The sequence below is a fragment of the Ramlibacter sp. genome, assembly GCF_035627355.1.
Taxonomy (GTDB): Bacteria; Pseudomonadota; Gammaproteobacteria; order Burkholderiales; family Burkholderiaceae_C; genus Ramlibacter.
The window spans coordinates 1-48,366 of the sequence record NZ_DASPLW010000036.1 but is presented as its reverse complement, the minus strand read 5'-3'; the positions used below and the strand labels follow the sequence as shown (position 1 = coordinate 48,366).

Here is a 48,366-nt window from a genome sequence, read left to right as displayed (position 1 = left end):
CAGATGCGCGTACAGCCGGCTGACGCTCCAGCGCTCGGGGCGGCCGCGCAGTGCCAGGTGCAGCTTGCCGGCCTCGTCGCGCGTCACGGCTTCGATGGCGGATGCGCGCACCACGGTGCCGCGGTGCACCTGCCAGAACTCCGCCGGGTCGAGCTGCGGCTGCAGGTCCTTCAGCGGCGTGCGGATCAGGTACTCCTGGCCGGCGGTCAGCACGCGCACGTACTTGTCGGCCGCCTCGAAGGCCAGCACCTCGGCCATGGGCACCATGCGGATGCCGCTGCCCACGCCGGCCTGGATCATGCGAAGCGGTGCGGCAGCCGCCGCCGGCACTGGGGCAAGCAGGTGCCTCAGCTGCTCGACGGCGGCATCCAGCCCGCCGGTGGTGCCTTTGCGCTTGCCGAGCGCCTCCTGGACCCGCGCGACCGTGCGTGCCAGCCGCGCCGGCTGCACCGGCTTGAGCAGATAGTCCACGGCCTGCGCTTCGAAGGCCTGCACGGCGTACTGGTCGTAGGCGGTGACGAAGACCAGCGCCGGGAAGGGCGCGTCCGCCGGCCATTCGTCCGCGAGCTGCGCCGCCGCATCCAGCCCATCCATGCCCGGCATGCGGATGTCGAAGAACAGCACGTCCGGGCGCCGGGCCAGGGCCTCGCGCACGGCAGACGCGCCATCGCCCACTACGGCCACGACGGCCAAGCCGGGCCAGGCGCGGGCCAGTTCCGCCTGCAGCGCCTGCGCCAGCAGCGGTTCGTCCTCGGCGATCAGGGCGGTGGCATTCATGGGGCGGTGAGGGGCAGTCGGATCGACACGCGGGTGCCTTGAGGTTGCGCCGCTTCCAGCGACAGCCGTCCGGCCGGCCCGTACAGCGTGGCCAGGCGCTCGCGCACCTGCGCCAGCCCGAAGCCGCTGCCCGTAGCGGACGATGCACCCGGCCCCGCGCCGGTGTCCAGCACGTCCAACACCAGGTCGTCGCCGTCCTGCCGGGCCGAGACGTCCAGCCGGCCACCGGCCACCTGCGGCTCCAGGCCGTGACGGATCGCGTTCTCCACCAGGGGCTGCAGCAGCAGCGTAGGCACGGCCCGCTGCGCCAGTTCGGGCGGCAACTGCAGGCGGTACGACAGGCGGGCCCCCATGCGCACGGCCATCAGCTCCAGGTAGTCGCGCAGCCGGTCGAACTCGGCCTGCAGCGGGTGCGTGGTGGCGCGCGACGCATCCAGCGTGGAGCGCAGGTACGCGATCATGTGGTCCAGCATTTGCTGGGCGCGCGGCGGATCGACGGCGATCAGCGCGCGCAGGTTGGCCAGCGTGTTGAACAGCATATGCGGCTCGAGCTGGGTCTCCAGCAGCTTCAGCCGGGCGTCGTCGGCCTGGCGCCGCGACTCGCGCATCTGCCGCTCCAGCCAGGCGCCGCGGCTGCGACTGTAGAAGTAGTAGCTGCCGGTGACCCCGGCAACCAGCGTGATCAGCGCGGAGGAGCGCAGTGCATGGCCGCGAGTGGGCAGGTGGCCGGGGCCGTACAGGTCCCAGGTGCGGCAGACCAGGTCGGCCAGCGTGCTGCCCAGCACGAGTCCGGCCGCGATGCCGCCGGCGACCAGCAGCAGGCCGGTGAGGCCCGGCGGCCAGCCGGTCTCGCGCGCCGATGGGAAGGCGTGGCGGCCGAGGTCCACGATGGCCCAGATCAGCAGGCCGATGCACAGCGAGAACACCAGCGGCGGCGCATAGGGCTGCTCGGGATTGAAGGCGACCAGGACGGCCGCGACGGCCAGGGAGAAGGCCGCCCCGTGCAGCAGGTTCTGCAGCTTGGCGACCGGATCGAATCTCATGGGCCGCGGCGCTCGCGCAGCAGCCGCTCGCGCTCGCGCTGGACCAGCCGCTCGCGCAGGCCGGCGCCCGCGCCCAGCACGAACACGCTGATGCCGTGCAGCGCCAGGCCCAGGCCCCAGCCGAGCGCCGGGAACCAGGTCCAGCGGCGCGCGCCCCAGCCGTGCTCGGAGATCGCGAACAGGAACAGGTTCACGGCGAGGTACACCGCCGCGTGGATGTACCAACCCAGCTTGGCGCCCGCGCGCCGGCGGGCCAGGCGGTCGATCTCCTCGTCGGTCAGCGGTGCGGGCATGGTGCGGGGCATTCTAGGGTTGCGCCGGCGGCCGGCTCACCAGGGCTCGCGCTGCGCCTGCAGGCGAGCGCGCTCGCGCTCGAACAGCTGCTGGTACAGGCCGGCGCCGCCGGTGACGAAGTACACCACCACGCCGTGCACGGCGAGGCCCAGGCCCCAGCCCATGGCCGGGTAGATCGCCCAGTTGCGCCCGCTGCTGGCAGCCAGCGCCGCCAGGAACAGGTTGACGGCGACGTAGACCAGGGCGTGCACCAGCCAGCCCATCTTGGCGCCGGCGCGGCGGCGGGCGAGGCGATCGAGGTCGTCGCGGGGGGTATCGGAGGGGTTCATGGCGAGGTCCTTTCTCGGGGGGCAGGGGATTCAGGCGAGGCCCACGCTGCTCCACAGCAGCTGGCGGTTCGGCAGCAGGGTGAAGCCGCCGGCGACCACGCAGGCACCGAAGTACAGGGTTCTGCATCACGGTCTTGTGGCCGCGCACGTTGCCGTGCGCCAGCTTCCAGAACGCACCGAACAGGCCGAGCAGGGTGACGGGCACCAGCAGGTGGATGGGCGTGTAACCGGCGAGGTTGGGCAGGGCGTGGTCGCGGATGAACAGGGCCGACACCGCGGTGACGATCATCAGCGTGACCCAGGCGTAGCCGAAGGCGCGGTGCAGGCGCGGTCGCTGCGTGCGGGCTCGGCGAGCCCACAGCGCGACGGGCCCTATGGCCAGCGCGCCCAGGGCGGCGGTCATGTGGACGGCGATCACGGGGGTCATCTGCATGGTGGGCTCCGGTCGGTGCTGCGATGGCTGGCACTGTGCCGGGCGGGTGCGCGGGCCGCGAGCGGGCTGCGACGAAATGCCGGCCGGGCGGCGTGAAACGCGGGCAGGCGGGAGCGGGCTGTGCCGGCAGCGACAGCGCCGGGCCGTCCGCCGGACTCGTGTGTGTCAGACTTTGTCGACCGAACGACCGAGGAGACGACCATGCTGCACCCGCAAGCCCAGGCCCTCTTGCGCCTGATGGTGGAGAAGGGCATTCCGCCCACGCACACCCTGCCGCACGAGAAGGCGCGCGAGTTCTACCTCATGCGGCGCACGGTCACGCAGCCGGAGCCGCCGGAATGCGGGCTGGTGCGCAATCTCTCGGCGCCGGGGCAGGCCGGCGAGATCCCCTTGCGCCTGTATCGCCCGCTGGGCAGCGACTCCGGGCAGGCCTTGCCCGTGCTGGTCTACTACCACGGCGGCGGCTGGGTGATCGGCGACCTGGATACGCACGACGTGCTGTGCCGCGAGCTGTGCAATGGCGCCGGCTGCGCGGTGGTGTCGGTGGACTACCGGCTGGCGCCCGAACACCGGTACCCGGCGGCGGTGGAGGACGCGATCGCCGCCACGCGCTGGATCCACGCGAACGCGCAGGAGCTGGGGCTGGACGCCTCGCGCCTGGCGGTCGGCGGCGACAGCGCGGGCGGCAACCTCGCCGCGGTGGTGGCGCTGACCGAGCGCGATGCCGGCGCCGGCGGGCTGCCCATCGCCTTCCAGCTGCTGATCTACCCGGCCACCGACCAGCGCCGCGGCTGGCCCTCGCACACCACCAACGGCGAGGGCTACCTGCTCACGCGCGACACCATCACCTACTTCCACGACCTGTACGTGGGCGACCAGCAGGCGGACCTGGACTGGCGCATGTCGCCGCTGCTGCACGAGAACCACGCCAACCTGCCGCCCGCCTTCGTGCTGACAGCCGGCTACGACCCGCTGCGAGACGAGGGCGTGGCCTATGCCCAGAAGCTGTCCGAGGCCGGGAACCGCGCCGCGCTGGTGAGCTTCGAGCGCCAGATCCACGGCTTCATCACCATGGGCAAGGTGCTGGACGAAGCCAACGTGGCGGTGCAGTTGTGCGCGTCGCAGCTGCGGGAGGCGCTGCGGGCGGGGTAGGAACCGCAGAACCTCCCGTCACACATCCATGGGCCGATAGGGCCATCCACCGCCGAGCCCGACCGCTGAGCCAACGATAATCCACCGCTTTCGTCCAAGGGAGTGCGCGTGGATCTCGTCCTGCTGGCCAAGGCCGCAGTCATGGGGGTGGTGGAGGGGCTGACCGAGTTCCTGCCGATCTCCAGCACCGGCCACCTGATCCTCGCCGGGGCCCTGCTGGGCTTCGACGACGAGAAGGCCAAGGTCTTCGACATCGCGATCCAGACCGGCGCGATCCTGGCGGTGATCATCGTCTACTGGCAGAAGATCCGCTCCACCGTCGTGGCGCTGCCGAGCGAACGCCAGGCGCAGCGCTTCGCCCTCAACGTGGCGATCGGCTTCGCACCCGCGGTGGCGTTCGGGCTGCTGCTGGGCAAGGCCATCAAGGCGCACCTGTTCACGCCGGGGGTGGTGGCCACCACCTTCATCGTGGGCGGGCTGGTGATCCTGTGGGCCGAGCGGCGCCAGCAGGCCGGCGTGCGCATCCACGAGGTGGAGGCGATGAGCGCCTGGGACGCCCTCAAGGTCGGCCTGGTCCAGTGCCTGGCCATGATCCCGGGCACCAGCCGCAGCGGCGCCACCATCATCGGCGGGATGCTGCTGGGACTCTCGCGCAAGGCGGCGACCGACTTCTCCTTCTACCTCGCCATCCCGACGCTGATCGGGGCCGGCGTCTACATGCTGTTCAAGGAGCGGGCGCTGCTGTCCGTGCAGGACCTGCCGCTGTTCGGGGTCGGCCTGCTGTTCTCGTTCCTGAGCGCCTGGGTGTGCGTGCGCTGGCTGCTGCGATACATCTCCAGCCACAGCTTCACGCCGTTCGCCTGGTACCGCATCGCGTTCGGCGTGGTGGTGCTGCTGACTTCGGCCATGGGCTGGGTCGAGTGGCACGAATGATGGGGTTCCGAGGCGTGGTCCTACCCGCGGCATCGGCCTGCGGCCACAGGGCGGCGCGGTCCTGACATGCACCATCGGGTTACGAACTTCGCTTTAACCCGGGTCCAGGACGGAAAGGATGAAGGAGCACAAGCAAGGGGACGGCGCTCTGGCGCCGGCTGAGCAGGATCGGGCGCCCCAAGGCCCCGCCAGTCCGATACCCGAGGCGGGTGACGGCAGTTGGGGCAAGGGCGCGGCGACCGCACTGGAGCGCCTGCGCCGCAACGACTACCGGGGCCACCCCGAGCCGGACCGGGACCGCCCCAGATTCAAGTGAGCACCGCGGCCGGACTGGCCGCCGGCTTCAGCTTCCGTGCTCCAGCGAGCGCAGGGCCGCCTCGATGGCGGCGGCGGTGGCGAGCGGCTTCTCCATCGGGAACAGGTGGCTGCCGTCCATCATCATCATCCGTCCCCGGGTGACCTTTTCGGTCATCCCCAGCCCGACCTGCTTGAGTTCCTGCGACTGGCAGCCGCCGATGAAGGCCGCCGGGCAGCGCAAGGGGTGGCGGGCCAGCACCTGCGGCAGGTTGTGGGGCAGCGTGTTGTAGATCGCGGTCTCGATGTCGCGGTCGAAGCTCAGGACCCGCTCGCCGTCCTCGTCGTGCGTGCACAGGTTGACGTAGTCGTGCAGCACCTGCTCGTCCCAGTGCGCGAAGGCGCGCTTGTGGCGGAAGTGCTCGAACACGGCTTCCCGGCTCGGCCAGCGGTTCTTGCGCGCGCGGCTGACGCGACCCGGCGAGATCGACCCCACCAGTTGGGTGCGCTTGGCGGCGCCCACTGCCGTGGCCTTCCATCCGCCCAGCAAGGGTGAGTCGAGCATCAGCACGCCGCGCGCCAGCTGCGGGTGGCGCGCCGCGCACAGCACGCTCAGGAAGCCGCCCAGCGAATGGCCGACCAGGAAGGCGGGCTCGCCGGCCTTCTGCACCTCGCGCTCGGCGAAGTCGTGCAGCTGCTGGACCAGGTTCGGCCAGTTGCTGGTGACCGGGTAGCGCGGGTCGTGGCCGAACTTGTCGACGGCCTTGACGAGGAAGCCGCGCGAGCGCAGGTGCTTGAAGAGGACGCCGTAGGTGGCGGCGGGAAAGCTGTTGCCGTGGGAGAAGACGATCAGGGACATGGGTTGTTGTTGTGGCGGCCGCGGGAGTGGCGCGATCTCAAACGTCGTCATTCCCGCGGAGGCGGGAATCCAGTGCGTCCGCTTGCCAGCCTTTACTGGAAGCCCTGGATCCCCGCTTTCGCGGGGATGACCGGCATGGGGCTTCGACATGGCCCCGCCCGGCGGGCTGTACTGGATCCCCGCCTGCGCGGGGATGACGGCGCGCGAGCGCGCTGGCGCGCGCTCATTGCGCCGTCACCTTGTCCAACGGCCTTTGCTGCGGCTCCTGGACTTTCAGCGGCGTGCCGGCCTGGGCGTCGTCCCACACCGGGTCGGGCAGCGCGTCGAAGACCTCGCGCAGCTTCTGGCCCCAGCTGGTGTGCAGCATGCGGAAGTAGGGGTTGGCCATGTCGATGCTGACCAGCTTGTCGCTGCGGAAGCTGTCGGCTTCGTAGACCACCAGGTCCAGCGGCGGGCCTACCGAGAGGTTGGACTTCATGGTCGAGTCCATGGACACCAGCGCGCACTTGGCGGCCTCCGCCAGCGGCATGTCGGGGCGCACCACCCGGTCGAGCACCGGCTTGCCGTACTTGGCCTCGCCGACCTGGAAATAGGGCGTCTCGCAGGTGGCCTCGATGAAGTTGCCGGCGGAATAGAGCTGGAACAGCCGCATGCCCTCGCCGCGGATCTGGCCGCCGAAGATCAGGGCGGCGTTGAACTCCACGCCGGACGCCCGCAGGGCTTCGGCATCGCGATCGTGCACGCGCCGCACGGCCTGGCCCAGCACGCGGGCCGCATCGAACATGGTGCGGGCGTTCCAGATGGTGACCGGCTCGCCGCCCTCGGGGTCCTTGACCTGCTCCACCGGCAGCAGTTCGCGGATGGACTGCGAGATCGACAGGTTGCCCGCGCTCTGCAGCACCATGAAGCGGTCGCCCGGCCGCTCGTAGACGGTCATCTTGCGGAAGGTGCTGACATGGTCCACCCCCGCGTTGGTCCGCGAGTCCGACAGGAACACCAGCCCGGCGTCGAGCTTGATGGCGACACAGTACGTCATGGCGCCTCCAGTTTCTTCTTGAGCGCATACAGGGCATCGAGTGCCTCGCGCGGACTCATGGTATCGGGATCGAGCTGCGCGAGGGCGGCTTCGGCCGGACTCGGGCCTGGCTCGACCGCCTGCGGCGGCGGCGCGAACAGGTCGACCTGCTCGCGCGCCAGCTCCTGCTGGCTCTCCAGTGCGGCCAGGGCATGGCGCGCATGGTTGACCACCGCCGCCGGCATGCCGGCCAGCCGGGCCACCTGGATGCCGTAGCTGCGGCTGGCCGGCCCCGGCTGGATCTCGTGCAGGAACACGATGTCGCTGTCCGATTCGGTGGCGCTGACGTGCACGTTCACGGCCGCGTGGTGCTTCGCCGGGAACTCCGTCAGCTCGAAGTAGTGGGTGGCGAACAGCGTGAAGGCCTGGGTCCGGTCGTGCAGGTGGGCCGCGATGCCCGAGGCCAGCGCCAGCCCGTCGAAGGTGGAGGTGCCGCGGCCGATCTCGTCCATCAGCACCAGGCTCTGCGGCGTGGCGGCGTGCAGGATCTGCGCCGCCTCGGTCATCTCCAGCATGAAGGTGGACTGGGCGTTGGCCAGGTCGTCGGCCGCGCCGATGCGCGTGTGGATGGCGTCCATGGGCCCCAGCCGGCAGGACGCTGCCGGCACGTAGGAGCCCATCGCCGCCAGCAAGCAGACCAGCGCGACCTGCCGCATGTAGGTGCTCTTGCCGCCCATGTTGGGGCCGGTGATGACCTGCATGCGCTGCTTAGGACCGAGCCGCGTGTCGTTGGCGATGAAGGCGCCGCCGGAGGTCTCGGCCAGGCGGGCCTCCACCACCGGGTGGCGGCCCTGGGTGATCTCGATGCCCGGCTCCTTCATGAACTGCGGCCGGCACCAGCCCAGCGTGAGCGAGCGTTCGGCCAGCGCGCACAGCGCGTCGAGCGAGGCGAGGGCGCGCGCGAGCCGGGTGAGGGCCGGCACGTGCGGCTGCAGCTCGTCCAGCAGCTGCTCGTACAGCCACTTCTCGCGCGCCAGCGCCCGCTCCTGCGCCGACAGCGCCTTGTCCTCGAAGGCCTTGAGTTCCGGCGTGATGAAGCGCTCGGCGTTCTTCAGGGTCTGGCGGCGGCGGTAGTCGCCGGGGACCTTGTCGAGTTGCCCCTGGGTGACCTCGATGTAGAAGCCGTGCACCCGGTTGAACTGCACCTTGAGGTTGGCGATGCCGGTGCGCTCGCGTTCGCGCTGCTCCAGCTGCACGAGGAAGCCATCGGCGTTGTCCTGGATGGCACGCAGCTCGTCGAGCTCGGCGTCGTGGCCGGGGGCGATCACGCCGCCGTCGCGCACCAGCGCCGCCGGCTCCTCCAGCAGGGTGCGGGCCAGCCGCTCGGCGCAACCGGGCGGCGGGACCAGGTCGGCGCGCAGGCGTTCGAGCAATTCGGTGCCGCCTTCGAGCGCGCGCGAGAGCTGCGCGGCCTTGTCCAGCGATAGCCGCAGGCCGACCAGCTCGCGCGGGCGCACCTGGCGCAGCGCGGTGCGGGCCGTGATGCGCTCCACGTCGCTCGTGCCCTTGAGCTCGGCGCGCAGGGGCTGCCAGGCGCCGCCCCGCAGCGCGTCGATGGCGTCCAGCCGTTCCAACGCCTGCGTGCGCTCGCGCCGCGGCTCCAGCAGCCAGCTCTTGAGCAGGCGGCTGCCCATGCCGGTCATGCAGGTGTCCAGCAGCGAGAACAGGGTGGGCGAGTCCTCCCCGCGGAGCGTCTGCACCAGCTCCAGGTTGCGGCGGGTGGCGATCGGCAGGTCGATCAGTTCGTCGTCGCGCTGCACCTGCAGGCCCTGCACGTGCGACAGGGCCCGGCCCTGCGTGTGCTCGGCATAGCTGAGCAGGGCCGCGGCGGCGGCGTGCGCGTGCACGAGGTCGTCGGCGCCCCAGGCCGCCAGCGTGGCGGCGCCGAGCTGCTCCAGCAGCTTGCGCAGGCCCAGGCCGGCATCGAACTGGAAGGCCGGGCGCTCGGTCAGCGACACGCTGCCGGCAAAGCGCAGCGCCGCCAGCCGCTGCGAGAAGGCGGACGTGACGTCCGCGCTGTGCAGCAGCTCGCTGGGGGCGATGCGGGCGATCCAGGCCTCGAGCTCGTCGCCGGCGCACTCGGCCAGCTGCAGGACGCCCTGGGTCACGCTCAGCCAGGCCAGGCCGCAGCGGTGCCGCGATCCCTGGTGCACGGCCAGCAGCACCGCTTCGGACTTGTCGGCCAGCAGCTCGGTGTCGGTCAGCGTGCCGGGGGTGACCACGCGCACCACCTTGCGCTCCACCGGTCCCTTGGAGGCGCCCACGTCGCCGACCTGCTCGCAGATGGCGACCGATTCGCCCATCCGGATCAGGCGCGCGAGGTAGCTCTCGACCGAGTGGAAGGGCACGCCGGCCATCACGACCGGTTCGCCGGCCGACATGCCGCGCCGGGTGAGCGTGATGTCCAGCAGGCGGGCGGCCTTCTCCGCGTCGGCGTAGAACAGCTCGTAGAAATCCCCCATCCGGTAGAAGACCAGGGTGGCGGGGTGCTGGGCCTTGATGGCGAGGTACTGCGCCATCATGGGGGTGTGGGCTGCGGCGGGTGCGCTGGCGACGGCGTTTCGGTGCTCGTCCATGGGATCTCGTGCGGGGCTGCGCCGGAGAAGGCTGGCACAGCGGTCGGCCATTATCGTTGGCTCGCCGTGACGGCGGCCCACAGCGGGCGTGGCGGGCGTCCTACAGGCCTGCTCGTCCGGGATGGCGACCATGCCTGCATCCGGACGGAACGACGCAGGGAGGCGTGACCATGTCGGGCAACAGGATCCAGTTCGTCGAAGTCCCGGCGCACCAGCTCGGCTACCTCAAGGTGATCTGCAGCGCCGCCAGCCGTGCCGCCGCCAAGGCCCAGGAAGCCGCGACTGCCGCGCGCGCCGAGATGGCCGACTCGGTGGCCAACGGGCTCAAGCCCTCGCAGCTGCAGCACGTCTGGCGCCTGCACCGCGAGGCCATCCAGAAGCTGAACATCGTGCTGTTCTTCGGGCAGCTGTACGTCTCGGCGTTCCGCAAGCACCCGCCGCGCGGTCCGGCGCTGGCGTGGAATGGGCGGACGGAGTAGTTTCATCGGCAGGCAAGTGCGCACGTCGCCAATGACCTGGTCATCCCCGCGGAGGCGGGGATTCAGGGCGTCCTGAAACCGTCGAAGACGGAAGCACTGGATTCCCGCCTTCGCGGGAATGACAGGCACCGGCTCAGGCCGGAGCCGTTTCCTCTTCCTTCACCCGGTGAATCTCCCGCACGGTCGGCAGGCAGTGCGGGTATTCGCGCCGCATGAAGTCGAACAGCGCCTCGCGCACCAGGCAGCCGAGCTCGAACGCCGGTCCTGACGCGCGGGCCGAGACCAGGGCGCGGATCTTCATGGCCCGCTCGTTGGCATCGACGATCACCAGCGTGCAGGTGCGGCCGTCCCATTGGGGCGCGGCCTCGACGACGCGCTGCAGCTCCGCGCGCAGCGGCTCCAGCGGCGTGGCGAAGTCCACGTACAGGTAGACCGCCTGGTGGATCTGCGAGCTGGTGCGGGTCCAGTTCTGGAACGGGTTCTCGATGAACCACTGCAGCGGGATCACCAGCCGCCGCTCGTCCCAGATACGCAGCACCACGTAGGTGCCGGTGATCTCCTCGACCCGGCCCCACTCGCCCTGCACGATCAGCACGTCGTCCAGCCGGATCGGCTGCGCCAGCGCCAGCTGCAGGCCGGCGATCAGGTTGCTGAACACGGGCCGGGCCGCCAGGCCGCCGATGATGCCCAGCACGCCCGCCGAGGCCAGCAGGCTGGCGCCGACCTGGCGCGCGCCGGGGAAGGTCATGAGCCCCATCGACACGCCGGCGATCAGCACCACCACCATGGCGCTGCGCGAGAGCACCCGCGCCTGCGTGTGCACGCGGCGCGCCTGCATGTTGTCCTCGACGTCGACCGGGTGCTGGGCGATGACGCCCTTCGCCAGGCCCTCGATCGCGGCCATTGCCAGCCAGGTGAGCGCGGCGATCAGCAGCAGTCCGTTGAGGTGCCGGACGTTCTGGATCAGGCGCAGGGAGTCGGGCGCGAACTGCCACACGAGCTGCAGCGCGAGCAGCGGCAGCGCGGCGCCCGCGGCGGCCTCGCAGTTGACCAGCAGGGCGTTCAGGATGGGGGCGGCGCGCGTGGCGCGTTGCAGCACCCGGCTCAGGACGTGGTGCACCACCAGTGCGGCCAGCACGGCGGCCAGCGCCATCAGCGCCGTGGCGACCCAGTGGTCGCGCCAGAGGACCTCGCTCATTCGGATTTGTCGTCGGGTTGTTCGCTCAGGTGGGTGGTCGGCGTCGTCTGTGGCGGCACCAGCTCGGGCGCCTGCCGCACGCTGGCCTTCTCGCCGGCCGAGGCGAACTTGCTGTACTTGCCCAGCAAGGCCACCAGCTGGCCGTACACACGCGGGTTGCCGGCCAGGCACTCGCGCTGTTCCATGAAGTTGGACTCGCCGGTGAAGTTGCCGATCAGGCCGCCGGCCTCGGTCACCAGCAGCGAGCCGGCCGCCACGTCCCAGGGCGAGAGGCCGGTCTCGAAGAAGCCGTCGGTGAAGCCGGCCGCCACGTAGGCCAGGTCCAGCGCCGCGGCGCCGGGTCGGCGCAGGCCGGCGGTGCGCTGCATCACCTCGGCCATCATGCGCAGGTAGAGGTTGAAGTTGTCGCCGGGGCGGAACGGGAAGCCGGTGGCGACCAGGCAGCGCGACAGCTCGGTGCGCTTGGACACGCGGATGCGCCGCTCATTGAGGTAAGCGCCGCGGCCGCGGGTGGCGGTGAACAGGTCGTTGCGGGTGGGGTCGTAGATCACGGCCTGCTCGATGCGGTCCTTCACGCGCAGCGCGATGCTGACGCAGTAGACCGGGAAGCCGTGGATGAAGTTGGTGGTGCCGTCCAGCGGATCGATGATCCACGTGAAGTCGGAGCCCTGCCGCCCGTGCTGCTGGCCCGACTCCTCGGCCCAGATCGCGTGATCGGGGTAGGCGGTCAGCAGCGTCTCGATGATGGCGTTCTCGCTGGCGTGGTCGACCTCGGTGACGAAGTCGTTGACCTGCTTCTGCGAGATGCGCACCGCCTCGACGTCGAGTGCGGCCCGGTTGATGATGGCGCCGGCGGCGCGTGCGGCCTTGATGGCCACGTTGAGCATGGGATGCAGGTTGGACGACATGGATTGTCTGGACCCCGCCACGGCGTTCGGGTTCCGCGCGCGGGTGTTCGAAGAGCAGCACCTTGTGTCGGTGCGGGAGCCCCCGACGATGCGGGCGGCGACAATGGCGGCGATTTTACCGGCCCCGCCTTGAAGACCCGCTTCGTCCTCATCCAGACCAGCCATGCCGGCAACGTGGGCGCCGTCGCCCGTGCCATGAAGGTGATGGGCTTCGACGACCTGGTGCTGGTGGACCCGCGCTGGCCCGACGTGCTGCAGCGCCAGGAAGCCATCGACCGCGCCAGCGGTGCCACCGACGTGCTGCAGCGCGCGCGCGTGGTTGCCACGCTGGACGAGGCGCTGGCGGGCATGGACACGCTGTGCGCCACCGCCATGACCCCGCGCGACTTCGGCCCGCCGACGTCGACGCCGCGCGAGCACCTGCCGGCGCTGGCATCGCGTTCGGGCGGCGTGGCCTTCCTGTTCGGGTCGGAACGCTACGGCATGCGCAACGAGGACGTGTACCGCTGCCACGTGGCGCTGACCATCCCGACGGCGCCCGAGTACGGCTCCCTGAACCTGGCCGCGGCGGTGCAGCTGATCGCCTACGAGTGGCGGCTGGCGCTGGGGGGCTATCCGGTGGTGCCGTCGGCGCCCGACGCCTCGCCGGCCGATGCGCAGGCCGTGGCGGGCATGCTGGAACACTGGGAGCGCGCGCTGGTGGAGATCGGCTTCCTGGATCCGCAGGCGCCCAGGAAGCTGATGCCGCGCCTGAACCAGCTGTTCAACCGAGCGCGTCCCACGGAGGAGGAGATCCACATCCTGCGCGGGATCGCGCGGGCGATGGGTTCGCCCGCGCGCAGGGGCCGCTGACGCGCCGCGGCCCCCGGCCACTCACTGGGCCTTGGTGCCGGAGATGCGGATCGCCTCGCCGTAGCGAGCGGATTCCGACTTCAGGAAGTCGGCGAATTCGGCGCTGCTGCTGCCGATGAATTCCAGGCCGGTGGGCTCCAGCGCCTGGCGCAGCTTCGGGTCGGCGAGCGCCGCGGTGATCGCCGCCTGAAGCTTCTGCACGGCGTCGGCCGGCGTGCCGGACTTCACCACCACCCCGTACCAGGACTGCGACAGGAAGCCGGGCAGGCCGGCCTCGCCCAGCGTGGGCACGTCGGGCAGCGCGGGATCGCGCTTGGCCGAACCGACGGCGATGGCCTTGAGCTTGCCGGCGCGCACGTGGTTCACCACCTGCGGCAGGTCGGCGAACATGGCCTGCACGGTGCCGGCCAGCAGGTCCTGCGTGGCCGGTGCGCTGCCTTTGTAGGCCGCGTGCACCATGTCGAAGCCGCCGGCCTTCTTGAACAGCTCGAAGCCCAGGTGGCCCGAGGAGCCGTTGCCGAAGGAGGCGAAGGCCGCCTTGTTCGCCCGCGCCCAGGCCAGGAACTCGGGCAGCGTCTTCGCCGGCACGCTGGGGTGCACCACCAGCACGTGCGGGTTGCTCGCCATCAGCGTGACCGGGGTGAAGTCGCGCAGCGCGTCGTAGGGCGGCTTGGCCAGCAGCTGCGGCTGGATGACGAAGCTGGCCGCGACGAACAGCAGCGTCTGGCCGTCGGCCGGCGCCTGCAGGGCGGCCTGGGTGCCGATCACGGTGCCGCCGCCCGGCTTGTTGTCCACCACGATGGTGCGGCCGAGCGCGGCGCCGATGCGTTCGGCGACGGCGCGCGACAGCATGTCGCCGGTGCCGCCGGCCGCGTAGGGCACGACGAACCGGCCGGCGCTGCCCTGCGCCCGGGCGGGCAGGCCCGCGGCCAGCAGGAGGGAGGCGCCCAGCGCCACGGCGTGTCTGCGTTGCAGCTTCATCGGTTCACCACCTTGTTCCACTGTTCGACGATGGCCGAGCGCTGCTCGGCGAAGAAGCTCCAGTCCAGGTGGCGCAGCTTGTCGGCGGTCGGCACCGCGGCCGCCACTTCGGCCGGGACCCTGGCCTTGGCGTTGACGGGGCGGGCATTGCCGATGCGGCCCCAGGCCTCCTGCGCCTCCACGCCCAGCATGTGGTTGATGAAGGTATCCGGCAGGTTGCCGGCCGAGGGGTTCAGCACGCGCGCCACGCTCATGGGCAGCGCATATCCGCCTTCGCTGGGCACGCAGAACTTCAGGTCGGCCAGGTCGGGATCCTTCATCATCGCCAGCACGTTGCCGCTGAAGTAGGGGGTGGCCCAGATCTCGCCGCTCTTGAGCCAGCCGACGGCGATGCTCTCCTGGTCCCACAGGCCCGGGCCGCGGGTGCGCACCTGGTGCAGCGCCTCCAGGCCGGCCGCCGGGTTGCGCAGGCTGCCGCCCTTGAGGCTGGCCATCGCATCCAGCGTGTACATCGAGGAGTTGTAGGTGACGTTGGGCGCCGAGACGTGGCCCTTGAGGTCGTCGCGCAGCAGGTCGGCCCAGCCGGTGATGGGCTTGCCGACCTTGGCGGCGTTGTAGGCGATGCCCCAGGTGCCGTAGGTGACCGGCACGGCGTAGCGGCCCACCGGCAGCTTGACGGCCGGGTCCAGCTCGCGCAGGTTGGGGACCAGCTTCTCGTCCAGCTGCGCCACCAGGCCCGAGCGGGCGATCAGCGGCAGCAGCACGTCGGTGAACACGCCCACGTGCAGGCTGGGCGAGTTGCGGTTGGCCTGCATCTGCGTGAAGCGCGCGTTGTCGAACGACTCCACCACCTTGGCGCCCTTGTTCTGGGGGAAGGTGTCCAGGAAGCTGCGCTTGAAGTACGAGCCGAGCAGGCCGGGGTACCAGCCGATGGTCAGCGGCGCGGTCTCGGCGAAGGCGGCCAGCGGCGCCAGGCCGGCGACCGGCAGGGCCGCGGCGCCGGCCAGCAGGCGGCGGCGGGTGGTGTCGTGGGTGCTCATGGATCTCTCCTCAGGGGGTGGCAACAAGGGAACGAGGGTCAGGCGCCGCCGCCGGCCAGGTGGCGCAGCCAGCCGAGGCGGTCGATGACGATGGCGGCCAGCAGGCCGAACACCACCAGCACGGTGGACACCGCCGCGGCGACCGGGTCGTTGACGTCGAACAGGTACTTGTAGAGCGCGACCGGCAGCACGATCTGCTCGGACTGGGTGACGAACAGGCTGACGGTGAACTGGTCCAGCGACACGATGGCCGCGAAGATGCCGCCGGCCACGATGCCGGGCACCAGCGCCGGCAGCACCACCCGGCGCAGCGTGAGCGCCGGCGAGGCGCCCAGGATCTCGGCAGCGTCGATCAGCGCCTGCTTCAGCCCGAGCGCGCTGGTGAGCACGGCGCGGAACATGAAGGGGAACACGATCAGCGTGTGCGACACCACCAGCGCCGTGAACGTGTCCAGCAGCTGCGTGCGGTTGAAGGCGTAGAGCAGGGCGATGCCGATGATCAGTGCCGGCACCACCAGCGGCGACAGGAAGGCGAACTCCAGCGCCGAGCGCAGCCGCCCCGGGGCCATGCGACGCAGGCCGAGCGCGGCCGGCACCGCCAGCAGCGCGGCCAGCAGCGTGGCGACGGCGGCCAGCACCAGGCTGCGCAGCGCCGGCACCAGGAACAGGTCCGAGTCCCAGGCCGCCTGGTACCACCGCAGCGAGAAGCCGCTGGGCGGGAAGGTGAAGAACGAGCGTTCGCTGAAGCTGAACAGGACCACCACGGCCAGCGGCAGCACCAGGAACAGGCAGGTGAAGACGGCCAGGGCGTTGCCGCCCCAGCGCCAGAGCCGGTCGGCCATCATGCGAGGGCCGCCTCCGCGCGGCGGGTCAGGCGCTTCTGCAGCGCGTACACGGCGAGCACCGCGATCATCAGCAGCAGCGACAAAGCGGTCGCGCGCGGCAGGTTGAACAGCACCAGGGCGTCGGTGTAGACCGCCACCGACAGGTACTTGACCGCGGTGCCGCCCAGGATCAGCGGGGTGACGAAGGCACCCAGCATCAGGCTGAAGACCAGCACCGAACCGGCGATCAGGCCGGGCAGGGCCAGCGGCAGCGTGACGCTGACGAAGGTGCGCGCCGGCCCGGCGCCCAGGATCTCGGCCGACTCCATCAGCCGGCGGTCGAGGGCGAGCAGCGAGGTCGCCAGCGACAGCACCATGAAGGGCAGGAACACCTGCGTGCCGCCGATCACCAGCCCGGTCAGGTTGCCGGTCAGTGCCAGCGGCTCGCCGGTCCAGCCGGCCGCCTGCAGCAGCGAGTTGAGCAGGCCCTTGCGGCCCAGGATCAGCAGCCAGCCGTAGCTGCGCACCACGGTGTTGACCAGCAGCGGAGCCGCCACCATGAAGTACAGCAGGCCGCGCCAGCGGGCCGGCGCGCGGGCGATGGCCGTGGCCAGCGGGAACCCGAGCAGGGCGCACAGCAGCGTCACCGCGGCGGCGACGGCAAAGGTGTGCAGGAACAGCTGCAGGCTGGCCAGGCCGCCCAGCAGGCTGGCGTAGTTGGCCAGGGTGAAGCCGGGCAGGATCTGGCCGAAGCTCTCGCGCCGGAAGCTGATGACGGCCATCTCGGCCAGCGGCACCAGCATGGCCAGCAGCACCAGCGCGCAGGCCGGCGCCAGCGCCAGCCACAGCGTGGCGCGATCCGGCAGGGAGGCCCTGCGCAGCGCCGTCATGCGCCGGCCCCGAAGGCCAGCGTGCAGCGTTCCAGGCGCACCCGCACCGGCTGGCCGGGCACCAGCGTGGCGGGCGGCAATCCGAGCAGCCGCGACTGCAGCTTCTGGCCGCAGGCCAGGTGCAGCCCCAGCAGGGTGCTGCCGGTCTCCGGCGCCACTTCCGCGACCAGCGCCGGCAGCCCGGTGGGCTCGTCGGTCAGCACCACCTGCTCCGGCCGCACGGCCAGCCGCACGGGCCCGGCGGGGCGCGAGAGCGGGGCCTCGACGCGGGCGCCGCCGGGCAGCTCGAAGCCGCCGTGGGCGTCGTAGATGCCGTCCAGGAAGCTGATGTCGCCGATGAAGTCGGCCACGAATTCGTTCACCGGGTGCAGGTAGACCGACTGCGGGTCGCCCAGCTGCTCGATGCGGCCGCCGCGCATCACCGCCACCCGGTCGGACAGGTGCAGCGCCTCCTCTTGGTCGTGGGTGACGAACAGGAAGGTGGTGCCGGTCTCGCGGTGGATGCGCTTGAGTTCCGACTGGAGCTGGCGGCGCAGCTTGAGGTCCAGCGCCGCCAGCGGCTCGTCAAGCATGAGCAGCGAGGGACGGGTGGCGAGGGCCCGCGCCAGCGCCACCCGCTGCTGCTGGCCGCCGGACAGTTGCGCCGGGCGGCGGTCGCGCAGGTGCGGCAACTGCACCAGTTCGAGCATGGCGCCCACGCGCGCGGCGATGTCGCTCGCGCCCTGGGCGCGCAGGCCGAACGCGACGTTCTCCTCCACGGTCATGTGGGGGAACAGCGAGTACTGCTGGAACACCATGCCGAGGTGGCGTGCGCGCGGCGGCAGGTCGGTGACGTCGCGGCCGTCGATCGCGATGCGGCCGGCGTCCGGGTGTTCGAAGCCCGCGATCATCCGCATCAGCGTGGTCTTGCCGCAGCCGCTGGCGCCCAGCAAGGTGAGGAACTCGCCGTCGTGGATGTCGAGGTCGATGCGGTCGGCTGCGACCGTCGCGCCGAAGCGCTTGACCAGGCCGCGCGCCGCCACCTTGACGGCGGCTTCTGTTGCTGCGGGCCGTGCGGGAGCTGGCTGATCCATTGGCCGCATCCTCGCGTACCCGCGCGACAGGCGTCCAATGACTTTTCGCCGATCGCCCCTGAGCGAAACGTTATGGCGCGGAAAGTCTTATCGCGCGGGGACGGTGCGCACTTTCCGGTGCGCCGGCCCGGGCTCGCCCGCGGTGGCAGTGAGAACTCTGGTTATAGCTGCGGCCCCAAATCTTCATTAGACGTTCGGGCGCACGCTCCACATGATCCGCGTCAAGGCGCGTGGGCGCCCCTTGCGGTAATTGCCCGCGCCGCCTGGCGTGGGCGCCGCAGCGGAGGCCGGCCCCTGGCGGACCCATGCGCCCGAGAACCACGAGAGAGACACCGACCTAACGAGCCACAAGGAACGCACGCCATGAACCGTCGCAGCTTCGCTTCCATCGCCACCGCCCTCATCGCCACCGCGGCCGCCATGCCGGCGCTGGCCTTCCCCGACCGGCCGATCGAAGCCGTCGTGCCGTGGCCGGCCGGGCAGGAGCTGGACATCCTGGCGCGGGCCATCGTGCCCGTGATGTCCAGGCAGTTGGGCGTCCCCATGGCCGTCATCAACCGCCCCGGCGGCGCCGGCGTGGTGGGCACCTCGGAGGCGTCACGCGCCAAGCCGGACGGCTACACCATCCTGTTCAACAGCGTGGGCCCCATGCTGACCCAGCCGCTGGCCGGCAACGCGCCCTACAAGGTCACCGACTTCGAGCCGATCGGGCTGTTCAACGCCAGCAGCTTCGTGCTGATCGTGCGGGCCGACGCGCCCTACAAGACGATGCAGGAGCTGGAAGCCCACGCGAAGACGGCCTCCAAGCCGCTGGTGCTGGGGCACTTCGGCCCGGCCGCCGTCCCGACGCAGGTCGTCTACCGCATGGGCGGCCAGAAGAAGTGGTCCTTCCGCGGCGTCACCTTCAGCCCGGCGGGCCCGGCGCAGCTCAAGTCCGGCGATGCCGACCTGGTGACGGCGCCCTACAACACCGCCCGCAGCGCGATCGCCGCCGGCGACGCGCGTGCGCTCGTGACCTTCAACCCGGCGCGCCTGCCAGAACTGCCGTCGGTGCCCACGCTGCGCGAGGCCGGCTACGACTTCGACGTGCTGGTTTGGCAGGGCGTCTTCGTGCCCAAGGGCACGCCGGCCGACGTCAAGGCGAAGATCGACGCGGCCGTGCAGGCGGCGCTGAAGGATCCGTCGGTGGTGGAACTGGCCAGGAAGATCAACACGCCGCTGTTCTGGAAGGACGCCGCCGCGACCACGGCGCAGATCAAGGCCGACGAGGCCGGCCTGTCGCCCGTGATGGCCGAACTGGGTTTGATCAGGAAGTAAGCGGAGCCTGCGCATGAGCATCGCTTCGCAGGAGTTGGGCGAGCGTGCCCAGCGCCGGCTGGCGGCCGGCTTCGTCGGCCTGCTCGCGCTGGGCGCGGCCATCCTGCTGCCCCTGACCCCGCGCCTGATCGTCGGCATGCCGGAGGAGGTGGCCTACTACCGCTCGCCGGCCCTGTTCCCCTCGATCGCGCTCGCGCTGGTGGCGATCGCCGCCGCGTTCCACTGCGTCCGGATGCTACGCGGCGCCTCCCTGTCGACCGACGACATCGACGAGCCCGCGGCCCACTGGCGCGTGGTGGTGCTGGCCTTCGTGGCCTACGTGCTGTACGTGCTGGCCGTGCCGCTGGTGGGCTACGCGATCGCGACGGCCGTGTTCGTGCTCGCCGTGGGCGCGCTCTCCGGGCTGGGCTGGCGCGTGCCGGCCCTCATCGGGGTGTGCCTGACGACGGCGCTCTACCTCATCTTCGTGCTCGGCTTCAAGGTCTGGTTCCCCGCGGCCAGCCTGATCCCCGGCGCCTGATCGCGCCAGGAGTCCCTGATGAACGAACTGCTCCTCGGGCTGCAGTCGGTGATGCACTGGGGCGTGCTCGCGTCCCTGCTGGTCGGCGCTGCCCTCGGCATCCTGATCGGCGTGCTGCCCGGCATCGGCCCGGGCGTCGCCATCGCCGTGATGCTGCCCATCACCTACGGCATGTCGCACATGGCGGGGCTGGTGCTGCTGCTCGGCATCTACTGCGGCGCCTTCTACGGCGGCGCCGTCACCTCCATCCTGATCCGCACCCCGGGGGAAGCCTCGTCGATCATGACCATGTTCGACGGCTACCCGATGGCGGCGCGCGGTGAGGCGCAGCGGGCCCTGACGCTGGCCTTCACATCCGCGTTCGTGGGCGGCCTCGCCAGCACGGTGTTCCTGATCTTCGCGGCCAAGCCGCTGGCCGCTTTCGCCGGCCGCTTCGGGGCCGCGGAATTCAGCGCCGCGGCGCTGCTGGCGCTGGTCTGCGTGGTCAAGGCCTACCAGGGTCGGACGGCGCAGGCGGCGCTGATGCTGGGGCTGGGCCTGTTCATTGGCACCGTCGGCATCGACCCGAGTTCGCAGGAGCAGCGCTTCACCTTCGGGTTCCCGCAGCTCATGACCGGGCTGCCGCTGGGCGCCGTGGTGATCGGCGTGTTCGGCATGGCGCAGGCCTTCGTGCTGCTGGGCATGAAGCCGCGCGAGCGCAAGCGCGGCGACCAGCTGGAGCAGGCCGGCTTCAGCCTGAAGCAGGCGGGCGAGATCTTCCGCTACCCGTCCACACTGGCCAAGTCGGCCGGCATCGGCACCCTGATCGGTGTGCTGCCGGCGGTGGGCGCCGCGCTGTCGACCTCGCTGTCGTACTTCGAGGCCAAGCGCCACGACCCGGAGGCCTTCGGCAAGGGCGACCCGCGCGGGATCATCGCGGCCGAGGCCGCCAACAACTCGGTCAGCGGCGGGGCGCTGGTGCCGCTGCTGGCGCTGGGCATCCCGGGCGACGCGGTCACCGCCATCATCATGGGCGTCTTCATGGTGCACGGCGTCTTCCCCGGGCCCAACCTGTTCAGCGAACAGCCCGAGCTGGTCAGCGGGATCATGGTGTCCATGCTGCTGCTCAACGTGGTGATCCTGCTGATGCTGGTCTTCCTCGTGCGCTACGTCGCGATGTGCGTGCAGCTGGACCCGCGCCTGCTGGGCATGGTGATCCTGGCCTTGTGCTTCATCGGCTCCTACTCGCTGGGCAACTCGCTGTACTTCACCTGGGTGGCCTTCGGATTCGGGATCTTCGGCTGGCTGTGCGCGCTGTCCGGCCTGCCGGCCGTGCCGCTGGTGCTGGGCATGGTGCTGGGCGACCTGATGGAGACCTCGGTGCGCCAGGCGCTGAACATCGGCGAGGGATCGCCGGCCGTCTTCTTCTCGCGCCCGGTGTCGGCCACGCTGATGGTCGTGGTGATCCTGATGCTGGCCTGGCCGCTGCTGCGCCGCGGCTGGCGCGCGCTGCGCCGGCCTACGCCAGCGCCTGCTGCAGATGCCAGCCGGCGCGCAGGCACAGGGCCTCTTCCCCCGGCGGCGTGATGGCCTGCACGCCCATCGGCAGCCCCGTGGCGCCGGTGGCGCCCGGCACGCCCAGGCAGGGCACGTGCAGCAGCGTCCAGGCCCTATTGAAGCTGGACGAGCCGGTCGAGCCGTAGCCGGGGGGTGGTTCGTCCGGCGCGCTGGGCGTGAGCAGCACGTCGATGCCGTCGAACAGCTCGCCCAGCGCGGCGCGGCCGGCGGCCGCCGTGTCCTGCGCGGCCGCGTACTCGGCGTCGGTGACCCCGCGCGCCTGCGCCAGGTAGTCGCGCAGGGTCGGCGAGAGGCGATCCCGCTCGAACGCGTATTCGTCGGCCAGCGCGCGCGAGGCTTCCCAGCCCTGCACCACGTCGTGGGCCGAGAAGACCTCGCCCAGCCAGGCGGGCAGGGTGACCTCGCGCACGGTGGCGCCCGCCGTGCGCAGGGCCGCGACGGCGCGCTCCAGCGCCGTCCGGCCACTGGCGGACAGCGACTCCCACGGATACGACCAGGCGACGCCGAACACCGGCGCCGCGCCGTCCTCCAGGCCCTGGGCCCACGGCCGCCCGGAAATCGCCTGCGCACACAGGGCCATGGTCTCGACGTTGGCCGTGAACAGGCCCACGGTGTCCAGGGACCACGAGAACGGCTTGAGCCCCGGCGTGGGCAGCGCGCCGTAGCCCGGCTTGAAGCCGACCACGCCGCAATACGAAGCCGGCCGGATCACCGATCCGCCGGTCTGGGTGCCGACCGTCAGCGGCACCAGGCCGGCGGCCACGGCCGCAGCCGATCCGGCCGAAGAGCCGCCGGGCGTGTGCCCGGGCACGCGCGGGTTGCGCGTGGCCGTCGGATGCAGGAAGGCGAACTCGGTGGTGCTGGTCTTGCCCACCACCACGCCGCCGGCGCGGCGGATCGCCTGCACGATGGCGGCGTCGCTGCGCGGCTGGTGGCCGGCGAACAGCGGCGTGCCGTAGCAGGTCGGCAGCGCCGCCGTGTCGAGGATGTCCTTGACGCCGACCGGCAGGCCCTGCAGCGCGCCGCCGCTGGCCAATGCGCGCTCGCATTCGTGCTTGGCCTGCGCGGCGTCGCACACGGCGACGAAGGCCCCCAGGTCCCGGTCGCGCGCGGCGATGTCCGCCAGCGTGCGGGCGACCAGTTCCTGCGCGTTCATGCGGCCCGCGGCGGGCGCACGGCCGACTTGGGCCGGAAGGCCTTGCACACCTCGTCGTTGGTCTCGAGGTAGGGGCCGCCGATCAGGTCGATGCAATAGGGCACGGCGGCGAAGATGCCCGGCACCACCGGCTTGCCCTGCTCGTCCTTCAGCCCTTCCAGCGTCTCCTGGATCGACTTGGGCTGCCCGGGCAGGTTGATGATCAGGCACTCGCCGCGGATCACCGCCACCTGGCGCGAGAGGATGGCCGTGGGCACGAAGCGCAGGCTGATCTGCCGCATCTGCTCGCCGAAGCCGGGCATCTCGCGGTCGGCGACGGCCAGCGTGGCCTCGGGCGTGACGTCGCGCCGGGCCGGGCCGGTGCCGCCGGTGGTCAGCACCAGCGAGCAGCCGGCATCCACCAGGTCCACCAGCGCCGCGCTGATGCGCTCGGGCTCGTCGGGGATCAGGACCGGCTCGAACTCGATCGGGTTCTTCAGGGCGCGCGCGAGCCAGTCCTTCAGGGCCGGCAGGCCCTTGTCCTCGTAGACGCCGGACGAGGCCCGGTCGCTGACCGAGACGATGCCGATGCGCACCTTGTCGAAGTCACTCATGCTGCAGTTGCTCCCTGACGATCTGGAAGATTTCGCGGTAGGCGCGGCCCTGCCGGGGCGCCAGACCCTGCGAGACGGCCGCGGGATCGGGTTGCCGGTCCTTGCGCGCCTGCCGGACCAGCGAGCGCAGTTGCTGGCCGTCGGTGCCGGGGTATTCGGCGAGCCAGCGCTGCACCGCCTGGTCGTCGTCGATCAGCTCGTCGCGCCAGCGCTCGGCCTGGTGCAGCGCCAGGCTGTCGCGCGCCGAACCCTGGCGCTGCTCTTCCAGCGCATTGCGCGCGGCGGCCAGCGTGTCCTCGTCCAGCCCGCGCATGAGCTTGCCCACGTACTGCAGTTGCCGGCGCTTGCCCTCGAAGGACGTGATGCGGCGCGCCTGCGCCAGCGCCTCGACCAGCGAGTCGGGCAGCGCCACGCGCTCGAAGAGGTCGGCGCGCAGCGTCATCAGCGCCTCGCCGAGCTTCTGCAGCTCACTGCTCTCGCGCTTGAGATCGGTCTTGCTGCTGCCCTCGGTCTGCTTGAGTTCGGCCTTGAGCTGCTGGTCCAGCTCGCTGCCCTCGGCGACGAACTGCCCGCGCACGAAGTAGCCCTTTTTCGGTTTGCGTGCCATTGGTGTGGGGAGTGGGCGCGGCCCGGCTGTGCAGGCGGCCGCAAGTATCATAGCCCTCGCCATGAACCAAGCTTCCAGCGACTCGAACCGATCCGAACAAGGCTTTTCCTACAGCCGGGCGCAATTCGAGGAACTGGTGGACCGGGCCCTGGCGCATGCGAAGAAGCTCGGCGCCACCGACGCCGCGGCCGAAGCATCCGAGGGCTGCGGCCTCTCGGTGTCGGTGCGCAAGGGCGAGCTGGAGAACGTCGAGCGCAACCGCGACAAGTCGCTGGGCGTCACCGTCTACGTCGGCCAGCGGCGCGGCAACGCCAGCACCTCCGATTTCTCCGAGGCCGCCATCGAGCAGACGGTGCAGGCCGCCTACGACATCGCGCGCTTCACGGCCGAAGACCCGGTCGCGGGCCTGCCGGACGAGCGCGACATCGCCGGCCCCGACGAGCAGCCCGACCTGGACCTGTTCCATCCCTGGCCGATCTCCAGCGAGGAGGCGGCCCGGCTGTCGCTCGAGTGCGAGGCGGCGGCCTTCGCCACCGACAAGCGCATCACCAACAGCGAAGGCGCCGGCGTCTCGGCCCAGCAGAGCCACTTCTTCAGCGCGCACACGCGCGGCTTCCGGGGCGGCTACTCCAGCTCGCGGCATTCGATCTCGGTGGCCCCGATCGCGGGCCGCGGCGCGGACATGCAGCGCGATGCCTGGTATTCGTCGATGCGGGCGCCCGGCGAGCTGGCCGCGCCGGAGGCGGTCGGCCGCTACGCCGCCGAGCGCGCGCTGGCCCGCCTGAAGTCGCGCAAGATCGCCACCCGCGAATGCCCGGTGCTGTTCGAGTCGCCGCTGGCGGCGGGCCTGCTGGGCGCCTTCGTGCAGGCGGTCAGCGGCGGCTCGCTGTACCGGCGCAGCAGCTTCCTGGTGGATTCGCTGGGCAAGCAGGTCTTCCCCGGCCATGTCGACGTGCTGGAAGACCCGCACCAGAAGCGCGGCAAGGGCAGCTCGCCGTTCGATGAGGAGGGCGTGCGCACCTCGGCCCGCAAGGTGGTCGACGGCGGGCGCGTGGAAGGCTACTTCCTGTCCAGCTATTCGGCGCGCAAGCTCGGCATGAGGACCACCGGCAATGCCGGCGGCTCGCACAACCTGTCGCTGACCTCTCGCCTGACGCAGGCCGGCGACGACCTGCCGGAGATGCTGCGCAAGCTGGGCACCGGCCTGTTCGTCATCGAGCTGATGGGGCAGGGCGTGAACTACGTGACCGGCGACTACTCGCGCGGCGCCAGCGGCTTCTGGGTCGAGAACGGCGAGATCGCCTACCCGGTGCAGGAGATCACCATCGCGGGCAACCTGAAGGACATGTTCCTCGGAATCGACGCGGTGGGCGCGGACACCTACAACTACGGGGCGAAGACCGTGGGGTCGGTGCTGGTCAATCGCATGAAGGTGGCCGGCTCGTAGCGCCGCCAAGCCGGCCGACCCTCGCCTCAGCCCAGCGCCTGCTTCACCGCCGCCGACACCTGCGCCATCTCGGCCTTGCCGGCCAGCCGCTGCTTGGCGGCGCCCATGACCTTGCCCAGGTCGCCCGGGCCGCTGGCGCCGAGTTCGGCCACCAGGGCCTTCACCTCGGCGGCGACCTCCTCGGCCGACAGGCGCGCCGGCAGGTAGGCCTGCAGCACCTGCACTTCGGCGGCCTCTTTGTCGGCGAGGTCCTGGCGGCCGGCCTTGGTGAAGGCCTCGATGCTGTCCTTGCGCTGCTTGATCAGCTTGTCGACGACGCCGACCACCGCCGTGTCGTCCAGCTCCACGCGCTCGTCCACTTCCTTCTGCTTGAGCGCGGCCTGCAGCAGGCGGATGGTGCCCAGCCGCGACGTGTCCTTGGCGCGCATGGCGGCCTTCATGTCGTCGTTGATGCGGTCCTTCAGGCTCATGGGTGCTTCTCCCGGTCTTGGAACGAAAAAAGCCTGCCAAGGCGTCCCCGGGCAGGCTGGTCGGGCGCGCAGGTGCGGCGCCGGCGCGCGTCGGCTCAGTAGAGCTTCTTGGGCAGCTGCATGCTGCGCACGCGCTTGTAGTGGCGCTTGACGGCCGCGGCCTTCTTGCGCTTGCGCTCGGCCGTGGGCTTTTCGTAGAACTCGCGGGCACGCAGCTCGGTCAGCAGGCCCAGCTTCTCGATGGTGCGCTTGAAGCGGCGAAGGGCCACGTCGAACGGCTCGTTTTCCTTAACGCGAATGGTCGTCATGAATCGGTCAATGATCTCGAAGGTGCCGCAAGAAGATCGGGCTTGCGGCGGGGGTCCCCGACTGGAAAGGTGGATCGGGCCGTCGGGGTATGCCGGCAAAGCCCGCAATTATAGCGGCACGAGCCGGACCGGCAACAACGGGCCGGTCCGGGCACGCGCGAAATGGCCGATTGGGCCAGAATCGGGTCGTGGAAACGGTGTCCATGCCCCCGGCGATCGCGGCCGACGAGCAGCGGCACGTGCTGGGCCGGGTCGCCCGCCTGCTGGCCGGCGCCGCGGATTTCGACGAGACCTTGCGCCAGGCGATCGCCGCCTGCCTGCCCCTCCTGGCCGACTTCGGGTTCTTCGACGTGGTGATCGAAGGCGAGGACGTTCGCCGTACCTCGGCCGCCCATGAGGCCCCGGACCTGCAGGCGCTGCTGTCGCCCAGCCGCTGGGTGCGCCGCATCCACCCCGAACTCAACCTGTGCGCGCTGTCCACCGGCGAGCCGGCCCTGCACGCGGACACCGGCGAGGCGTGGTACCGCCGCGCCGCCGCCTGCGAGGACGAGCTGCGCCTGATGCGCCAGCTGGCCTTCGCCTCCATGCTGACGGTGCCCATGCGCTGGCGCGGCGAGCTGCTGGGGGCGCTCACGCTGTTCATGGGCCGCTCGGGCCGCCGCCACGATGAGACGCACCTGGCGTTCGCCACCGAATTCGCCGCGGTGGCCGCGCCGCTGGTGGCCAATGCCCGCCTGCTGGAGCAGCACCGCCGCGTGGAAGCGGCGTTGCGTCGCAGCGAGGAAGTGCTGCGGATGGCTGTGGAAGCCGGCCGCGTGGGGATCTGGGACTGGGACATCGTGGCCGACCGGGTGAGCTGGTCCGACGGGGTGTACGAACTGCACGAGATGCAGCCCGGCAGCGAGATCGGCGGGCTGGCGGAGTTCCGCTCGCGCGTGCTGCCGGAAGACCTGCCGCGGGTGGAAGCGGCGATGGGCGAGGCGCTCGCCGGCCGGGCGCCCTATGCCGTCGAGTTCCGCACCTTGCTGCCCGACGGCCGGGTGCGCTGGATCGCCACCCGGAGCCAGCTGGTGCGCGACGGGTCCGGGCGCCCCCTGCGCATGGTGGGCGCCAGCACCGACGTGACCCAGCGGGTGGAACTGCTGGCGGCCGAGCGCCGCGCCCGCAGCGAAGCCGAGGCGGCGCGCCGCCGCATGGAAGTGCTGGCGGCGGCGGGGGAGCGGCTGGCCCGCTCGCTGGATCCGCAGGCCACGCTGGAGGCGGTGGCGCGCACGCTGGTGCCGGACATCGCCGACTGGTGCCGCATCGACCTGCTGGACGAGAACGGCGTGCTGCAGCGCAAGCTGGCCTGGCACAGCGACCCGGCCCGGTCGGAGCAGGCGATGGCCATGGCGCGGCGGCTGCGTGCGCCGCCGGATGCCGTGGGCAGCATGGCCTGGGTGGTGCGCACGGGCAATGCGCACCACGGTGACTTCCACGAGGCCCAGGTGGACCCGGCAACGGCCGAGTTCACCCGCGCCTTCGGCATGCACTCGCATTTCATCTTGCCCCTGGTGGCGCGGGGGCGCACCATAGGCGCCATGGGTGTGCTGCAGGCGGAATCGGGCCGCAAGCTCGACGAGGACGACCGGGCGCTGGTGCTCGACCTGGGCCGGCGGGCGGCGCTGGCGCTGGACAACGCGCGCCTGTTCGCCGAGGCCGAAGCGGCGCGCAAGCAGGCCGAGTCGGCCAACCTCGCCAAGGACGAATTCCTGGCCATGCTGGGGCACGAGCTGCGCAACCCGCTGGCGCCGATCAGCACGGCCCTGCAGCTGATGGCGCGGCGCGAGCCCGATGCCGCCGTGCAGGAGCGGCGCATGATCGGCCGCCAGGTGGACCACCTCTCCCGCCTGATCGACGACCTGCTGGACATCTCGCGCATCACCAGTGGCAAGGTCCAGTTGCACTGGCAGCGGATCGACCTGCGCGCGGTGGTGGCCAATGCGCTGGAACTCACCCGCCCGGTCTTCGCGGCACGGCCGCAGCCGGTGCAGGTGCAGCTGCCCGCCGGGCCGGCGATGGTCGACGGCGACTTCGTTCGGCTGTCGCAGGTGCTGTGCAACCTGCTGGTCAATGCCGCCAAGTTCACGCCGCCCGCGGGCACCGTGTCCCTGCGCCTGCGCGAGCGCGGCGGCTGGGAGATCGAGGTCAGCGACACCGGCTGCGGCATCGCGCCCGAGCTGCTCGCGCGCGTGTTCGACCTGTTCGTGCAAGGCCGGCAATCCATGGATCGGCGTGCCGGCGGCCTGGGGCTGGGCCTGGCCATCGTGCGCAGCATGGTGGAGCGGCACGGTGGCTCGGTGCGGGCGCATAGCGCCGGCGAGGGCCAGGGTGCCACCTTCACGGTGAGCCTGCCGCCGTCCGGGTCGGCACCGGCGCCGGCGCCGGAGCCCGCGCCGGCCCCCACCGGCGAGCACGGCGGGGGCGGCCGCATCCTGGTGGTCGACGACAACGCCGACGCCGCGCAGACGCTGGCCGAGCTGCTGCAGGTGATCGGCTACGAGGCGCGCACCGCGGGGGATGCCGACTCGGCGCTGCAGGTGCTGAAGGAGTTCCGGCCCCAGCTCGCCCTGCTGGACATCGGCCTGCCGCAGGTGGACGGCTACCAGCTCGCCGGCCTGATCCGCGAGCAGCCCGAAGGCCAGGGCGTGCGACTGGTCGCGCTGACCGGCTACGGCCAGGAGAGCGACCGAGCCCGCGCGCTGGCGGCGCAGTTCGACGAGCACCTGGTCAAGCCGGTCGGCATCGACCGGCTGACCGAGGTGCTGCAGCGCTTCCTGTAGCGGCGCTGGGCAGGCGGTGCCGCCTGCGCCGCCGTCACAAGCCGGCCAGCGCCTGCGCGCAGGCCCAGCCGCTGGACCAGGCCCACTGGAAGTTGTAGCCGCCCAGCCAGCCGGTCACGTCCACCACTTCGCCGATGAAGTGCAGGCCCGGCTGCTTCGAAGACTCCATGGTCTTCGACGACAGCTCCCGGGTGTCGATTCCGCCGGCGGTCACTTCCGCCTTGCGGTAGCCCTCGGTGCCGGAGGGCAGCAGCTCCCAGCGCGCCAGGGCCTGCGCCAGTGCGTCCAGCGCCTTGTCGGGGACCTCGTTGACCGGCCGCTGCCAGGCCGGAGCGCGCTGCACCCAGGCGTCGGCCAGGCGCGCGGGCACGAAGGCGGCCAGCTCGTTGGCCAGCCGCTTGCGCGAGCGGGCCTTGGCGTCCCGCAGCGCCTGCGCGAGACCGGTGCCGGCCGCCAGGTCGATCCGCAAGGCCTCGCCGGGCTGCCAGTAGCTGGAGATCTGCAGCACGGCGGGGCCGGACAGGCCGCGGTGGGTGAACAGCAGGTCCTCGTCGAAGGCCGCGGCCGGCCCCTTCGTGCCGGCGCCCGTGGTGGCGATGCGCACCGGCAGCGACAGCCCGGCCAGTTGCGCATACGGCGCCCAGTCGTCGCCGCCGAAGGTCAGTGGCACCAGCGCCGGGCGCGGCGGCACCACCCGCAGCCCGAACTGCTGCGCCATGCGGTAGCCGAAGTCGCTGGCGCCGATCTTCGGGATCGACAGGCCGCCGGTGGCGATCACCACGCGCGGCGTGCGAACCGTGCCACGGTCGGTCTCGATCTCGTATAGCGGCGCGCTGCCGTCGCCGCGTGCGCGTAGCGCCGACACCCGGCAGGGCTGCCAGCGCTGGACGCCGCCGGCTTCGCATTCGTCCAGCAGCATGCGGATGAAGTCCTCCGAGCTGCGGTCGCCGAACAGCTGTCCCTTGTGCTTCTCGTGGAAGGGAATGCCGTGCCGCTGCACCAGGGCGACGAAGTCGGCGGCGGTGTAGCGCGACAGCGCGCTGCGGCAGAAGTGCGGGTTCTCGCCCAGGAAGTGCCGCTGCGGCGCGCGCGGGTCGAGGTCGCGGTTGGTGAAGTTGCAGCGGCCACCGCCGGAGATGCGGATCTTCTCGGCGACCTTCTCCCCGTGGTCCAGCAACAGGACCTTCACGCCCAGGCGGCCGGCCACGCCGGCGCAGAACAGGCCCGCGGCACCCGCGCCGATCACCACTGCGTCGAACGCGTGCACTTCCCGGTCAACCCTTCTGCTTCAGGAGGGGCCGTTTATAGCAGCCGGGGCCTGCGCCGGCGCGGGAAAGAGCGAACCAGGCGGCAGCGAGGGGCGTCAGGCGGCCAGCGCCTGGCCCGGTGCCTGCCCCATCGCCTGCACCCCGCGCAGCACGTCGCCCACCACGATCACCGAAGGGCTGGCCAGCCGCTCCCTCGCCACCGTGTCGGCCAGCCGCTCCAGCGTGGTGACGGCATGGCGTTGCTCCGGCAGGCTGGCGCGCTGCACCACGGCCACCGGCGTGCTGCCCGGCAGGCCGGACTGCAGGCCGTCCTGGATCGCCTGCACGCCGCTGACGCCCATGTAGATCACCAGCGTCAGGCGCGCCTGACGGGCCGCCTGCGCCAGCGCCGGCCAGTCGGGCGCTTCGCCGCCGTGCCGCGCGTGCCCGGTGACGAACACCACGCCCTGCGCATGTTCGCGGTGGGTGAGCGGTGCGCCCAGCGAGGTGGCCGCCGCGAGGCCGGCCGTGATGCCGTTGACCACCTCCACCCGCACGCCGGCCGCGCGCAACTGCTCCAGTTCCTCGCCGCCGCGGCCGAAGATGAAGGGGTCGCCGCCCTTGAGGCGCACCACGTGCTCGCCTTCGTGCGCCGCCGACGCCATCAGCTTGCCGATGAAGGCCTGCGGCGTGCTGCGGCAGCCGCCGCGCTTGCCCACGTACACGATGCGCGCGTGCGCCGCCAGTGCGACGACGGCCTCGCCGACCAGGTCGTCGACCAGTACCAGCGTCGCGGCCTGCAGCGCCCGCACCGCCTTGAGGGTGAGCAGTTCGGGGTCGCCGGGGCCGGCGCCCACCAGCGTGACCTTGCCCCTGCATTCATGCATGGCTGTCGCCTCCGTGTTCGGCCGCCTCGGCAGCCAGCCGCAGGATGTGTTCCACCTGCAGCGTGATCGAATCGGGCACCGGCTGGCGCCCGTGCAGGACTTCGCGGATGTAGCCGGCCGTGGCGGCGGGGTCCGTGCCCGAGGGCCACCCTGGCAGGCCGGCCAGCGTGCCGCGCCGGCCTTCCTCCAGCATGACGCGGCGGCCCCGCACGAAGCCTTCCATCGGCGGCGTGCGGCGCGCGTCGGCCACCGCTTCCCCTTCGGTGCCGCGCAGCAGCATCGCGGTCGAGCCCATGAGCTCGAACACGGCGCCCATGGACTGCGCGTACTCGGGATGGGTGTAGCTGCTGACGATGACGGCCGGACCGGCGCAGGGATCCAGCAGCTTGGCCAGGCTGTGCGCGGAGTTGCGCAGCCCGAGCACCCGGCGCACGTCCAGCAGCCGCTTCAGGCCAGGATGCAGCAGATCCGTGGCGGCGAAGACCGCTTCGCCGGCTTGCGGAGTCCGCAGGCGGTCGAGCGCGGCGATGCCGAGCTCGGGCAGCACCTCGGTGACGAACACCCGGCTGCCCTCGGTGGCGGCGCCATGGATCAGCACCGGCAAACCCCGTTGCGCCAGCAGCAGCGCCAGCAGCGGCGTGAGGACCGGCAGGCGGCGCGCGCCGTTGTAGCTGGGCAGCACCACGATGGGCGCCCCGGTATCGGGCACCAGTTCCAGGCGGGCCCGGGTCGCGTCGAGGAAGCCGGCCATCTCCTCCGGCGTCTCGCCCTTGACGCGCATGGCGATGCAGAAGGCGCCGAGTTCCAGGTCGGTGACGGTGCCGTCCAGCAACTGGCCGAACAGGTCGGCCGCCTGCGGGCGGTCCAGCGGGCGCGCGCCCCGCTGGCCGCGGCCGATCTCCTTGAGGTACTGGCTGATGCCCACGCGAGGATTCTCCCAAAGCACTTAGCACCGGCAGCTATAGCCATATGCCGCCGGCCGGGGTGCAGCTCAGCCGGTCCGCTGCCGGGCGGGGCAGGTGTCGGGGCCGTTCACGTAGGCCTCGTCGTCGACGGCCACGCTTTCGAGTTCCGCCGTGTCCAGGTAGACCGAACCCTCCACCACCTTGACCGCGAACCGGGGCGTGCGGCCTTCGTCGGGCGCCCAGGCGCAGCCGTCCTGCAGCCCGATCGTCCAGTTGTGCAGCGGGCAGGCCACGCTGGTGCCGAACACGATGCCCTGCGACAGCGGCCCGCCGCGATGCGGGCAGCGGTCCAGCAGCGCGAAGACCTGGTCCTGGCCGGTGCGGAACAGGGCGACGTCGGCGCCGCGGGCGCGTGCCAGCCGGCGCGAGCCGTGCCGAGGAATGTCCTGCAGGTCGCAGGCGAGGGTCCATCCGGTCGTCGTCATGCCTTCACGGCCTCCAGCTTGTCGAATTGGGCGGCATCGACGCCTGCCTTGTCGAAGTCGAACCAGGGATCGGGCTCGCCCTCCAGCGCGTCCTGCAGCCGCTGCCACAGCGCCTTGCGGATGGCGGCGTCGTCCAGCACCCGGGCCTTCACGTGCTCCATGCCGACCCGCTGCAGGTAGTGCACCGTGCGTTCCAGGTACCAGCCTTCCTCGCGGTACAGCTGCAGGAAGGCGCCGGCGTACTCCAGCACCTCGGCCGCGGTCGCGAGCTTGCAGAAGAACTGCGCCACCTCGGTCCTGATGCCGCCGTTGCCGCCGATGTAGAGCTCCCAGCCGGAGTCCACGCCGATCACGCCCACGTCCTTGATGCCCGCCTCGGCGCAGTTGCGCGGGCAGCCCGAGACCGCCAGCTTGACCTTGTGCGGCGCGTACATGCGCCACAGGGCCCGCTCCAGGTCCTTGCCCATCTGGGTGGAGTCCTGGGTGCCGAAGCGGCACCACTCGCTGCCCACGCAGGTCTTCACCGTGCGCAGCGCCTTGGCATAGGCGTGGCCGCTGGGCATGCCGATGTCCCGCCAGACGCCGGGCAGGTCCTCCTTCTTCACGCCCAGCAGGTCGATGCGCTGGCCGCCCGTGACCTTGACGGTGGGGATGCGGTACTTGTCCACCACGTCGGCGATGCGGCGCAGTTCGGCCGCCGTGGTCTCGCCGCCCCACATGCGCGGCACCACCGAGTAGGTGCCGTCCTTCTGGATGTTGGCGTGGCTGCGCTCGTTGACGAAGCGCGACTGCGGGTCGTCGCGGGCCTCCTTCGGCCAGGTGGAGATCAGGTAGTAGTTGATCGCCGGCCGGCAGGTGGCGCAGCCGTCGGGCGTGCGCCACTCCAGGAAGGCCATGGTGTCGGCCACGGTCAGCAGCCGGTTGGCGCGGATCGCCTCGCGCAGCTCCTGGTGGCTGTGGTCGGTGCAGCCGCACACCGCCTTCTTCTTCGGGGTGGCGGAGTAGTCGCCGCCGGCGGTGGCCATGATCAGCTGCTCCACCAGCCCGGTGCACGAACCGCAGGACGCGCTGGCCTTGGTGTGCCGGCGGACCTCGTCCAGCGTGAACAGGCCCTTCTCCCGGATCGCCCGGCAGATCGCGCCCTTGGTCACGCCGTTGCAGCCGCACACCTCGTCCGAATCGGCCAGCGCGGCGGCCTGGTTGCGCCCCTGGTGGCCGGCGTCGCCGAGGTTGTCCTGGCCTGCCAGCAGCCGGTCGCGCAGGCCGGCGATGCTGCGCCCCTCGCGCAGCAGCTTGAAGTACCAGCCGCCGTCCACGGTGTCGCCGTACAGGCAGGCGCCCACCAGCTTGTCGTCCTGGACCACCAGCTTCTTGTAGACGCCGCGGGCCGGATCGCTCATCACGATGGCCTCGGTGCCGTCGCCGCCGGCGAAGCGGCCGGCCGAGAACAGGTCGATGCCGGTCACCTTGAGCTTGGTGGAGGTGAGCGAGCCGGCGTAGCGCCCGATGCCGAACTGCGCCAGGTGGTTGGCGGCCACCTTGGCCTGCTCGAACAGGGGAGCGACCAGCCCGTAGGCCACGCCGCGGTGTGCCGCGCATTCGCCGACCGCCCAGATGCGGGCGTCGGTCACCGTCTGCAGCGTGTCGTGCACCACGATGCCGCGCGCGCAGTGCAGGCCGGCCTTCTCGGCCAGGGCCGTGTCCGGTCGGATGCCGACCGCCATCACGACCAGGTCGGCGCCCAGCTGCGAGCCGTCGTCGAACTGCACGCGGCGCACGCGGCCGCTGCGCCCGCCCACCAGGCCCTGGGTGCGCGCAGCCAGCCGGAACTTCAGCCCGCGCGCTTCCAGCGACTGCTGCAGCAGCCGGGCCGCGGGTTCGTCGAGCTGCCGCTCCATCAGCCAGGAGGTGGCGTGGACCACGGTCACGTCCATGCCGCGCTTGAGCAGGCCGTTGGCCGCCTCCAGCCCGAGCAGGCCGCCGCCGATGACGACCGCCTTGCGGTACGTGCGGGCCGCTTCGATCATCGCGTGCGTGTCGGCGATGTCGCGGTACGCGAGCACGCCCTTCAGGTCGGCGCCCGGCACCGGCAGCATGACCGGGCGCGAGCCGGTGGCCAGCAGCAGGCGGTCGTAGGGCGCCTCGGTGCCGTCGTCGGCGCGCACCACGCGCCGGACGCGGTCGATCGCGACCACCTTGCGGCCGGCGTGCAGGCGGATGCCGTTCTGCTCGTACCAGGACCAGGGGTTGAGCACGATCTGCTCGAACGCCTGCTCGCCCGCCAGCACCGGCGACAGCAGGATGCGGTTGTAGTTGGGATGCGGCTCGGCGCCGAAGACGGTGATGTCGTACAGGCCGGGCGCGATCTTCAGCAGCTCCTCGAGGGTGCGTGCGCCGGCCATGCCGTTGCCGACCACCACCAGGTTCGATGGCTTCATGCGGGGACTCCTGCCGTGCTGTCGGCTCAGGCCGCGCGCGCCGGCGCGGTGCGCAGGTGGGTGGAATACAGCGTCAGCCCGACGAACGTGAGGCCGCCGACCAGGTTGCCCAGCACGGTGGGGATCTCGTTCCAGACCAGGTAGTCGTAGACCGAGAAGTTGCCGCCCAGCATCAAGCCCGAGGGGAACAGGAACATGTTCACGATCGAGTGCTCGAAGCCCATGTAGAAGAACACCATCACCGGCATCCACATGGCCAGCACCTTGCCGCCCAGGGTGGTGGACATCATGGCCCCGACCACGCCGCTGGAGACCATCCAGTTGCACAGCACGCCGCGCAGGAACAGGGTCAGCATGCCGGCCGCGCCGTAGGCCGCGTAGCCCACCGTGCGGCCCTCGCCGATGGTGCCGATCTTCTGGCCCACCACGTTGGGCTCGCTGGAGAAGCCGAAGGTGAAGATCACCGCCATGAACACGGCCACCGTGAAGGCGCCGGCGAAGTTTCCGGCGAACACCAGCCACCAGTTGCGCAGCACGCCCTTGAGCGTCACGCCGGGTCGGCGGTCGATCAGCGCCAGCGGGGCCAGCGTGAACACCCCGGTGAGCAGGTCGAAGCCCATCAGGTAGAGCATGCAGAAGCCGACCGGGAACAGCACCGCGCCCAGCAGCGGGTTGCCGGTCTGCACCGAGACCGTGATGGCGAAGGCGGCCGCCATCGCCAGGATGGCGCCGGCCATGTAGGCGCGGATCACCGTGTCGCGGGTGGACATGAAGATCTTGGATGCCCCGGCGTCGACCATGCGGGTGACGAATTCATTGGGGACGACATAGGCCATGGATGCTCCTTGCGGGTGGTTCGGATCTCGAGCGGCTCGCGGCGACCGGTGCCGGCGCTGCCTCCATGACCCGTTAGCAGGGACCGTGCCAAGGCCTTGGCGCGATCTGCCGCATGCATCACCCCACGCAGGCCGGCAGCGCATGACCCGGAACGGGGCGCCGCACCAAATGGCGTCGTTACACTCGCCCGATGCTGGTGCTGGGCATCGAATCCTCCTGCGACGAGACGGGCGTTGCACTCGTCGACGGTGGCGGGCCCGGCGTTCCGCGCCTGCTCGGCCACGCGCTGCACAGCCAGGTGCGCATGCACGAGGCCTACGGCGGCGTGGTGCCGGAGCTGGCCAGCCGCGACCACATCCGCCGCGTGCTGCCGCTCACCCACGAGGTGCTGCAGCAGGCCGGCCGGCAACTTGGCGAGGTGGAGACGGTGGCCTATACGCGGGGGCCGGGCCTGGCCGGCGCCCTGCTGGTGGGCGCGGGCGTCGCCTGCGCACTGGGCGCTGCGCTCGGCAAGCCGGTGCTGGGCGTGCACCACCTGGAAGGCCACCTGCTCTCGCCCTTCCTGAGCGCCGATCCGCCGCAGTTCCCCTTCGTGGCGCTGCTGGTGTCGGGCGGCCACACGCAGCTGATGCGGGTGGACGGGGTGGGGCAGTACGAACTGCTGGGCGAGACCATCGACGATGCCGCCGGCGAGGCCTTCGACAAGAGCGCCAAGCTGCTGGGGCTGGGCTACCCGGGCGGGCCGGCCCTGTCCAAGCTGGCGCAGCAGGGCGATGCCAGGGCCTTCGCCTTGCCGCGGCCGCTGCTGCACAGCGGCAACCTGGACTTCTCCTTCGCCGGCCTGAAGACGGCGGTGCTCACGCAGGCGCGCAAGCTGGGCGATGGGCTGGAGTCACGCAAGGCCGACCTGGCCGCCGCCACCGAGGCGGCGATCGTCGAGGTGCTGGTGAAGAAGTCGCTGGCCGCGCTGAAGGAAACGGGGCTCAGGCGCATGGTGGTGGCCGGCGGCGTCGGCGCCAACCGGCTGCTGCGCGCGCAACTCGACGCCGCGTGCGCGAAGCGGGGCGTGCGCGTGCACTACCCCGAGCTGGCGCTGTGCACCGACAACGGCGCCATGATCGCCATGGCGGCGGCGATGCGGATCGCCGCGAACGTGGAAACGGCCAGCCGGTCCTACGCCTTCGACGTGAAACCGCGCTGGCCGCTGACCCATTCACCCTGAACGGTTGAGCGAGGCCCGGCAATGCCGCCTCCTCGCCCGAAAGGCGTCCGCGCTGCATGTTGTTCCGCGCGGACAGGACCCCCTAGCGGTGATTACTTCACCTCGATCCGGCGCGCCTTGCTCGCCGGCTGCTGCTTGGCCAGGGTCAGCGTCAGCACGCCGTTCTCCAGCTTGGCGCTGGTCGCCTCGACGTCGATCTCCTGGGGCAGCTCGTAGGCCGCCTTGTACTGGCGCGGCGCCTCGGCCCTGGTCTCGATGCGCACGACGGCGCCCTCGATGCTGACCGCCAGGTCCTCGCGGGCGACGCCGGGCAGGTCCAGGGTGACCGTCCAGGCCTTGTCGTCCTGCGCGACGCGCGGGCTGGCCTGGCGGCCGCCGTGGAAGGCCTCGTTGACGAAGCGCTCGAACTCGCGGTCGAGGGAACGGAAGGCCGGAACCCCGGCGCGGGAACGGACAACGGGTGCGAAGAACATGGTGGAACTCCTTAGAACCTTAAACTTCGCGGCTCTCGCTCCATCCGATCGCCGCCTGCAACCAACGTGCGCGCGGCGGCCCGTTTTTTCAAGGGGACCAGTTCCATGCAAAGTACCCGCAGGCGGGTCTTGAAAACACTCGCGGCGGCGCTATCTGCGCCCGCCTTCGCGCAGGCCCAGACCGCCGGCGCTCCCATCAAGCTGGCGATGATCGAGTCGCTCTCGGGCGCCTTCGCCAACACCGGCGAGGCGGTGTTCCGCAACCTGCTGTGGGCGGTCGAACGGGTGAACGCGCGCGGCGGCGTCCGGCTGCCCGGCGGCGCCCGCCCGCTGGCGCTGGACCGCTACGACAACAAGGGCCAGACCGAGGAGGCGCTGGCCATGCTGCGCGCCGCGATCGACGACGGCGCCCGCATCGTGCTGCAGGGCAACTCCTCGGCGGTGGCCGCGGCGCTGATCGAGGCGGTGAACAAGCACAACGAGCGCGAGCCCTCGCGGCGCGTGCTGTACCTCAACTATTCGGCGGTCGATCCCATCCTCACCAACGAGCGCTGCAGCTTCTGGCATTTCCGCTTCGACGCCCACGCCGACATGCGCATGGCGGCCCTGATGGCGGTGCTGCGCGAGGACAAGGCGGTGCGCGCGGCCTACCTGATCGGCCAGGACTACAGCTTCGGCCAGGCGGTGCTGCGCGAGGCGCGGCGCCAGCTCGGCGCGCAGCGCCCGGACGTGCGCATCGTCGGCGACGAGCTGCACCCCATGGGCCGGGTCAAGGACTTCGTGCCCTACGCCGTCAAGATCAAGGCCAGCGGCGCCGACGCCGTGATCACCGGCAACTGGGGCAACGACCTCACGCTGCTGGTCAAGGCGGCGCGGGAAGTCGGCTTCGACGGCAGCTTCTACACCTTCTACGGCAACGCCCTGGGCGCGCCGGCCGCCATCGGCGAGGCCGGGATCGGGCGCGTGATCGCCGTGGCCGACTGGCTGCCCAACCTGCAGACGGCGCAGAGCGAGGCCTTCTACCGCGAGTTCCGCCAGCGCTTCCCGCGCCCGCAGGACGACTACGTGCACATGCGCATGCAGCTCATGGTCGAGGCGCTGTCGCAGGCCATGGAGCAGGCCGGCAGCACCGAGGCGGCGGCCGTGGCCGGCGCGCTGGAGAAGGCCCGCGTCAGCCTGGCCGGGCAGGGCGGCAGCATGCGTGCGCTCGACCACCAGTTCCAGCAGGCGCTGGTGGTCGGCGTGATGGACCGCCAGGGCAGCCCCGGCGTGAAGTTCGACGTCGAGGGCTCGGGCTACGGCTTCCGCGTGGTGCGCGCCATCGAACCGGCGCAGGCCGAGATGCCCAGCAGCTGCCGCATGGTGCGGCCGGGCGCCTGAGGACATCGGCATGCGACAAGCCATCCTCGACCTCGAGGAATCGAAGATCCGCGAAGTGGCCAACGCCGGCATGGGCCGCAGCGACGTGCTGGCCTTCTGGTTCGGCGAGAGCGACGAGGTCACGCCGGACTTCATCCGCGAAGCCGCGATCGACTCGATCCGCGCCGGCGAGACCTTCTATGCCCACAACCTGGGCCTGCCGGAACTGCGCGAGGCGGTGGCCACCTACACCTCGCGCCTGCACCCGCCGCTGGGCAGCGAGCGCATCGCCATCACGTCGGGCGGCGTCAACGCCCTGATGCTGGCGATGCAGATGCTGCTGGACGCGGGCGACGAGGTGGTGGCGGTCACGCCGGTCTGGCCCAACCTGACGGCGCAGCCGCTGATCCTGGGGGCCAAGCTGCGCCGCGTGTCGCTGCAGCCGCAGGCGGGCGCCTGGAAGCTGGACCTGCCGCAGTTGCTGGACGCGGTGCGGCCCGGCACCAGGCTGCTGATCCTCAACGCGCCCAACAACCCCACCGGCTGGACGCTCACCCGCGCCGAGCAGCAGGCCATTCTCGAGCATTGCCGCCGCACGGGCACCTGGATCCTGGCCGACGAGGTCTACGAGCGCCTGTACTACGAGGCCACGCCGACGGGCTGCGCGCCCAGCTTCCTGGACATCGCGGCGCCGGACGACCGGCTGGTGGTGGCGCACAGCTTCTCCAAGAGCTTCCTGATGACGGGCTGGCGCCTGGGCTGGCTGGTGATGCCGGCGGCCATGACCCATCCCATGGGCAAGCTGATCGAGTTCAACACCTCCTGCGCCAGCGTGTTCACCCAGCGCGCCGGGGTGGCAGCGGTACAGCGCACGGAGGAGGTGACGCCGCGGGTGGTGGCCCACCTGAAGGCCTGCCGCGACCGGCTGGTGCCGCAGTTGCAGGCGCTGCCGGGTGTCGAGCTGGCGCGGCCGGCCGGCGGCATGTACGCGTTCTTCCGGCTCGAGGGCTTCGGCGATTCGCTGGACCTGGCCAAGCGGCTGGTGGCCGAGGCGGGCCTGGGCATCGCGCCGGGCAACGCCTTCGCGCCCGAGGCCCAGGGCTGGCTGCGCTGGTGCTTCGCGTCCAGGGACCCGGCCCGGCTCGACCGGGGCGTGGAGCGGCTCGCGGGGTGGCTGGCGCGGCCATGAGCCGCCGGGACCCTCGTGTACAATCCACCGGTTCTGCGCCCACCCGGGCAGCAGGACAGCACGCTGGGGCCCTTCCAGTCCCAAGCGCAAGTGAAACCCCCATCCAAGGAAACCAGATGCCCGCCATCAACAAGGCCGAAGTCATTGCTGCGCATTCGCGCGGCACCGGCGACACCGGCAGCCCCGAAGTCCAGGTCGCCCTGCTGACCGCCCGGATCAACGAGCTGACCCCCCACTTCAAGACCCATGCCAAGGACCACCACGGCCGCCGCGGCCTGCTGCGCATGGTGAACCGCCGCAAGAAGCTGCTGGCGTACCTGAAGGACAAGGATGCCGAGCGCTACACGGCGCTGATCGGCAAGCTGGGCCTGCGCAAGTAAGCAGGTCCTCGAGAACGCAAGGGCGCCTGGGTTGGCTGACGCTGGCTCAGGCGCTTTGCGCATCGGAGAAGCGGAAAGAAGGGCGCGCGCTGTGTCATTCCTCGAGGGCTAGGAGCTAGCCCCCCAGGAATGGCATCGCGTTCGGTTCCGGGTCTCCATCCAACCAGAGAGAACGCACATGTCCATCTTCAACAAGATCACCAAGACCTTCCAGTGGGGCCAGCACACGGTCACCATGGAAACCGGCGAGATCGCGCGCCAGGCCTCCGGCGCCGTGCTGGTCAACATCGACGACACGGTGGTGCTGGCCACGGTGGTCGGCTCCAAGACCGCCAAGCCGGGCCAGGACTTCTTCCCGCTGACGGTCGACTACATCGAGAAGACCTACGCCGCCGGCAAGATCCCCGGCAGCTTCTTCAAGCGCGAGGCCAAGCCCAGCGAACTGGAGACGCTGACCAGCCGCCTGATCGACCGTCCGATCCGCCCGCTGTTCCCCGAAGGCTTCTTCAACGAAGTGCACGTGGTGATCCACACCATCTCGCTGAACCCCGAGGTGGACGCCGACATCGCCGCCATGATCGCCACCAGCGCCGCGCTGGCGATCTCCGGCATCCCGTTCGCCGGCCCGATCGGCGCCGCGCGCGTGGGCTACATCAATGGCGAGTACGTGCTCAACCCGGGCCAGACCCAGCGCAAGGACTCGCTGCTCGACCTGGTGGTCGCCGGCACCGAGGCTGCCGTGCTGATGGTCGAATCGGAAGCGCAGCAGCTGTCCGAGGAAGTGATGCTGGGCGCCGTGGTGTTCGGCCACGAGCAGGGCAGGATCGCCGTCGACGCCATCCACGAGCTGGTGCGCGAGGGCGGCAAGCCGGTCTGGGACTGGCAGCCGCCGGCCCGCGACGAGTCCTTCATCGCCCGCGTCAACCAGCTGGCCGAGGACAAGCTGCGCGCCGCCTACCAGATCCGCAGCAAGCAGGCCCGCACCCAGGCCCTGCGCGAGGCCAATGCCGCCGTGCACGCCGGCCTGAAGGAGCAGGGCATCGAGTTCGACCCGGTCAAGGTCGACGACCTGCTGTTCGGCATCGAGGCCAGCATCGTCCGCAGCCAGATCCTGGCGGGCGAGCCGCGCATCGACGGCCGTGACACCCGCACCGTGCGACCGATCGAGATCCGCCACGGCGTGCTGCCGCGCACCCACGGCTCGGCGCTGTTCACCCGCGGCGAGACCCAGGCGCTGGTGGTCACCACGCTGGGCACCGAGCGCGACGCGCAGCGCATCGATGCGCTGGCCGGCGAGTTCGAGGACCGCTTCCTGTTCCACTACAACATGCCTCCCTTCGCCACCGGCGAAGTGGGCCGCATGGGCAGCACCAAGCGCCGCGAGATCGGCCACGGCCGACTGGCCAAGCGCGCGCTGCTCGCCTGCCTGCCGCCGAAGGACGAGTTCCCCTACACCATCCGCGTGGTCTCGGAGATCACCGAGTCGAACGGCTCCTCGTCGATGGCCTCGGTGTGCGGCGGCTGCCTGTCGCTGATGGACGCCGGCGTGCCGATGAAGGCGCACGTGGCGGGCATTGCCATGGGCCTGATCAAGGAAGGCAACCGCTTCGCGGTGCTGACCGACATCCTGGGCGACGAGGACCACCTGGGCGACATGGACTTCAAGGTGGCAGGCACCACCAACGGCATCACCGCGCTGCAGATGGACATCAAGATCCAGGGCATCACCAAGGAGATCATGCAGGTCGCCCTGGCGCAGGCCAAGGAAGCGCGCATGCACATCCTGGGCAAGATGCAGGACGCGATGGGCGCGGCCAATGCCGAGATCAGCAGCTTCGCGCCGCGCCTGTACACCATGAAGATCAACCCGGAGAAGATCCGCGACGTGATCGGCAAGGGCGGCGCCACCATCCGCGCGCTGACCGACGAGACCGGCACCACGATCGACATCGCCGAGGACGGCACCATCACCATTGCCTCCACCGACGCCGACCGCGCCGCCGAGGCCCGGCGCCGCATCGAGCAGATCACGGCCGAGGTCGAGATCGGCAAGATCTACGAGGGCCCGATCACCAAGCTGCTGGAGTTCGGCGCGCTGGTCAACGTGCTGCCGGGCAAGGACGGCCTGCTGCACATCAGCCAGATCGCCCACGAGCGGGTCGAGAAGGTCGGCGACTACCTGAGCGAAGGCCAGGTGGTGCGCGTCAAGGTGCTGGAGACCGACGACAAGGGCCGCATCAAGCTGTCGATGAAGGCGCTGCTCGATCGCCCGGCCGGCATGGAAGACCAGCCGCCGCGCGAGCGCCGCGACCGCGGCGACCGTCCGCCGCGCGGCGACCGGGGTGAACGCGGCGAGCGCGGCGAACGCGGTGACCGTGGCGAGCGCGGCGACTACAACGGCGACCGCGGCAACGGCGGCAACGGCGAGCGCCCGGCCTCCGACGTGCAGCCGCAGTCCACGCTGGACCCGCAGGAGTAATCCCCTCCGCGCGATGAAAGCCATCGAGATCACCCGCCCCGGCAAGCCCGACGTGCTGCGCCCGGGCGAGCGTCCCGACCCGGTCGCCGGGCCCGGCGAGGTGCTGATCCGCGTGGCGGCCAGCGGTGTCAACCGGCCCGACGTCCTGCAGCGGGCCGGCCACTATCCGCCGCCGCCGGGCGCCTCCGACATCCCCGGCCTGGAAGTCGCCGGCGAGATCGTCGGCGGTGACGAGCAGGCCATGGCGCAGGCCGGCTTGCAGGTCGGCCAGTCCGTGTGCGCCCTGGTGGCCGGTGGCGGCTATGCCGAGCTGTGCGCGGCGCCCGCGGGCCAGTGCCTGCCGGTGCCGCAGGGCCTGACCGCCGTCGAGGCCGCTTCGCTGCCCGAGACCTTCTTCACCGTCTGGAGCAACGTGTTCGACCGCGGCCGCCTGCAGGCCGGCGAGACCCTGCTGGTGCAGGGCGGCACGAGCGGCATCGGCGTGACGGCGATCCAGCTGGCCAAGGCCTTCGGCGCCACCGTGATCGCCACGGCCGGCAGCGACGAGAAGTGCGCGGCCTGCCTGCAGCTGGGCGCCGACCACGCGATCAACTACCGCAGCCAGGACTTTGCCGAGGAGGCGAAGCGGCTGACCGGCGGGCGCGGCGTGGACGTGATCCTGGACATGGTCGCGGGCGACTACGTGGCGCGCGAGGTGGGCTGCCTGGCCGAGGACGGGCGGCTGGTGATCATCGCGGTGCAGGGCGGCGTGAAGGCGGGCTTCGATGCCGGCCTGGTGCTGCGCCGGCGCCTGACGATCACCGGTTCCACGCTGCGGCCGCGCCCGGTGGCCTTCAAGGCCGCCATCGCGGCCTCGCTGCGCGAGAAGGCCTGGCCGCTGCTGGCCGGCGGTGCCGTGCGGCCCGTGGTCCACAGCGTGTTCGCGGCCGCCGACGCGGCCAAGGCCCACGAGTTGATGGAGTCCAACCGGCACGTCGGCAAGATCGTGCTGACGTGGTGATGGACGCATTGGATTCCCGCGGTCGCGGGGATGACGAGATGAAGAAGAAACTGATCGCCGGCAACTGGAAGATGAACGGCAGCCTGGCCGCCAACGAGGCGCTGGTGCGCGCGGTGGTGGCCGGCCTGCCGCAGGCCGCCTGCAAGGTGGCGGTCTGCGTGCCCGCGCCCTACCTGGCGCAGGTGCAGGCGCTGTGCCAGGGCTCGGCGCTGGAGCTGGGGGCGCAGGACGTCTCGCGCCACGAGCAGGGCGCCTTCACCGGCGAGGTGTCGGCGGCGATGCTGGCCGACTTCGGCGTGCGCTATGCCATCGTCGGCCACTCCGAGCGCCGCCAGTACCACGGCGAGACCGACGAGCTGGTGGCTGCGAAGGCCCAGGCGGCGCTGGCCCGGGGCATCACCCCCATCGCCTGCGTGGGCGAGACCCTGGCCGAGCGCGAAGCCGGGCAGACGGAAGACGTGGTGCGGCGCCAGCTGGCCGCCGTGATCGACGCCAACCGCTCCCGCCTCGGCGAGATCGTCGTGGCCTACGAGCCGGTCTGGGCGATAGGCACCGGCCGTACGGCGACCCCCGAGCAGGCCCAGCAGGTGCACGCGGCGCTGCGGGCGCAACTCGCGGCGGCCACGCCCCAGCCGGAGCGCATCGCCATCCTCTATGGCGGCAGCATGAATGCGGCCAATGCCGCCAGCCTGCTGGCCCAGCCGGACATCGACGGCGGCCTGATCGGCGGTGCCTCGCTCAAGGCCGCCGACTTCCTGCAGATCATCGCGGCCGCCGGCTGAGGCGCGTCGCCACCCACCCCGGAGTGATTCCCGAATGAACTTTCTCCTCACCGCCCTCCTTTCCGCGCAGATCCTGTCGGCGCTGGCCATGGTCGGCCTGATCCTGATCCAGCACGGCAAGGGCGCCGACATGGGCGCCGCCTTCGGCAGCGGCAGCTCGGGCAGCCTGTTCGGCGCCAGCGGCAGCGCCAACTTCCTGTCGCGCAGCACCGCCGTGCTGGCCACCGTGTTCTTCATCTGCACCCTGACGCTGGCCTATTTCGGCAACTACCGGCCGCCGGAATCGGGCAGCGTGCTCGATCGCGCGGCGGCGCCGGTGGCGCCGGCCCCCGCTCCGGCCCCGGCGGCCTCGGGCGCGGCGGCGCAGATCCCGGGCACCGTCCCGGCCCCGGCCGGATCGGCCGCGCCGGCGGCCCCGGCGCCTGCCGCGCCGGCCTCGGGCGCCGCGCAGATCCCGGCCCGGTAAGCCGCCTTGCAACCGGGTTGCGCGAAGCGGCACGGACGCAACCTGATCCTGCGCAAGTAGCTCTACCTAATCCCCTCGCCCCAGCGGGAAGGGCAGGGGATTCGGGGTAAACTCCAAGGCTGCCCGGAAGCCAACAACAAAGCCTCACGCGCCTGGGCAGCCACACACGCCGTCGTGGTGAAATTGGTAGACACGCTATCTTGAGGGGGTAGTGGCGAAAGCTGTGCGAGTTCGAGTCTCGCCGACGGCACCAGATTCCAACAGCCGCAGGCCCGCGCCGGGCGCGGCTCGAGCGCTGACCAGAGTCCCGCGATGAACCTTGACCAGTACCTGCCTGTCCTCCTGTTCATCCTGGTGGGCATTGCGGTAGGGGTCCTGCCGCAGGTGCTGGGCTGGGCCTTTGCCGGCGCCGCCGGCTTCAACAAGCCCGATGCGGCCAAGAACTCCCCCTACGAGTGCGGCTTCGAGGCCTTCGAGGACGCGCGCATGAAGTTCGACGTGCGCTACTACCTCGTGGCCATCCTGTTCATCCTGTTCGACCTCGAGATCGCGTTCCTCTTCCCCTGGGCCGTGGCGCTCAAGGACATCGGGCCCGCCGGCTTCTGGGCCATGATGGTTTTCCTCGCGATCCTGGTGGTCGGCTTCATCTACGAGTGGAAGAAGGGCGCGCTCGACTGGGAGTGACGGCTCCCGCGCCCCGCAACGGACTCTCAAGCAATGGCTAAAGAAGGCATCCTCGACAAGGGCGTCGTCACGACGACCGTGGACAGCGTCATCAACTGGGCCAAGACGGGCTCGCTGTGGCCGATGACGTTCGGCCTCGCCTGCTGCGCGGTGGAGATGATGCACGCGGGCGCGGCCCGCTACGACATCGACCGCTTCGGCATGCTGTTCCGCCCCAGCCCCCGCCAGTCCGACCTGATGATCGTGGCCGGCACCCTGTGCAACAAGATGGCGCCGGCGCTGCGCAAGGTCTACGACCAGATGCCCGAGCCGCGCTGGGTGCTGTCCATGGGCACCTGCGCCAACGGCGGCGGCTACTACCACTACAGCTATTCGGTGGTGCGCGGCTGCGACCGCATCGTGCCGGTCGACGTGTACGTGCCCGGCTGCCCGCCGACCGCCGAGGCGCTGCTGTACGGGATCATCCAGCTGCAGCAGAAGATCCGCCGCACCCAGACCATCGCGCGCGCCTGAACCGATGACCGCCAACACGCCTTTCGCGGTCGACCCCGCCGCGCTGCAAGCCACGATCACCGAAGCCCTGGGCCCGCTGGCCAAGCGGGTGGACCTCAAGGTCGGCGAAGTGACCGTCGTCGTCTCGCCCGACAACTACCTCCAGGCCGCGCAGCTGCTGCGCGACGACCCGCGCTGCCGCTTCGAGCAGCTGCTGGACCTGTGCGGCGTCGACTACTCCGACTACGGCAACGGTGCCTGGGACGGCCCGCGCTACGCGGTGGTGTCGCACCTGCTGTCGGTCAGCCTCAACCAGCGCGTGCGCCTGCGCGTGTTCTGCGCCGACGACGAACTGCCGGTGGTGGATTCGCTGACCGGCCTGTGGACCTCGGCCAACTGGTTCGAGCGCGAAGCCTTCGACCTGTACGGCATCGTGTTCGAGGGCCACGTGGACCTGCGCCGCATCCTGACCGACTACGGCTTCATCGGCCACCCGTTCCGCAAGGACTTCCCGATCTCCGGCCACGTGGAGATGCGCTACGACCCCGAGCGCCAGCGCGTGATCTACCAGCCGGTGACCATCGAGCCGCGCGAGATCACGCCCCGCATCATCCGGGAAGAGAACTACGCAGGGCTGCGGCCCCGGGGCCTGGACAACCATGGCTGAGATCAAGAACTACACGCTCAACTTCGGCCCGCAGCACCCGGCCGCGCACGGCGTGCTGCGGCTGGTGCTGGAGCTCGATGGCGAGGTGATCCAGCGCGCCGACCCGCACATCGGCCTGCTGCACCGCGCCACCGAGAAGCTGGCCGAGACGCGCACCTACATCCAGACGCTCCCCTACATGGACCGGCTGGACTACGTCTCGATGATGTGCAACGAGCACGCCTACTGCCTGGCCGTCGAGAAGCTGCTGGGCGTCGAGGTGCCGATCCGCGCGCAGTACATCCGCGTCATGTTCGCCGAGCTCACCCGGCTGCTCAACCACCTGCTGTGGCTGGGCGCGCACGGGCTGGACTGCGGCGCCATGAACATGCTGATCTACTGCTTCCGCGAGCGGGAAGACATCTTCGACATGTACGAGGCGGTCTCCGGCGCGCGCATGCACGCGGCCTACTTCCGCCCGGGCGGCGTGTACCGCGACCTGCCCGACAGCATGCCGCAGTACAGGGCCAGCAAGATCCGCAACCAGCGCGAGATCGACCGCATGAACGAGGACCGGCAGGGCACGCTGCTGGACTTCATCGACGCCTTCACGCAGCGCTTCCCCGGCTACGTCGACGAGTACGAGACGCTGCTGACCGACAACCGCATCTGGAAGCAGCGCACCGTGGGCATCGGCGTGGTCACGCCCGAGCGCGCGCTGAATCTCGGCTTCACCGGCCCCATGCTGCGCGGCTCCGGCATCGCCTGGGACCTGCGCAAGACGCAGCCCTACGAGGTCTATGAGCACATGGACTTCGACATCCCGGTCGGCAGGACCGGCGACTGCTACGACCGCTACCTGGTGCGCGTGCAGGAGATGCGCGAGGCCAACCGCATCATCAAGCAGTGCGTGGACTGGCTGCGCGTGAACCCGGGTCCGGTGATCACCGACAACCACAAGGTGGCGCCGCCCGACCGCGAGAGCATGAAGGCCAACATGGAGGAGCTGATCCACCACTTCAAGCTCTTCTCCGAAGGCATGCGCGTGCCCGAGGGCGAGTCCTACGCCGCGGTGGAACACCCCAAGGGCGAGTTCGGCATCTACATCGTGAGCGACGGGGCCAACAAGCCCTACCGCCTGAAGATCCGCGCCCCCGGCTTTGCGCACCTGTCCGCGATGGACGAGATGTCGCGCGGCCACATGATCGCCGATGCCGTGGCCATCATCGGAACCATGGACATCGTCTTCGGAGAGATCGATCGATGATTTCAGACGCGATGCGCACCCGCTTCGACCGCGAGGTGGCGAAGTACCCGCCGGACCAGAAGCAGTCCGCCGTGATGGCCTGCCTGGCCATCGTGCAGCAGGAGCAGGGCTTCGTCAGCCAGGAAAGCGAGGAGGAAGTCGCCCGCTACCTGGGCATGCCGACGATCGCCGTGCACGAGGTCACCACCTTCTACAACATGTACAACCAGCGCCGGCTGGGCAAGTACAAGCTGAACGTCTGCACCAATCTGCCGTGCCAGCTGCGCGACGGCCAGAAGGCGCTGCAGTATCTGGAGCAGAAGCTGGGCATCGCCATGGGCC

General features: G+C 70.9%; 49 protein-coding genes, 1 tRNA gene and 1 pseudogene. 24 read left to right on the top strand and 27 right to left on the bottom strand.

The genetic code is table 11. The features are described from left to right. From VEC03_RS09575 to VEC03_RS09555, 5 genes and pseudogenes are all read right to left on the bottom strand, one after another. On the bottom strand, nucleotides 1-777 hold a 777-nt coding region (locus VEC03_RS09575), incomplete at its 3' end, for a LytTR family DNA-binding domain-containing protein (protein WP_324914665.1). Then, on the bottom strand, nucleotides 774-1,820 hold the full coding sequence (locus VEC03_RS09570) for a sensor histidine kinase (protein WP_324914663.1): 1,047 nt from the start codon (nucleotides 1,818-1,820) through the stop codon (nucleotides 774-776). The genes VEC03_RS09570 and VEC03_RS09575, both read right to left, overlap by 4 nt. After that, a complete protein-coding gene (locus VEC03_RS09565) occupies nucleotides 1,817-2,113 on the bottom strand; it encodes a 2TM domain-containing protein (protein ID WP_324914662.1) in 297 nt (98 codons plus the stop codon). The genes VEC03_RS09570 and VEC03_RS09565 overlap by 4 nt, the downstream gene beginning before the upstream one ends. Before the next feature lie 36 nt (nucleotides 2,114-2,149). Then, on the bottom strand, nucleotides 2,150-2,443 hold the full coding sequence (locus tag VEC03_RS09560) for a 2TM domain-containing protein (protein ID WP_324914661.1): 294 nt from the start codon (nucleotides 2,441-2,443) through the stop codon (nucleotides 2,150-2,152). Nucleotides 2,444-2,473: 30 nt separating this feature from the next. Further along, nucleotides 2,474-2,876, bottom strand: a pseudogene (locus VEC03_RS09555) (DUF2306 domain-containing protein). 201 nt (nucleotides 2,877-3,077) lie between these two features. Here VEC03_RS09555 and VEC03_RS09550 point away from each other — a divergent pair. The 3 genes from VEC03_RS09550 (at nucleotide 3,078) to VEC03_RS09540 (ending at nucleotide 5,277) form a co-directional block, all read left to right on the top strand. After that, nucleotides 3,078-4,028, top strand: coding sequence for an alpha/beta hydrolase (locus VEC03_RS09550; RefSeq protein ID WP_324914660.1), 951 nt, complete (start codon nucleotides 3,078-3,080; stop codon nucleotides 4,026-4,028). Nucleotides 4,029-4,136: 108 nt separating this feature from the next. Then, a complete protein-coding gene (locus VEC03_RS09545) occupies nucleotides 4,137-4,961 on the top strand; it encodes an undecaprenyl-diphosphate phosphatase (protein ID WP_324914658.1) in 825 nt (274 codons plus the stop codon). Between the two features lie 118 nt (nucleotides 4,962-5,079). Then, the gene (locus VEC03_RS09540; protein WP_324914657.1) at nucleotides 5,080-5,277 is read left to right on the top strand and encodes a hypothetical protein; all 198 of its coding nucleotides are present in this window, start codon (nucleotides 5,080-5,082) and stop codon (nucleotides 5,275-5,277) included. Between the two features lie 27 nt (nucleotides 5,278-5,304). Here the strand turns inward: VEC03_RS09540 and VEC03_RS09535 are convergent, their stop codons facing one another. The 3 genes from VEC03_RS09535 to mutS form a co-directional block, all read right to left on the bottom strand. Further along, nucleotides 5,305-6,114, bottom strand: coding sequence for an alpha/beta hydrolase (locus tag VEC03_RS09535; protein ID WP_324914656.1), 810 nt, complete (start codon nucleotides 6,112-6,114; stop codon nucleotides 5,305-5,307). Nucleotides 6,115-6,337: 223 nt separating this feature from the next. Beyond that, complete coding sequence (locus VEC03_RS09530) at nucleotides 6,338-7,150, bottom strand: proteasome-type protease (protein ID WP_324914655.1); 813 nt, start codon at nucleotides 7,148-7,150, stop codon at nucleotides 6,338-6,340. Then, nucleotides 7,147-9,765 carry a DNA mismatch repair protein MutS gene (mutS, locus tag VEC03_RS09525; protein WP_324914653.1) on the bottom strand — a complete coding sequence of 873 codons (2,619 nt, stop codon included), beginning with the start codon at nucleotides 9,763-9,765 and terminating at the stop codon, nucleotides 7,147-7,149. Before mutS ends, VEC03_RS09530 begins: the two co-directional genes overlap by 4 nt. A 170-nt stretch (nucleotides 9,766-9,935) precedes the next feature. On the opposite strand from mutS, the gene VEC03_RS09520 reads away from it, so the two are divergent. Continuing rightward, complete coding sequence (locus VEC03_RS09520; protein WP_324914652.1) at nucleotides 9,936-10,244, top strand: hypothetical protein; 309 nt, start codon at nucleotides 9,936-9,938, stop codon at nucleotides 10,242-10,244. 133 nt (nucleotides 10,245-10,377) lie between these two features. Here VEC03_RS09520 and VEC03_RS09515 read toward each other — a convergent pair whose 3' ends face one another. Beyond that, a complete protein-coding gene (locus tag VEC03_RS09515; RefSeq protein ID WP_324914650.1) occupies nucleotides 10,378-11,442 on the bottom strand; it encodes a mechanosensitive ion channel family protein in 1,065 nt (354 codons plus the stop codon). Further along, on the bottom strand, nucleotides 11,439-12,350 hold the full coding sequence (locus tag VEC03_RS09510) for an inositol monophosphatase family protein (RefSeq protein ID WP_324914649.1): 912 nt from the start codon (nucleotides 12,348-12,350) through the stop codon (nucleotides 11,439-11,441). The genes VEC03_RS09515 and VEC03_RS09510 overlap by 4 nt, the downstream gene beginning before the upstream one ends. Nucleotides 12,351-12,479: 129 nt before the next feature. On the opposite strand from VEC03_RS09510, the gene VEC03_RS09505 reads away from it, so the two are divergent. Further along, a complete protein-coding gene (locus tag VEC03_RS09505; RefSeq protein WP_324914647.1) occupies nucleotides 12,480-13,202 on the top strand; it encodes an RNA methyltransferase in 723 nt (240 codons plus the stop codon). A 21-nt stretch (nucleotides 13,203-13,223) separates the two neighbouring features. On the opposite strand, the gene VEC03_RS09500 is transcribed toward VEC03_RS09505, so the two are convergent. Genes VEC03_RS09500 through VEC03_RS09480 form a run of 5 tightly spaced genes read right to left on the bottom strand, consistent with a single transcriptional unit; the run spans nucleotide 13,224 to nucleotide 18,010 of the window. Continuing rightward, nucleotides 13,224-14,183 carry a tripartite tricarboxylate transporter substrate binding protein gene (locus VEC03_RS09500; RefSeq protein ID WP_324914645.1) on the bottom strand — a complete coding sequence of 320 codons (960 nt, stop codon included), beginning with the start codon at nucleotides 14,181-14,183 and terminating at the stop codon, nucleotides 13,224-13,226. Further along, nucleotides 14,180-15,223 carry an ABC transporter substrate-binding protein gene (locus tag VEC03_RS09495; RefSeq protein WP_324914644.1) on the bottom strand — a complete coding sequence of 348 codons (1,044 nt, stop codon included), beginning with the start codon at nucleotides 15,221-15,223 and terminating at the stop codon, nucleotides 14,180-14,182. The genes VEC03_RS09500 and VEC03_RS09495 overlap by 4 nt, the downstream gene beginning before the upstream one ends. A gap of 38 nt (nucleotides 15,224-15,261) precedes the next feature. Beyond that, entirely contained in the window at nucleotides 15,262-16,068 is an 807-nt protein-coding gene (locus tag VEC03_RS09490; protein ID WP_324914643.1) for an ABC transporter permease, read from the bottom strand. Then, nucleotides 16,065-16,937 carry an ABC transporter permease gene (locus VEC03_RS09485; RefSeq protein ID WP_324914641.1) on the bottom strand — a complete coding sequence of 291 codons (873 nt, stop codon included), beginning with the start codon at nucleotides 16,935-16,937 and terminating at the stop codon, nucleotides 16,065-16,067. The genes VEC03_RS09490 and VEC03_RS09485 overlap by 4 nt, the downstream gene beginning before the upstream one ends. Then, a complete protein-coding gene (locus VEC03_RS09480; RefSeq protein ID WP_324914639.1) occupies nucleotides 16,934-18,010 on the bottom strand; it encodes an ABC transporter ATP-binding protein in 1,077 nt (358 codons plus the stop codon). The genes VEC03_RS09485 and VEC03_RS09480 overlap by 4 nt, the downstream gene beginning before the upstream one ends. A gap of 363 nt (nucleotides 18,011-18,373) precedes the next feature. On the opposite strand from VEC03_RS09480, the gene VEC03_RS09475 reads away from it, so the two are divergent. The 3 genes from VEC03_RS09475 to VEC03_RS09465 are packed head-to-tail and all read left to right on the top strand — an operon-like array spanning nucleotide 18,374 to nucleotide 21,413. Next, on the top strand, nucleotides 18,374-19,327 hold the full coding sequence (locus tag VEC03_RS09475) for a tripartite tricarboxylate transporter substrate binding protein (protein WP_324914637.1): 954 nt from the start codon (nucleotides 18,374-18,376) through the stop codon (nucleotides 19,325-19,327). Between the two features lie 13 nt (nucleotides 19,328-19,340). After that, nucleotides 19,341-19,847: a tripartite tricarboxylate transporter TctB family protein gene (locus VEC03_RS09470; RefSeq protein WP_324914636.1), complete on the top strand. Its 507-nt coding sequence runs from the start codon at nucleotides 19,341-19,343 to the stop codon at nucleotides 19,845-19,847. Nucleotides 19,848-19,865: 18 nt separating this feature from the next. Beyond that, the gene (locus tag VEC03_RS09465; protein WP_324914635.1) at nucleotides 19,866-21,413 is read left to right on the top strand and encodes a tripartite tricarboxylate transporter permease; all 1,548 of its coding nucleotides are present in this window, start codon (nucleotides 19,866-19,868) and stop codon (nucleotides 21,411-21,413) included. Here VEC03_RS09465 and VEC03_RS09460 read toward each other — a convergent pair. Genes VEC03_RS09460 through yjgA form a run of 3 tightly spaced genes read right to left on the bottom strand, consistent with a single transcriptional unit; the run spans nucleotide 21,346 to nucleotide 23,760 of the window. After that, nucleotides 21,346-22,560, bottom strand: a complete 1,215-nt coding sequence (locus tag VEC03_RS09460) for an amidase (protein WP_324914633.1) — start codon at nucleotides 22,558-22,560, stop codon at nucleotides 21,346-21,348. The genes VEC03_RS09465 and VEC03_RS09460 overlap by 68 nt on opposite strands. Beyond that, the gene (gene mog / locus VEC03_RS09455) at nucleotides 22,557-23,153 is read right to left on the bottom strand and encodes a molybdopterin adenylyltransferase (RefSeq protein ID WP_324914632.1); all 597 of its coding nucleotides are present in this window, start codon (nucleotides 23,151-23,153) and stop codon (nucleotides 22,557-22,559) included. The genes VEC03_RS09460 and mog overlap by 4 nt, the downstream gene beginning before the upstream one ends. Then, nucleotides 23,146-23,760, bottom strand: coding sequence for a ribosome biogenesis factor YjgA (gene yjgA, locus VEC03_RS09450; protein ID WP_324914630.1), 615 nt, complete (start codon nucleotides 23,758-23,760; stop codon nucleotides 23,146-23,148). Before yjgA ends, mog begins: the two co-directional genes overlap by 8 nt. A gap of 61 nt (nucleotides 23,761-23,821) precedes the next feature. Here yjgA and pmbA point away from each other — a divergent pair, with 61 nt between their 5' ends. Beyond that, nucleotides 23,822-25,207: a metalloprotease PmbA gene (pmbA, locus tag VEC03_RS09445; protein WP_324914628.1), complete on the top strand. Its 1,386-nt coding sequence runs from the start codon at nucleotides 23,822-23,824 to the stop codon at nucleotides 25,205-25,207. Nucleotides 25,208-25,233: 26 nt separating this feature from the next. Here pmbA and VEC03_RS09440 read toward each other — a convergent pair whose 3' ends face one another. Together VEC03_RS09440 and rpsU are read right to left on the bottom strand one after the other, a co-directional pair. Next, nucleotides 25,234-25,677 (bottom strand): GatB/YqeY domain-containing protein, encoded by a 444-nt coding sequence (locus VEC03_RS09440; protein ID WP_324914626.1) that lies wholly within the window; start codon nucleotides 25,675-25,677, stop codon nucleotides 25,234-25,236. A gap of 95 nt (nucleotides 25,678-25,772) precedes the next feature. Continuing rightward, complete coding sequence (gene rpsU, locus VEC03_RS09435) at nucleotides 25,773-25,985, bottom strand: 30S ribosomal protein S21 (RefSeq protein ID WP_012346814.1); 213 nt, start codon at nucleotides 25,983-25,985, stop codon at nucleotides 25,773-25,775. Between the two features lie 188 nt (nucleotides 25,986-26,173). Here rpsU and VEC03_RS09430 point away from each other — a divergent pair, with 188 nt between their 5' ends. Then, a complete protein-coding gene (locus tag VEC03_RS09430) occupies nucleotides 26,174-28,807 on the top strand; it encodes an ATP-binding protein (protein ID WP_324914617.1) in 2,634 nt (877 codons plus the stop codon). A 34-nt stretch (nucleotides 28,808-28,841) separates the two neighbouring features. On the opposite strand, the gene VEC03_RS09425 is transcribed toward VEC03_RS09430, so the two are convergent. The 6 genes from VEC03_RS09425 to VEC03_RS09400 all read right to left on the bottom strand — a co-directional run bounded on the left by VEC03_RS09425 (nucleotide 28,842) and on the right by VEC03_RS09400 (nucleotide 35,605). Further along, on the bottom strand, nucleotides 28,842-30,074 hold the full coding sequence (locus VEC03_RS09425) for an NAD(P)/FAD-dependent oxidoreductase (RefSeq protein ID WP_324914615.1): 1,233 nt from the start codon (nucleotides 30,072-30,074) through the stop codon (nucleotides 28,842-28,844). Nucleotides 30,075-30,170: 96 nt separating this feature from the next. Beyond that, entirely contained in the window at nucleotides 30,171-30,941 is a 771-nt protein-coding gene (cobA, locus tag VEC03_RS09420) for a uroporphyrinogen-III C-methyltransferase (RefSeq protein WP_324914614.1), read from the bottom strand. Next, entirely contained in the window at nucleotides 30,934-31,866 is a 933-nt protein-coding gene (gene ybiB / locus VEC03_RS09415) for a DNA-binding protein YbiB (protein WP_324914613.1), read from the bottom strand. The genes cobA and ybiB overlap by 8 nt, the downstream gene beginning before the upstream one ends. A 66-nt stretch (nucleotides 31,867-31,932) precedes the next feature. Next, nucleotides 31,933-32,331 carry a nitrite reductase small subunit NirD gene (nirD, locus tag VEC03_RS09410; RefSeq protein ID WP_324914612.1) on the bottom strand — a complete coding sequence of 133 codons (399 nt, stop codon included), beginning with the start codon at nucleotides 32,329-32,331 and terminating at the stop codon, nucleotides 31,933-31,935. After that, the gene (gene nirB / locus VEC03_RS09405) at nucleotides 32,328-34,769 is read right to left on the bottom strand and encodes a nitrite reductase large subunit NirB (RefSeq protein ID WP_324914610.1); all 2,442 of its coding nucleotides are present in this window, start codon (nucleotides 34,767-34,769) and stop codon (nucleotides 32,328-32,330) included. The genes nirD and nirB overlap by 4 nt, the downstream gene beginning before the upstream one ends. 26 nt (nucleotides 34,770-34,795) lie before the next feature. Further along, nucleotides 34,796-35,605, bottom strand: a complete 810-nt coding sequence (locus VEC03_RS09400) for a formate/nitrite transporter family protein (protein ID WP_324914609.1) — start codon at nucleotides 35,603-35,605, stop codon at nucleotides 34,796-34,798. Between the two features lie 191 nt (nucleotides 35,606-35,796). Here VEC03_RS09400 and tsaD point away from each other — a divergent pair, with 191 nt between their 5' ends. Next, on the top strand, nucleotides 35,797-36,828 hold the full coding sequence (tsaD, locus tag VEC03_RS09395; RefSeq protein ID WP_324914607.1) for a tRNA (adenosine(37)-N6)-threonylcarbamoyltransferase complex transferase subunit TsaD: 1,032 nt from the start codon (nucleotides 35,797-35,799) through the stop codon (nucleotides 36,826-36,828). 92 nt (nucleotides 36,829-36,920) lie between these two features. Here tsaD and VEC03_RS09390 read toward each other — a convergent pair whose 3' ends face one another. Beyond that, nucleotides 36,921-37,301, bottom strand: a complete 381-nt coding sequence (locus VEC03_RS09390; protein ID WP_324914606.1) for an Hsp20/alpha crystallin family protein — start codon at nucleotides 37,299-37,301, stop codon at nucleotides 36,921-36,923. A 105-nt stretch (nucleotides 37,302-37,406) separates the two neighbouring features. Here VEC03_RS09390 and VEC03_RS09385 point away from each other — a divergent pair, with 105 nt between their 5' ends. The 13 genes from VEC03_RS09385 to VEC03_RS09325 all read left to right on the top strand — a co-directional run. After that, the gene (locus VEC03_RS09385) at nucleotides 37,407-38,681 is read left to right on the top strand and encodes a branched-chain amino acid ABC transporter substrate-binding protein (RefSeq protein WP_324914605.1); all 1,275 of its coding nucleotides are present in this window, start codon (nucleotides 37,407-37,409) and stop codon (nucleotides 38,679-38,681) included. A 10-nt stretch (nucleotides 38,682-38,691) separates the two neighbouring features. Next, nucleotides 38,692-39,849: a pyridoxal phosphate-dependent aminotransferase gene (locus VEC03_RS09380; RefSeq protein ID WP_324914603.1), complete on the top strand. Its 1,158-nt coding sequence runs from the start codon at nucleotides 38,692-38,694 to the stop codon at nucleotides 39,847-39,849. A gap of 116 nt (nucleotides 39,850-39,965) precedes the next feature. After that, nucleotides 39,966-40,229 carry a 30S ribosomal protein S15 gene (gene rpsO / locus VEC03_RS09375; protein ID WP_324914602.1) on the top strand — a complete coding sequence of 88 codons (264 nt, stop codon included), beginning with the start codon at nucleotides 39,966-39,968 and terminating at the stop codon, nucleotides 40,227-40,229. Nucleotides 40,230-40,407: 178 nt separating this feature from the next. Beyond that, on the top strand, nucleotides 40,408-42,708 hold the full coding sequence (pnp, locus tag VEC03_RS09370; RefSeq protein WP_324914601.1) for a polyribonucleotide nucleotidyltransferase: 2,301 nt from the start codon (nucleotides 40,408-40,410) through the stop codon (nucleotides 42,706-42,708). 13 nt (nucleotides 42,709-42,721) lie between these two features. Continuing rightward, on the top strand, nucleotides 42,722-43,708 hold the full coding sequence (locus tag VEC03_RS09365; RefSeq protein ID WP_324914599.1) for an NAD(P)H-quinone oxidoreductase: 987 nt from the start codon (nucleotides 42,722-42,724) through the stop codon (nucleotides 43,706-43,708). Between the two features lie 38 nt (nucleotides 43,709-43,746). Then, nucleotides 43,747-44,490, top strand: coding sequence for a triose-phosphate isomerase (gene tpiA / locus VEC03_RS09360; RefSeq protein ID WP_324914598.1), 744 nt, complete (start codon nucleotides 43,747-43,749; stop codon nucleotides 44,488-44,490). A gap of 34 nt (nucleotides 44,491-44,524) precedes the next feature. Further along, nucleotides 44,525-44,956: a preprotein translocase subunit SecG gene (secG, locus tag VEC03_RS09355; protein WP_324914597.1), complete on the top strand. Its 432-nt coding sequence runs from the start codon at nucleotides 44,525-44,527 to the stop codon at nucleotides 44,954-44,956. Nucleotides 44,957-45,124: 168 nt separating this feature from the next. Continuing rightward, nucleotides 45,125-45,209: transfer RNA gene (locus tag VEC03_RS09350), tRNA-Leu, on the top strand. 59 nt (nucleotides 45,210-45,268) lie between these two features. Further along, nucleotides 45,269-45,640 (top strand): NADH-quinone oxidoreductase subunit A, encoded by a 372-nt coding sequence (locus tag VEC03_RS09345; RefSeq protein ID WP_324914595.1) that lies wholly within the window; start codon nucleotides 45,269-45,271, stop codon nucleotides 45,638-45,640. Nucleotides 45,641-45,673: 33 nt separating this feature from the next. Continuing rightward, nucleotides 45,674-46,153: a NuoB/complex I 20 kDa subunit family protein gene (locus VEC03_RS09340; protein WP_135263744.1), complete on the top strand. Its 480-nt coding sequence runs from the start codon at nucleotides 45,674-45,676 to the stop codon at nucleotides 46,151-46,153. A 4-nt stretch (nucleotides 46,154-46,157) separates the two neighbouring features. Further along, nucleotides 46,158-46,799 (top strand): NADH-quinone oxidoreductase subunit C, encoded by a 642-nt coding sequence (locus tag VEC03_RS09335; RefSeq protein ID WP_324914593.1) that lies wholly within the window; start codon nucleotides 46,158-46,160, stop codon nucleotides 46,797-46,799. After that, complete coding sequence (locus tag VEC03_RS09330) at nucleotides 46,792-48,045, top strand: NADH-quinone oxidoreductase subunit D (protein WP_324914592.1); 1,254 nt, start codon at nucleotides 46,792-46,794, stop codon at nucleotides 48,043-48,045. Before VEC03_RS09335 ends, VEC03_RS09330 begins: the two co-directional genes overlap by 8 nt. After that, a partial coding sequence (locus VEC03_RS09325; protein WP_324914590.1) for an NAD(P)H-dependent oxidoreductase subunit E occupies nucleotides 48,042-48,366 on the top strand: 325 nt, incomplete at its 3' end. The genes VEC03_RS09330 and VEC03_RS09325, both read left to right, overlap by 4 nt.

Coding starts and splice junctions, on each gene's coding strand:
- VEC03_RS09530 (WP_324914655.1), bottom strand. CDS start 7,150: ATGACGTACTGTGTCGCCATCAAGCTCGACGCCGGGCTGGTGTTCCTG.
- tpiA (WP_324914598.1), top strand. CDS start 43,747: ATGAAGAAGAAACTGATCGCCGGCAACTGGAAGATGAACGGCAGCCTG.
- VEC03_RS09510 (WP_324914649.1), bottom strand. CDS start 12,350: ATGTCGTCCAACCTGCATCCCATGCTCAACGTGGCCATCAAGGCCGCA.
- VEC03_RS09540 (WP_324914657.1), top strand. CDS start 5,080: ATGAAGGAGCACAAGCAAGGGGACGGCGCTCTGGCGCCGGCTGAGCAG.
- VEC03_RS09465 (WP_324914635.1), top strand. CDS start 19,866: ATGAACGAACTGCTCCTCGGGCTGCAGTCGGTGATGCACTGGGGCGTG.
- VEC03_RS09550 (WP_324914660.1), top strand. CDS start 3,078: ATGCTGCACCCGCAAGCCCAGGCCCTCTTGCGCCTGATGGTGGAGAAG.
- VEC03_RS09475 (WP_324914637.1), top strand. CDS start 18,374: ATGAACCGTCGCAGCTTCGCTTCCATCGCCACCGCCCTCATCGCCACC.
- yjgA (WP_324914630.1), bottom strand. CDS start 23,760: ATGGCACGCAAACCGAAAAAGGGCTACTTCGTGCGCGGGCAGTTCGTC.
- secG (WP_324914597.1), top strand. CDS start 44,525: ATGAACTTTCTCCTCACCGCCCTCCTTTCCGCGCAGATCCTGTCGGCG.
- nirB (WP_324914610.1), bottom strand. CDS start 34,769: ATGAAGCCATCGAACCTGGTGGTGGTCGGCAACGGCATGGCCGGCGCA.
- VEC03_RS09495 (WP_324914644.1), bottom strand. CDS start 15,223: ATGAGCACCCACGACACCACCCGCCGCCGCCTGCTGGCCGGCGCCGCG.
- rpsU (WP_012346814.1), bottom strand. CDS start 25,985: ATGACGACCATTCGCGTTAAGGAAAACGAGCCGTTCGACGTGGCCCTT.
- pnp (WP_324914601.1), top strand. CDS start 40,408: ATGTCCATCTTCAACAAGATCACCAAGACCTTCCAGTGGGGCCAGCAC.
- VEC03_RS09500 (WP_324914645.1), bottom strand. CDS start 14,183: ATGAAGCTGCAACGCAGACACGCCGTGGCGCTGGGCGCCTCCCTCCTG.
- VEC03_RS09380 (WP_324914603.1), top strand. CDS start 38,692: ATGCGACAAGCCATCCTCGACCTCGAGGAATCGAAGATCCGCGAAGTG.
- mog (WP_324914632.1), bottom strand. CDS start 23,153: ATGAGTGACTTCGACAAGGTGCGCATCGGCATCGTCTCGGTCAGCGAC.
- VEC03_RS09335 (WP_324914593.1), top strand. CDS start 46,158: ATGACCGCCAACACGCCTTTCGCGGTCGACCCCGCCGCGCTGCAAGCC.
- VEC03_RS09400 (WP_324914609.1), bottom strand. CDS start 35,605: ATGGCCTATGTCGTCCCCAATGAATTCGTCACCCGCATGGTCGACGCC.
- VEC03_RS09570 (WP_324914663.1), bottom strand. CDS start 1,820: ATGAGATTCGATCCGGTCGCCAAGCTGCAGAACCTGCTGCACGGGGCG.
- mutS (WP_324914653.1), bottom strand. CDS start 9,765: ATGGACGAGCACCGAAACGCCGTCGCCAGCGCACCCGCCGCAGCCCAC.
- VEC03_RS09460 (WP_324914633.1), bottom strand. CDS start 22,560: ATGAACGCGCAGGAACTGGTCGCCCGCACGCTGGCGGACATCGCCGCG.
- VEC03_RS09480 (WP_324914639.1), bottom strand. CDS start 18,010: ATGGATCAGCCAGCTCCCGCACGGCCCGCAGCAACAGAAGCCGCCGTC.
- VEC03_RS09515 (WP_324914650.1), bottom strand. CDS start 11,442: ATGAGCGAGGTCCTCTGGCGCGACCACTGGGTCGCCACGGCGCTGATG.
- nirD (WP_324914612.1), bottom strand. CDS start 32,331: ATGACGACGACCGGATGGACCCTCGCCTGCGACCTGCAGGACATTCCT.
- tsaD (WP_324914607.1), top strand. CDS start 35,797: ATGCTGGTGCTGGGCATCGAATCCTCCTGCGACGAGACGGGCGTTGCA.
- VEC03_RS09345 (WP_324914595.1), top strand. CDS start 45,269: ATGAACCTTGACCAGTACCTGCCTGTCCTCCTGTTCATCCTGGTGGGC.
- VEC03_RS09485 (WP_324914641.1), bottom strand. CDS start 16,937: ATGACGGCGCTGCGCAGGGCCTCCCTGCCGGATCGCGCCACGCTGTGG.
- VEC03_RS09490 (WP_324914643.1), bottom strand. CDS start 16,068: ATGATGGCCGACCGGCTCTGGCGCTGGGGCGGCAACGCCCTGGCCGTC.
- cobA (WP_324914614.1), bottom strand. CDS start 30,941: ATGCATGAATGCAGGGGCAAGGTCACGCTGGTGGGCGCCGGCCCCGGC.
- VEC03_RS09470 (WP_324914636.1), top strand. CDS start 19,341: ATGAGCATCGCTTCGCAGGAGTTGGGCGAGCGTGCCCAGCGCCGGCTG.
- VEC03_RS09535 (WP_324914656.1), bottom strand. CDS start 6,114: ATGTCCCTGATCGTCTTCTCCCACGGCAACAGCTTTCCCGCCGCCACC.
- VEC03_RS09365 (WP_324914599.1), top strand. CDS start 42,722: ATGAAAGCCATCGAGATCACCCGCCCCGGCAAGCCCGACGTGCTGCGC.
- rpsO (WP_324914602.1), top strand. CDS start 39,966: ATGCCCGCCATCAACAAGGCCGAAGTCATTGCTGCGCATTCGCGCGGC.
- VEC03_RS09390 (WP_324914606.1), bottom strand. CDS start 37,301: ATGTTCTTCGCACCCGTTGTCCGTTCCCGCGCCGGGGTTCCGGCCTTC.
- VEC03_RS09440 (WP_324914626.1), bottom strand. CDS start 25,677: ATGAGCCTGAAGGACCGCATCAACGACGACATGAAGGCCGCCATGCGC.
- VEC03_RS09385 (WP_324914605.1), top strand. CDS start 37,407: ATGCAAAGTACCCGCAGGCGGGTCTTGAAAACACTCGCGGCGGCGCTA.
- VEC03_RS09560 (WP_324914661.1), bottom strand. CDS start 2,443: ATGAACCCCTCCGATACCCCCCGCGACGACCTCGATCGCCTCGCCCGC.
- VEC03_RS09340 (WP_135263744.1), top strand. CDS start 45,674: ATGGCTAAAGAAGGCATCCTCGACAAGGGCGTCGTCACGACGACCGTG.
- VEC03_RS09520 (WP_324914652.1), top strand. CDS start 9,936: ATGTCGGGCAACAGGATCCAGTTCGTCGAAGTCCCGGCGCACCAGCTC.
- pmbA (WP_324914628.1), top strand. CDS start 23,822: ATGAACCAAGCTTCCAGCGACTCGAACCGATCCGAACAAGGCTTTTCC.
- VEC03_RS09565 (WP_324914662.1), bottom strand. CDS start 2,113: ATGCCCGCACCGCTGACCGACGAGGAGATCGACCGCCTGGCCCGCCGG.
- VEC03_RS09330 (WP_324914592.1), top strand. CDS start 46,792: ATGGCTGAGATCAAGAACTACACGCTCAACTTCGGCCCGCAGCACCCG.